The sequence below is a fragment of the Niabella sp. ZPM-14 genome, from assembly GCF_055693045.2.
On the sequence record NZ_CM181148.1, the window covers coordinates 3,627,954 to 3,685,624 of the forward strand.

At 44.2% G+C, this 57,671-nt stretch carries 49 protein-coding genes and 2 pseudogenes (2 of these 51 cut by a window edge); 35 read left to right on the forward strand and 16 right to left on the reverse strand.

Translation table 11 applies throughout. The features are described from left to right. The 4 genes from ACU37H_RS15450 to ACU37H_RS15465 all read right to left on the reverse strand — a co-directional run. On the reverse strand, window positions 1-3,719 hold the 5' portion of the coding sequence (locus tag ACU37H_RS15450) for an NACHT domain-containing protein (protein WP_472705441.1). 469 nt of this gene lie to the left of the window's left edge; 3,719 of the gene's 4,188 nt are visible here — the first part of the coding sequence; its start codon is at window positions 3,717-3,719; its stop codon lies beyond the left edge, outside the window. Between the two features lie 471 nt (window positions 3,720-4,190). Further along, the gene (locus ACU37H_RS15455) at window positions 4,191-5,201 is read right to left on the reverse strand and encodes a DUF3871 family protein (protein ID WP_472705439.1); all 1,011 of its coding nucleotides are present in this window, start codon (window positions 5,199-5,201) and stop codon (window positions 4,191-4,193) included. Further along, window positions 5,179-6,054: an AAA family ATPase gene (locus tag ACU37H_RS15460; RefSeq protein WP_472705437.1), complete on the reverse strand. Its 876-nt coding sequence runs from the start codon at window positions 6,052-6,054 to the stop codon at window positions 5,179-5,181. Before ACU37H_RS15460 ends, ACU37H_RS15455 begins: the two co-directional genes overlap by 23 nt. 157 nt (window positions 6,055-6,211) lie before the next feature. After that, window positions 6,212-6,472, reverse strand: coding sequence for a hypothetical protein (locus ACU37H_RS15465; protein ID WP_472705435.1), 261 nt, complete (start codon window positions 6,470-6,472; stop codon window positions 6,212-6,214). 444 nt (window positions 6,473-6,916) lie between these two features. On the opposite strand from ACU37H_RS15465, the pseudogene ACU37H_RS15470 reads away from it, so the two are divergent. Both ACU37H_RS15470 and ACU37H_RS15475 read left to right on the forward strand, forming a co-directional pair. After that, window positions 6,917-7,186: pseudogene (locus ACU37H_RS15470) on the forward strand (DUF4274 domain-containing protein); the annotation flags it as partial. 51 nt (window positions 7,187-7,237) lie between these two features. After that, a pseudogene (locus ACU37H_RS15475) lies at window positions 7,238-7,750 on the forward strand (IS3 family transposase); the annotation flags it as partial. Here the strand turns inward: ACU37H_RS15475 and ACU37H_RS15480 are convergent. Continuing rightward, window positions 7,654-8,175, reverse strand: a complete 522-nt coding sequence (locus ACU37H_RS15480) for an Arm DNA-binding domain-containing protein (protein ID WP_472705433.1) — start codon at window positions 8,173-8,175, stop codon at window positions 7,654-7,656. The pseudogene ACU37H_RS15475 and the gene ACU37H_RS15480 overlap by 97 nt on opposite strands. Window positions 8,176-9,043: 868 nt before the next feature. Here ACU37H_RS15480 and ACU37H_RS15485 point away from each other — a divergent pair. Continuing rightward, the gene (locus ACU37H_RS15485) at window positions 9,044-10,375 is read left to right on the forward strand and encodes a M12 family metallopeptidase (protein WP_472705431.1); all 1,332 of its coding nucleotides are present in this window, start codon (window positions 9,044-9,046) and stop codon (window positions 10,373-10,375) included. A gap of 87 nt (window positions 10,376-10,462) precedes the next feature. Here the strand turns inward: ACU37H_RS15485 and ACU37H_RS15490 are convergent, their stop codons facing one another. The 3 genes from ACU37H_RS15490 to ACU37H_RS15500 form a co-directional block, all read right to left on the reverse strand. Then, window positions 10,463-11,140: a response regulator gene (locus ACU37H_RS15490; RefSeq protein ID WP_472705429.1), complete on the reverse strand. Its 678-nt coding sequence runs from the start codon at window positions 11,138-11,140 to the stop codon at window positions 10,463-10,465. Next, entirely contained in the window at window positions 11,130-12,770 is a 1,641-nt protein-coding gene (locus tag ACU37H_RS15495; protein ID WP_472705427.1) for an ATP-binding protein, read from the reverse strand. Before ACU37H_RS15495 ends, ACU37H_RS15490 begins: the two co-directional genes overlap by 11 nt. 94 nt (window positions 12,771-12,864) lie before the next feature. Then, entirely contained in the window at window positions 12,865-13,050 is a 186-nt protein-coding gene (locus ACU37H_RS15500; RefSeq protein ID WP_472705425.1) for a hypothetical protein, read from the reverse strand. A 356-nt stretch (window positions 13,051-13,406) separates the two neighbouring features. Here ACU37H_RS15500 and ACU37H_RS15505 point away from each other — a divergent pair, with 356 nt between their 5' ends. From ACU37H_RS15505 to cas2, 11 genes are all read left to right on the forward strand, one after another. Then, complete coding sequence (locus ACU37H_RS15505; RefSeq protein ID WP_472705423.1) at window positions 13,407-14,366, forward strand: hypothetical protein; 960 nt, start codon at window positions 13,407-13,409, stop codon at window positions 14,364-14,366. Between the two features lie 377 nt (window positions 14,367-14,743). After that, window positions 14,744-15,370, forward strand: a complete 627-nt coding sequence (locus ACU37H_RS15510; RefSeq protein WP_472705422.1) for a thermonuclease family protein — start codon at window positions 14,744-14,746, stop codon at window positions 15,368-15,370. 79 nt (window positions 15,371-15,449) lie between these two features. Continuing rightward, on the forward strand, window positions 15,450-16,598 hold the full coding sequence (locus ACU37H_RS15515; RefSeq protein ID WP_472705420.1) for a type I restriction endonuclease: 1,149 nt from the start codon (window positions 15,450-15,452) through the stop codon (window positions 16,596-16,598). Then, entirely contained in the window at window positions 16,598-17,131 is a 534-nt protein-coding gene (locus ACU37H_RS15520; protein WP_472705418.1) for a hypothetical protein, read from the forward strand. Before ACU37H_RS15515 ends, ACU37H_RS15520 begins: the two co-directional genes overlap by 1 nt. Further along, on the forward strand, window positions 17,128-18,375 hold the full coding sequence (locus ACU37H_RS15525; RefSeq protein WP_472705416.1) for a DUF4407 domain-containing protein: 1,248 nt from the start codon (window positions 17,128-17,130) through the stop codon (window positions 18,373-18,375). The genes ACU37H_RS15520 and ACU37H_RS15525 overlap by 4 nt, the downstream gene beginning before the upstream one ends. Then, entirely contained in the window at window positions 18,359-19,237 is an 879-nt protein-coding gene (locus ACU37H_RS15530; protein ID WP_472705414.1) for a DUF4407 domain-containing protein, read from the forward strand. Before ACU37H_RS15525 ends, ACU37H_RS15530 begins: the two co-directional genes overlap by 17 nt. Window positions 19,238-19,437: 200 nt before the next feature. Then, window positions 19,438-21,036, forward strand: coding sequence for a hypothetical protein (locus ACU37H_RS15535; RefSeq protein WP_472705412.1), 1,599 nt, complete (start codon window positions 19,438-19,440; stop codon window positions 21,034-21,036). A 2-nt stretch (window positions 21,037-21,038) separates the two neighbouring features. After that, on the forward strand, window positions 21,039-21,545 hold the full coding sequence (locus ACU37H_RS15540) for a hypothetical protein (RefSeq protein ID WP_472705411.1): 507 nt from the start codon (window positions 21,039-21,041) through the stop codon (window positions 21,543-21,545). 260 nt (window positions 21,546-21,805) lie between these two features. After that, window positions 21,806-26,074 (forward strand): type II CRISPR RNA-guided endonuclease Cas9, encoded by a 4,269-nt coding sequence (gene cas9, locus ACU37H_RS15545; protein ID WP_472705409.1) that lies wholly within the window; start codon window positions 21,806-21,808, stop codon window positions 26,072-26,074. A gap of 12 nt (window positions 26,075-26,086) precedes the next feature. After that, window positions 26,087-26,995: a type II CRISPR-associated endonuclease Cas1 gene (gene cas1, locus ACU37H_RS15550; protein WP_472705407.1), complete on the forward strand. Its 909-nt coding sequence runs from the start codon at window positions 26,087-26,089 to the stop codon at window positions 26,993-26,995. Between the two features lies 1 nt (window position 26,996). After that, window positions 26,997-27,335 carry a CRISPR-associated endonuclease Cas2 gene (cas2, locus tag ACU37H_RS15555; RefSeq protein ID WP_472705405.1) on the forward strand — a complete coding sequence of 113 codons (339 nt, stop codon included), beginning with the start codon at window positions 26,997-26,999 and terminating at the stop codon, window positions 27,333-27,335. 211 nt (window positions 27,336-27,546) lie between these two features. Here cas2 and ACU37H_RS15560 read toward each other — a convergent pair whose 3' ends face one another. After that, window positions 27,547-27,951 (reverse strand): hypothetical protein, encoded by a 405-nt coding sequence (locus ACU37H_RS15560; protein ID WP_472705403.1) that lies wholly within the window; start codon window positions 27,949-27,951, stop codon window positions 27,547-27,549. A 101-nt stretch (window positions 27,952-28,052) separates the two neighbouring features. On the opposite strand from ACU37H_RS15560, the gene ACU37H_RS15565 reads away from it, so the two are divergent. From ACU37H_RS15565 to ACU37H_RS15575, 3 genes are all read left to right on the forward strand, one after another. After that, the gene (locus ACU37H_RS15565) at window positions 28,053-28,259 is read left to right on the forward strand and encodes a hypothetical protein (RefSeq protein ID WP_472705401.1); all 207 of its coding nucleotides are present in this window, start codon (window positions 28,053-28,055) and stop codon (window positions 28,257-28,259) included. Between the two features lie 120 nt (window positions 28,260-28,379). After that, window positions 28,380-28,583, forward strand: a complete 204-nt coding sequence (locus ACU37H_RS15570) for a hypothetical protein (RefSeq protein WP_472705399.1) — start codon at window positions 28,380-28,382, stop codon at window positions 28,581-28,583. Window positions 28,584-28,820: 237 nt separating this feature from the next. Further along, entirely contained in the window at window positions 28,821-29,936 is a 1,116-nt protein-coding gene (locus tag ACU37H_RS15575; protein ID WP_472705397.1) for a formylglycine-generating enzyme family protein, read from the forward strand. Between the two features lie 13 nt (window positions 29,937-29,949). Here ACU37H_RS15575 and ubiE read toward each other — a convergent pair whose 3' ends face one another. Beyond that, window positions 29,950-30,714, reverse strand: coding sequence for a bifunctional demethylmenaquinone methyltransferase/2-methoxy-6-polyprenyl-1,4-benzoquinol methylase UbiE (gene ubiE / locus ACU37H_RS15580; protein ID WP_472705395.1), 765 nt, complete (start codon window positions 30,712-30,714; stop codon window positions 29,950-29,952). Between the two features lie 125 nt (window positions 30,715-30,839). On the opposite strand from ubiE, the gene ACU37H_RS15585 reads away from it, so the two are divergent. The 3 genes from ACU37H_RS15585 to ACU37H_RS15595 all read left to right on the forward strand — a co-directional run bounded on the left by ACU37H_RS15585 (window position 30,840) and on the right by ACU37H_RS15595 (window position 33,809). Next, entirely contained in the window at window positions 30,840-31,865 is a 1,026-nt protein-coding gene (locus ACU37H_RS15585; protein WP_472705393.1) for a GntR family transcriptional regulator, read from the forward strand. Between the two features lie 48 nt (window positions 31,866-31,913). Next, window positions 31,914-32,561, forward strand: coding sequence for a ribosome biogenesis GTP-binding protein YihA/YsxC (yihA, locus tag ACU37H_RS15590; RefSeq protein ID WP_472705391.1), 648 nt, complete (start codon window positions 31,914-31,916; stop codon window positions 32,559-32,561). 162 nt (window positions 32,562-32,723) lie between these two features. Continuing rightward, entirely contained in the window at window positions 32,724-33,809 is a 1,086-nt protein-coding gene (locus ACU37H_RS15595) for a DUF4856 domain-containing protein (RefSeq protein ID WP_472705389.1), read from the forward strand. Here the strand turns inward: ACU37H_RS15595 and ACU37H_RS15600 are convergent. Both ACU37H_RS15600 and ACU37H_RS15605 read right to left on the reverse strand, forming a co-directional pair. Then, window positions 33,804-35,123, reverse strand: a complete 1,320-nt coding sequence (locus ACU37H_RS15600) for a MutS-related protein (RefSeq protein ID WP_472705387.1) — start codon at window positions 35,121-35,123, stop codon at window positions 33,804-33,806. The two genes, ACU37H_RS15595 and ACU37H_RS15600, sit on opposite strands and share 6 nt — an antisense overlap. Before the next feature lie 48 nt (window positions 35,124-35,171). After that, window positions 35,172-36,533 (reverse strand): dihydroorotase, encoded by a 1,362-nt coding sequence (locus tag ACU37H_RS15605; protein ID WP_472705385.1) that lies wholly within the window; start codon window positions 36,531-36,533, stop codon window positions 35,172-35,174. A gap of 258 nt (window positions 36,534-36,791) precedes the next feature. On the opposite strand from ACU37H_RS15605, the gene ACU37H_RS15610 reads away from it, so the two are divergent. Then, on the forward strand, window positions 36,792-38,489 hold the full coding sequence (locus ACU37H_RS15610) for a hypothetical protein (protein ID WP_472705383.1): 1,698 nt from the start codon (window positions 36,792-36,794) through the stop codon (window positions 38,487-38,489). Window positions 38,490-38,843: 354 nt separating this feature from the next. Then, window positions 38,844-39,326, forward strand: a complete 483-nt coding sequence (locus ACU37H_RS15615) for a DUF922 domain-containing protein (RefSeq protein ID WP_472705382.1) — start codon at window positions 38,844-38,846, stop codon at window positions 39,324-39,326. A 51-nt stretch (window positions 39,327-39,377) separates the two neighbouring features. Here the strand turns inward: ACU37H_RS15615 and ACU37H_RS15620 are convergent, their stop codons facing one another. Then, window positions 39,378-40,739, reverse strand: a complete 1,362-nt coding sequence (locus ACU37H_RS15620; protein WP_472705380.1) for a pyridoxal-phosphate dependent enzyme — start codon at window positions 40,737-40,739, stop codon at window positions 39,378-39,380. 114 nt (window positions 40,740-40,853) lie between these two features. Beyond that, window positions 40,854-42,440 carry a S41 family peptidase gene (locus ACU37H_RS15625; protein WP_472705378.1) on the reverse strand — a complete coding sequence of 529 codons (1,587 nt, stop codon included), beginning with the start codon at window positions 42,438-42,440 and terminating at the stop codon, window positions 40,854-40,856. Window positions 42,441-42,661: 221 nt separating this feature from the next. Here ACU37H_RS15625 and ACU37H_RS15630 point away from each other — a divergent pair, with 221 nt between their 5' ends. From ACU37H_RS15630 to ACU37H_RS15640, 3 genes are all read left to right on the forward strand, one after another. Next, window positions 42,662-43,510, forward strand: a complete 849-nt coding sequence (locus ACU37H_RS15630) for an N-acetylglucosamine kinase (protein ID WP_472705376.1) — start codon at window positions 42,662-42,664, stop codon at window positions 43,508-43,510. Window positions 43,511-43,545: 35 nt separating this feature from the next. Beyond that, window positions 43,546-44,361 carry an N-acetylmuramic acid 6-phosphate etherase gene (murQ, locus tag ACU37H_RS15635; RefSeq protein ID WP_472705374.1) on the forward strand — a complete coding sequence of 272 codons (816 nt, stop codon included), beginning with the start codon at window positions 43,546-43,548 and terminating at the stop codon, window positions 44,359-44,361. A gap of 126 nt (window positions 44,362-44,487) precedes the next feature. Beyond that, on the forward strand, window positions 44,488-45,894 hold the full coding sequence (locus ACU37H_RS15640; RefSeq protein ID WP_472705372.1) for a Gfo/Idh/MocA family protein: 1,407 nt from the start codon (window positions 44,488-44,490) through the stop codon (window positions 45,892-45,894). Between the two features lie 58 nt (window positions 45,895-45,952). Here ACU37H_RS15640 and rpsT read toward each other — a convergent pair whose 3' ends face one another. Beyond that, window positions 45,953-46,210 (reverse strand): 30S ribosomal protein S20, encoded by a 258-nt coding sequence (rpsT, locus tag ACU37H_RS15645; protein ID WP_472705370.1) that lies wholly within the window; start codon window positions 46,208-46,210, stop codon window positions 45,953-45,955. Between the two features lie 270 nt (window positions 46,211-46,480). Between rpsT and ACU37H_RS15650 the strand changes: the two genes are divergently transcribed. Then, complete coding sequence (locus tag ACU37H_RS15650) at window positions 46,481-49,231, forward strand: 2-oxoglutarate dehydrogenase E1 component (protein ID WP_472705368.1); 2,751 nt, start codon at window positions 46,481-46,483, stop codon at window positions 49,229-49,231. 82 nt (window positions 49,232-49,313) lie between these two features. Here ACU37H_RS15650 and ACU37H_RS15655 read toward each other — a convergent pair whose 3' ends face one another. Then, window positions 49,314-49,961, reverse strand: coding sequence for a response regulator transcription factor (locus ACU37H_RS15655; protein ID WP_472705366.1), 648 nt, complete (start codon window positions 49,959-49,961; stop codon window positions 49,314-49,316). Between the two features lie 150 nt (window positions 49,962-50,111). On the opposite strand from ACU37H_RS15655, the gene odhB reads away from it, so the two are divergent. The 9 genes from odhB to ACU37H_RS15700 form a co-directional block, all read left to right on the forward strand. Then, entirely contained in the window at window positions 50,112-51,680 is a 1,569-nt protein-coding gene (odhB, locus tag ACU37H_RS15660) for a 2-oxoglutarate dehydrogenase complex dihydrolipoyllysine-residue succinyltransferase (RefSeq protein WP_472705365.1), read from the forward strand. 117 nt (window positions 51,681-51,797) lie between these two features. Next, window positions 51,798-52,502, forward strand: a complete 705-nt coding sequence (locus tag ACU37H_RS15665) for a hypothetical protein (RefSeq protein WP_472705363.1) — start codon at window positions 51,798-51,800, stop codon at window positions 52,500-52,502. Between the two features lie 6 nt (window positions 52,503-52,508). Next, window positions 52,509-53,369, forward strand: a complete 861-nt coding sequence (locus ACU37H_RS15670; RefSeq protein WP_472705361.1) for a hypothetical protein — start codon at window positions 52,509-52,511, stop codon at window positions 53,367-53,369. Between the two features lie 174 nt (window positions 53,370-53,543). Then, entirely contained in the window at window positions 53,544-53,870 is a 327-nt protein-coding gene (locus ACU37H_RS15675) for a type II toxin-antitoxin system RelE/ParE family toxin (protein WP_472705359.1), read from the forward strand. Next, window positions 53,863-54,174: a helix-turn-helix domain-containing protein gene (locus ACU37H_RS15680; RefSeq protein ID WP_472705357.1), complete on the forward strand. Its 312-nt coding sequence runs from the start codon at window positions 53,863-53,865 to the stop codon at window positions 54,172-54,174. The genes ACU37H_RS15675 and ACU37H_RS15680 overlap by 8 nt, the downstream gene beginning before the upstream one ends. Window positions 54,175-54,392: 218 nt before the next feature. Beyond that, window positions 54,393-54,623, forward strand: coding sequence for a DUF433 domain-containing protein (locus tag ACU37H_RS15685; protein WP_472705355.1), 231 nt, complete (start codon window positions 54,393-54,395; stop codon window positions 54,621-54,623). Next, complete coding sequence (locus ACU37H_RS15690) at window positions 54,607-54,933, forward strand: DUF5615 family PIN-like protein (protein WP_472705353.1); 327 nt, start codon at window positions 54,607-54,609, stop codon at window positions 54,931-54,933. Before ACU37H_RS15685 ends, ACU37H_RS15690 begins: the two co-directional genes overlap by 17 nt. 12 nt (window positions 54,934-54,945) lie before the next feature. Next, entirely contained in the window at window positions 54,946-56,106 is a 1,161-nt protein-coding gene (locus ACU37H_RS15695; RefSeq protein WP_472705351.1) for an RsmB/NOP family class I SAM-dependent RNA methyltransferase, read from the forward strand. A 105-nt stretch (window positions 56,107-56,211) separates the two neighbouring features. After that, window positions 56,212-57,671, forward strand: the 5' portion of a protein-coding gene (locus tag ACU37H_RS15700) for a DUF1553 domain-containing protein (protein ID WP_472705349.1). 1,267 nt of this gene lie beyond the right edge of the window; only the first 1,460 of its 2,727 coding nucleotides appear in the window; it begins with the start codon at window positions 56,212-56,214; its stop codon lies beyond the right edge, outside the window.

Here is a 57,671-nt window from a genome sequence, read left to right on the forward strand (position 1 = left end):
AAGTCCGTTTCTACAAATAAGATCGTCAATATCTCTTTTACTTCAAGTGGATGTATCTTGTAAAGCTTGTGAACAAGATGACTGAAGAAATAAGTTTGATACTCTCTCGTGTTTTCTAAGAGCGCTAATAGATTTTCCGAATTCCCGCCCAGGCTGAGATAAATGTCTATTAAATCATGGCCGAAGTATTCTTGATAATTTGCGTCTTGCAAAAGGTCATATATCAATTCTAAAGCCTCAACAATTTTTAACTTTTCACAGAGTGCAAGATGAGTGCCTAGAATAGATTTAGATTTGATACCTGTAGCTATGTTTTCAAGTATTTGCTTTTTCAGCCTTACGGTCGCCGTTTGTGTTACTTCTCTTAGGATGATTTGCGAAATGGTTTCATTTTTATTTAGTTTGGCTGTCTCAAAACCTTTAATTCCCGCAGCGTCTAACCATAATAACTTAAATAGGTGTTGTTCCTTGGTTTTAGGTTTTAGCTTTTTAAATATGTCTCCTATCAAAATTCCTACAGGTTTCCACATAAGTTGATTACCTTCTTCCCATTCGCAGTTAACGAAATCAAATATTTGAATATTGGAATAATAGTAATCTTCTAATACTTGTTTATAAATAGGAACGGATTCTAGGCTTGTATCGAAGTTGCGCAATATATCGCTTGCTCTGAAATACTCAAAATTTTCCTTGATTGCTAAGACTTTCAGACATTGAGAAAGCCGTATTTTGTTTTCCTCTCGATTCTTCAGTAGGAAATGGTAAACAAAGTTAGAAGTGGCTGTTTTCCAAAGGACTCTTTTTTCTTGATCCAAATCGATAAAGAACTCTTCATTTAAGGCATCCAAAGAAATTGTCTTCGTTCCGAACTCTTTGAAATAGTCTTTAACACCTTTTATAAATGATTTATGTGATTGGATCACTTTTAAATCATTGTCCCTTTTTTTCTGTTCTCTCTTAAGGTACAAATCGTATTTATTGTCCTCCTGAGTAATAGTAATGTGGCCTTCTAATGCATCATCACAGATTTGAAAAAACTTTTGAGATTCCTCGCGATTTTCTTTACTGTAAGACATTCCCGTAAGGCAGCTTCTGAGAGCAGAAATTGAATAGTTCTTTTCTTCAAATTCAAATAAGATGTAATCGTAACTTCTAGGGGTTATGATAGAACCAAGCTGCCAATCACCATCTTCAAAAATATCCTTGATTAAAAGTCTTGTAATAAGTGTGCGGGTCTGTGTATTTTGCAGAAAATCGTCTATTTCTTTATATTCTTCTGTAAGATATTCCTTGCCAACTGACTTTATGAATGATGCAACATTTATTATTATACTTGGTTCTTTAACGAAGGCGATTTCTAGTTTTTTTAGTAGTCTTTTAATAAATGTTGTTTTACTGTATGAGAAAGAATTTTTACCGAAGTGTTTCCTCCATCGATTAGAATTGACATTAGATAGTATCGATGAGAGGATAACAGGGTTCTTAGCACTCAGGAAAAAGTTTTGCAATCTTCTCTCAGAGCCTCCATGGCTAACTTTTCTATTATAATCGGATAATATTAGAACGCCATCAATGCCATAGGCATAGAATTCGTCCACAAGTCCTAAGATTGTTATGAGCTCATAGAGTTTATCTCGATACTCGTGAAAGGTGTTGAATTGAGGAAAACGATTAACAAGATCAATAATAAGGTTTCTATCACCTATCTTATGATTTGCCATCACTTGAATTAATCGTCCACCATAATAAGCGTCGTCAGATTTTATTAATTCGTTAACTGCAATTTCTAAAAAAATATTTTTTTGTTTATCCGACAGCGTACAGAGTTCTAGGGTTTGGCAAGCAATTATTTTAGCTCGATCTGGTATATTAGCCTCGCTAATAAAATTAATTAGATAATCTTTACTTTTTACATAGTCGTTTACAAAGTTCGCTATCTTATCTTCATAAATTAGCGATAGACGTCTATTGTCTTTTGAACATTGCAGTAATAATTTTTTAAGCAATTCTAATCTAAATTGTGTTGAATATTGTGTCGGTTCTGTTTCAAACAAAAGCTCAATATTATCTTTTTCAAATAGTTCCCGCAGATATTTAAATAATCTAGAATTGGGATCGCAGAAGGAGAGCAAGGCGGATAATGTTTGGACCCATTTCTTTTTGACTTTCCTTATCGATTTTCCGATAGTTGTATATTTTAATATATCAGAAAATGGTAGTTTAGACAGTGCGCCTGCCGTTATATGTTCTTGAAACATAGCATTTACAAAACTCCAAGAGGAATTTGACACTGTAATCATTGGATTATTTTGTAATAAAATTCTTTCTTCAAGTGTGAATAGCTCCTGCATTTGCTCATCTTTAAATGCATTAAGCCCCGATAGCTGCAATGCGAAAGAGAATTTTTCCGCCAATTCTTTAAAGTTAATAATCACATCGCGAACTTTTGTCCCACCTTTTAGTTTCCTAGCTTTTGAGTTTTCGATAGATTTGTTAACTAATGAGTCGATTACAGATATTTTCGTGTTAGGTAGAGTTCCTTCAGACAGATAATCCTGCACTATTTGTGTTAAATAGAATGGGTGGTGAAGGAAGCCGAAGACATTTGAATATCCAGAATTGTTCGTGAAGTCATTGTAAGCTTCCTTTAGAGACTTCTTTAAATATTCGTTGATCTTATCCTCTGTAATAGGAGCTAATTCAAAAACCAAAAAATCGTTTAAGATTTTGTCAAGTTCATAACTGACATAAAAAATTTTCCTACATGAGCATATAATCGTGACGTCTTTATGATGTGAGCAAAACGTCTTGAGGTCACTGGCGAAATTTTCTAGCTTGTCCGTTTCCATTTCGTCAAGGCCATCAATGAACAATATAATTTTTAATAGTGGTATACTTTGCCAGTCACCACATTGGTTATTTAGAATAGACTCAACTGGTTGGGAAGTAAAGTTCTTTAATTCAATAAAAATTGACTGATAGCCACTTCCTCCATTGTGCCTATTGATGTTCAATGCGACGCTCTTTAAATATGAAGATTTTCCTTCGTATGGATCTCCTATAATGAAAAGCTTTTTTGATACGCTAGTTCTGTTAATGATATCGAAGAGATCGAATCTTTCTCGTTTATTAAAATGCCAATGCAGGCTGTCTTGTTTCGAAATCTGATCGAATTGATATAGTTGTCGGGTGATGTAGTTAGTGACAGGCGATATAGGTAGAAATGCGTCAAATCTGATTTCAGGATTGCAGAATCGAGTAGCCTGATACTTACCAAAATATTTGGAAACTAGCCCAAACCTGGAAAGTAATTTTTTTTCGATAAATCGTTGATCCCAGCAGTTGAAAATAATGTCGTTATTTTTTAAAATAGATACTTTGTGGTTATCAATAGCAATTTTAGATTTTCTGTCTTGTAAATCTTTAGAGGTCGCAATAATGAAATAATAGGTTTTGTCGCGATAGCTGCCCTCTACAAATTCTTTGATAGCATCTTTTAATAAGGCTAGTCCAAACCTGTTATTTCTTTTTGACTGAATGGATATAAACTTCCCTTTTTTACTGTCGAAACCTGTTATATCGATTCCATCTTGGTTATATCCTTGGCTCAAATGATTGTCAAACTCTATCTCAGGAAATTCTGTTTCAGCAATTTCTCTACAAAGGTCTTCAAAGTATTTCCAATCAAAATTGCTCCAGTCTAGTTTTGTATGCCCCATAATAAAATATTTTCCGCGATGTCTTATTGAAATTACTAAAGAATTTTATAGAATAGTTGATACTTCCCTCAAAAATGTAGTTCTATACTGTTTTATATGTATAAGTTTTATCATGTCTTCAATTAAAATTATCGATGTATGTAATACTAGCCTTAATTAGCAATCTGCTTGCATAAAAAAGAAAGAGTGTAGCTTTTGCTACACCCAAGATTATTATGGTTTTTAAAAGTTGATATTTATTGTAAATTGCCTATAATGATACTGGTTGCCATTTATAACATAAATGATAGTTCCGCTTCCTGAGCTAAGTACTTTTTCAACAATAAAAGTTTTTCTCCCGTTGCTATTTATTGATGTTACTAGAAAAGGTGTAAATAGTTCCCTGAGTTTGCCATGTCTATTAATAACCAGTATGCAGTTATTGCTAAGATATTGTAGGGTATTTCCTGTGTGGTCTTTACTCATAAGCCATCAATTTAAAAACCAATGTTCTTCTTTTTGCTCAATAGCTGTTTTAAGTCCATAAACAAATGAAAATGCATTAACAGCTTTAGGTGTAAATGTGTCTATGTAGGAAGACTTGTTTGCACCAGTAAAGAGGTTATAAAGCTTCCAAAGGCTAATTGAACCATCGGCTTGCCTGCAAAAACTGTCATTTTTATAGTAATTGCTTACCACGTTACCCATTTGTACCTCCCCAAACTGCATTAGTGGTAGGCTGTTCTGTACAGACCTGGATAAATGATTATACATCCTGCATCTTCCTATTAACGTTGCAAACTGGGTTTCTGATAACTCATGTTGGGCTAATCCTTTTAGGCTGGTCATTAGGAGGCCATGATTGAACTGCTCAAATAATAGTCTCGCATACATTTTAAGCTGATCAATGTTCTTAATGGCAATACTACCTAATAGTCCATCTGTAGAAATGCAAAGGTTAGTGCAGACCTTGTTTTTGAACCCGATAAAGAGTTTAAAATGCTGTTCAGTTCCTGACCTACCATACAAATTGTCTTCTGAGTAACTCTTTACGCCGCCAATGGTAAGGGATAGGTCATTGGTTTCGATATTTCCTCTTATGGTAGGGATTTCAATAGTAAACATCATCCGTTCGTAGTATAGGGTTCTTTCATGCGGAAGTAGTTCCTTTGCTGGCTTATTCTTAGCTGATGGGATTCTTCCCTGTATTTCATGGCTAAGCCTGATAACAGGATCTTTGATCTGCTCACCTATAAATATTTCAGAAGCCTTTTCTGCTACCACCTCAATAAAATCTGTATGAGATATCAAAGCTTCTCCATCTTTGGCAAAAGAAGGTATGATATGGTTTTTTCTCATTTCTGAAAAGGAGCAGGGTATTGTATTGGCTTCAATGAAAACATTGTTTTCATGATCTGAATCGGAAATTAGTGTAGCTTCTGATATTCTTGTTTTTTTGGGTGTGTACAATACGGGATAATTATTCACTTTTATAAGTTCCATTGGTTGATGGTTTTATTGATGAAGGGAAATTGGTTTGATTGGACAAAAAGACTTTCTTTTTTTCATTGAAGTTTTGAGAATATTGATCCTGTTCAGCCGTTAGTAAGCCATTGTAGAGGCTAACTAGTTCTTTAATAGACCTGCAATTGTTAATCTTTACTTGAATATCCTCTGGCTTGCCCTGACTACACCACTCTTTTATCTGAACTCCTGTGTTTACAGCTAGCATAAATTCAGGCTTTCCTGTAAACAGTTGTGTTCTGTCCTTTGAAGCTTTTGCCATGTGTTTATCGTTGATGATTTCCAGTGCAAGGGTCATTTCATAATCATAACCATTGCGTATTTCATCATCTAAACCAGCTTTTTCAACTTTGGTTTTATTATTCTCTGTAACTAGGTTATAAGCTTGCTTCTTACGGGTAGTAGTAATGATATACCATTGGGACTGTAGAATGGTATTAAGCCATTTCTGATACAGAGGTGTGGCCTTCGCCCAATCTTGGTAACGACCTCCTAAAGAGTTTTGGTATTCTAACAGTCCACCTTCTCCATTCCATACGGGGGAAACAGAATCAATAATGATTACTTCCATTCCAGCTTCCTCACATATCCTGATGGCTTGGATGTAGCGTTCTGAAGTAAAAGGAGGATTTAACGGAATGGTATTGTAGTTCCCTAAGTGACTGTAAAGAGAAGCGGATCTGTTTTCTGTGTCAATGACACAAATGGTTTCCCAACTGGATGTAAGGCCATAAGCAATTTGCAATGCTCCATAAGTCTTCCCAAAGCCGCTGGGAGAAGAAATGTTAAGTCGTAGCTTAACCTGCTTTCTTTCTGCTTTTTGAATCTGCATGATTTTTCATTTTAAAAGTGAATAATAGAAAGCGTAGACCTGTTACGATCTACGCTCATAAACTTTGATGAAAGGAATACTAGAAGATTTCTTCAACAGGCTCCGACATATTTCTGCTTGGAGCATTGGGAGGTAAATAGGTGTAGGTGTGAGATAGTTAAATTACCTCCCCTGTGGTTGGAACGGTATACTCATAAGGTTCTGAATCTACCCGAATAATGGAGCCAGGCATTTTACTTCCTATGAGATTTTTTGCCTGTTCTTCTGTAAATGTGGAAGAAATAAAGCATTTCTTAGCAGTAGCATAAAATCTGCCAGTCTGCATTGACTGAATTAATTCAACGTCTCCCTGTAATTCCAGAGATACAAAATTTCCTTTGTCACCTTCTCTAAGGTGAGTTGCAACGATTGTAACCATTTTTTATAATTTTTGGATTAACTAAATGACTGCTTGTTTGTCAAGCAACCTATGTTATTGAACAGGGGTATCCCGACACTGCCCAGGGCTGGAGGGGGTTAGTTGAGGGAAGTACTTTAGGCAGTTTGCCTCAAATTAAAACTCTATAAATTGATTTAATGTTACGAGCGATACAGGAAAAATCCCATATGCTTCTTTTGATCCTTTTATTTATCTTTACTAATACCAGAATCAACAGTATGAATACCTCCTAAATGATTACCTAAGACATTCAATCTACAGTCGTTTATAAACGACTACAAGCGTTTAAAACGGGTGCAAGATATATAAAATGAGAAGTGTTAGTATTTATAAGGCGTTGATTATGAGTATGGTTTGTGATCTATTTTCGTATATTTGAGAGTTGTATGCTATTATAATGAAACCCGCTGAAAATAGAACGAAATGATAATATTGCCTGCTAAAGAAAAATTTTTTCGAGAAAATTTTATTGAATTTTCATTTGATAGCGATAACGAAAACTATTTGCCTGACTTTAAACTTTTTGAAAAACTAAATTCTACAGACCAATATTATCTTGCTGAAAATTATAATTGGGATGATGGAATTGAAATTTCAAAATGGATAATTGAAAGTAAAAAGTGTGATAAAGGAACTGCATCACTAATTTTTTGGACATCTGAACCTGATTATTATTTTGAGAAATCAGAAAATGAAATTTCAGATTACGAAAAAGACACTTTTTTATTGCTTAAAAGAATTGTAGAAAAGTTTAACAAAACATGGAGTATGGATTTTATGAGTGATAGCATGACTGGCAATCGTAGGTTCAGAACATTCAATGTGATGGATGACTGTAGCAGGGAGGTATTGGCAATTGAAGTTGACACTTCCATATCTTCAAAACGGGTAATCCGCATATTGGACAGGGTTATTGAAATCAATGGAACACCAGAAGTAATTAGGGTGGATAATGGTCCGGAATTTACTTCAAAAGACTTTCAATTATGGGCTAAAGAAAAGGGAATCCATATTCAATATATCCAGCCCGGAAGGCCTATGCAGAACGGATATATAGAACGTTTTAATCGTCTTTACCGGGAAGCGGTATTAGATGCTTACCTGTTCTTTGATCTTGGCCAGGTAAGGGAGCTAACGCAGCGTTGGATGGAAGAATATAATCATAAAAGGCCACATGAATCACTCGGTAATCTTACACCTGTTGAATACAAAATATTGGCTGGTGAAAAGAAAAACGCCCAACCAATAACTGTCTGAAATATGGGGTACTTACACTTTAGCTTCTTGATAATGGCTTTATTTTTATCGAAGGTTCCTATTTGACCCGAACGAAAACTTTTTTCGTTAATGTTGGTGGCATAAGAAAAGAAATCCGTAGGCTGCTTTCCGAATAGTTCCTGTTTTAAAGCTTTACCAGTGGGCTGTTTTTGTTGTGTTTCGAGTTCTATCAACTGTCCATGCAATTCTGTCATTTTAGCACTTAGCAAAGCATTTAATTTACCCGAATTTTTATGGGATGTTTTTACTCTTTTGTTTTTGTTATCCCACTCTGATAGTTTAATGTACTGGCCAGACGATACATAGCTGGACCTTCTATTCTTTGTTATGCGAAAATGAATCGGGGCTAGGCCTTGATTGTTTACTTTGTCTTTTCTTAATGTTACTTTAATTGAACTTGCCATAAATTTTTACTGGATTTGATCACACATCGTACCAGTAAACGGGGACAACAACGGGGACAACATTTGTTACATCTGTTTACGTTTCGATGCATTGATTACGTTTTAATAATTTGTTAAATTCTCTAAATGAATGTTTTAGAGCGTAATCAAATGTGGCCCTATGTAATTATGTCAGTTCAATCCGGATCACTTAAATTTATATTGCCTCCTGATTATCAGGGGGCTTTACTTTTTAGCCGATCGAAAACTGCATCATTCAAAAAACTGCCGACACTTACTAAGGCTAACGTGTCTTTACAAAAAAAGAAAATAGCACTTTTGTTATAAAGGCTAAACATGAACCGCCAGCGGGATAGTTATTCCGTTGACATTTTGAAGCACTAAATGCTGCCTAAGCTTAAACAATATATCATAAGACCTTTATTTTCAAAACGGATTGGTTAGCAGTCGAGCCTGGTAATGACAGTGAGACCTTTCAAAATGGTTACATCTTACTAAACTCGAAAGGAACAGAACTATTGATCTGCCATGAATGGGGCGACTGAAATTGACAAAAAAATATATATAATTAAAGTGGAATGATTTCGATTATATGTATATATTCGTAATATAAGAAGTGATCTTAATAACCCGATTGATTTGTGCCCGAAGCCATTTTAAGATCAGATGTGTTTGTTGCGTTGGCTATCAATAGAGAAGCTCGTTTTTCCCTGATTATTTCGGGAAGTAGTAAGCCTTTTTTGCAATTACTATCAGCTTGACATGACCTTTAACCTTTAAGATATAGAGACCAATATGCTATATGAGAAAATGTTCCTCTTATAGACCACTATTTACATGAGATTCTTCACCAAATCAAATACCTATTATGAAAACAGTTATTCCTGCGTTGATGCTCTTATTAGTAGTTTCGCTCATCCAGTCGTGTAAGAAAGAGTCGCTACAAGACTCCGGAAACAATGAAAACCACAGTGTTTACCAGTTAGACGACCGTACTATTATTCACAGGTTTATGGTCAATGGGAACGTGACTTATGTCAATGAGGTCGACGGGGCCTACTTCTTCGCTGATGATATCGTTCTCTCAACAGAGCAGTTCAACATGTTGAAAAGCCTTTCTGATAACGATGGAAAATATGAAAGGAGCACGATCGCACAAAAATATATACAGACCTGGCCCAATGGTATCGTGTATTACCAATTGCCTGACAGTAGTGGCGGAACCCTCACCGCCAGTCAGTACGCCAGTTTTGTGAATACTATGAACCGGGCATTCGACAGTATCGAAGCACATACCCCTGTGCGGTTTATAGAACGGACTGATCAGCCCGAGTATCTTAAGTTCGTCAAGTCAACAGGCAACAGCTCTCCTCTGGGCTGGCGTAAAAACGGGGTGAATACGATCAATCTTTATAACTATAATCATGTGTTTATCACCATTCATGAAATCATGCATTCGTTAGGTATCATGCATGAGCAGAGCCGGCCAGACCGGGATGAGTATGTCATTGTCGATACATCCAAAGTACAGGATGGAAAAGAGCATAACTACAATATTTATTTCGACTATGCAGGGTTTGGTCCCTTTGATTTCGAATCAGTGATGTTGTACAGCTCTACAGCTTTCGCAAAAACAGACACCGTATTTCCTATGACAAGGCTGGACGGCACCACGTTCACGGGGCAGCGGAGCAAAGTTTCGGCTGGCGACTACGCAGGGATCAATCATTTGTATAAACCTTTCAATGCCACAACATTTGTAGGCGGCGTCTATCGCATCGGCACGCCGCTGATCAGCAGCAAGTCCTTTGACATTTCGGGAGGCGCTTCAGCGAATGGTACGTCAGTAATTTTGTATTCAAATCATAATTTTGACAATCAGCGATTTTTATTCCGGCCCGCAGAGCACGGGTATTTTATCATCAAGTCACTGGTCGATACCACCAAAGTTTTAACCGTACGGAATTCCGGCACTGCCAATGGCACAGCGGTCGAGCTCAGATCGTATACCGGTACTAATGCACAAAAATGGTACTTATATAACCTGGGAAACAAAGGCTTCAGCTTCCATCCCAAACATGCGTCCTACTTACGCCTGGAATTAAAAAACGGATTGACCGCCAATCTAACGCCCATAGTGGTAGGCACGGCAGCCAGCAATGATCAGAAACAACAATTTGTCCTGACCAGGTTAAACTAAACATTGTGTAATGCCTTCAGCAAAGGACGTTGCCCATCGGGCAGCGTCTTTTTATTTTAGGGAGGTGAAACCACGGAATGCCCGGGATCAAACAATGCCCATTTTTACGCAGTGCGCGATCAGTTGCTCGTTTGTTGAAAAATTGAAGGACTCTTTCATATACATGAGTCTTTTCTCAATGCTGCTGAGCGCAGCAGGGCGGATGTTGTTTCGCTTAAAATGATCGGCAATCTCCTGTTGCCGTTTACCCTGGATCATGAGCGATATGATCTGAATGTCAAAGTCAGTAAACTCATGGGCGTTGTTGTTTTTCACCTGGTCGATCAGCTGCTTGGGATAGTAACGTTGGTTGGCAGCGATCGCTTCAATGGCTTTAACGAGCTCCTTCGCATCGCTTCGGGCTTTTCGGACAAATCCGTCAATTCCGGGATCGTTAAATAGCTTCTCGATTTGCAGCGGTCTGGCAGCGCCCGAAAACACCAGTATCTTCAGGTCCGGTTGTGCTTTGTGCGCCGCCTCGATAAGCGCAGTGCCGTCCAGTAACTGTTGTTCCCTGTAGTCTTTTTCAAAATGCAGGTCAGTGATCAGCAAGTCAAACGAATCGTTTGCCTGCAAGGCCTTCTTGATTTTGAGTAACGCGTCGTCGCAATAGTAAGCGTACTCGGGGTTGGTAATTCCTATCGCTTCCAGTGTTTTCTGCACGGAGATATTAGCTGTTTCCTGATCTTCAGCGATCAATACTTTTCGGATCATCTTATTGGTCAATTGGTATAATTAATTGGATGCTCAATCCACCTGGTGTTGACGTATCAAAAATAATGCGGCCGCCAATCCCGGAAATACGGGTTTCCGTACTCTTAAGACCGTTGCCATACCTGAAGTTTTCCGGCAGACCTTTACCGTCATCTGTATAATGAATCGCGATGCGTTTTTCCTGTTCTTTAAATTTTACAACAACGTTGCGGGCGGCACTGTGTTTCCTCATATTGATCATCAGTTCCTGCAACACATGCTTCAGCTCTGTTTGAGCATTCGGCTTCAGTCGATTCCATAGCGCTTCCGAATAACCTACAATCGATATCGAAGTAGCTGGATTCGAGAAGGACTTTAAAAGGGCCGGCAGCGAATGATCTCCGGAGGGCCTGACAGAATCAGAAGGTTCATAAGACAAGTCCCGCGACCGTTCGTAAAGATCTTCCAGGTCATCCAGTATTTTTTCTTTGTCCGGTTTCGGTTCGTAATCAATCCAGGTAATCAGGCGATACAATCCGTTAGCTACCACATCGTGCACCTTCTGCGATGTTCTTAATTGCTGATCGCGAAGCGCCTGCTGTTTTCTTTTCCTGTACCATAGCGCTACGAAAAACGTTGCGATCAATACAACGGCCAGTAACACCTGCTGCTCGATGATCCGTAATTTCTTTTCCGCATTCTCTTTCTGTAATACAAGTTTATCCGCCTTGTGTTTTTCTGTCTCAAAGCGGATTACCGCAAATTGATTTTTGGCATTATTGCGTGCAGTCAACAAACTGTCGCTTAAAAATTCGTGTCGCTTAAAATATTGTTTTGCTGCATCAGGCGGGCTCAGTGGGATCAGTTTAGCAAGTCCCTCCAACTCGTCGTCCGGGCTCTTCAGGTAAGTAGCAATATGGTGCAGTGCGCGTGCATAGTAACGTGCGGAATCTGGATTGGAAGCCGCATAAAAATCAGATAGGTGGCCATAGCTGGCGTTCAGGCCTCGGCTGTCACCTACTTTACGGCGGATGCGTAATGCCTGCCAGAATTCCGGTGCCGCCTTGTAGGTGGAATCTTTCAGCCATTGGGTGCGGGCCAGATTTGATAATACCCGGGCATATTCCGAACTGTCAGTCTGTAGAGGTAAAATAGAATCCAAAACAGATATCGCCTGATCGTAGTTTTTATTTTTTTGATAGGCGAGCGCTTTGAGATTAGCGACCATGCCTGAATAATTTTTGGTGAACTGACCCGAACGATCGGAATATAAGACCACCGCATCATAGTTTTTCAGGTGATAATTGGTTAGGGCGAGCTCGTGATAATCCGATGCCAGGCAGGAATGATCATTGGTGTCTTTCTCATCGAGATAGGTTAAAGACGTTAATAGTTGTTCCTGTGCGCCAAAGTAATCGCCAAAGTCTGTCTGAATAGTTGCCATTTTATTGTATGCCATTGCGACTTCCAGGCTGTCTTTAGAGGTTAGTGCAACTTTATTAAAATAGTAAAATGCAGAATCGGCGTCCGTATTTTTCAGTGCCTCGCCTTTCTTATAATCTTTCGATGTTTCAAACTTTCTAAGTTTGGGAGCAGTACGCTGACAGGCAAAAAGACTAATGATTGCAAGCGCCAGAATATAGGTGTAGGATGTTTTCTTCAAAACAGTTATTTGGCTTAAAATTAGAAAATATTATCCAGCACCCCTTACATAAAATAAGGCAAGATCGCTCTTGCCTTATTAATCGGTAACCTGATTAAGGTTGACTGGGTGGCGGAGGAGGAGGTGGTGGAGGTGGTGGTTGGTTTGGCATATGTCCTGCCTCTCCGCCGCAGCACTCACTATTGCTCATGGTAGTCATTGGTGTATCATGAGCCTTGTCAGGCGTCGTATTGTATCCTGGAAAAAGCGCCAGGAAAAACGCGAGTATTAACTCTATCATTTTTGTTGATTTAATAGTTGAAAAATGTTGCCCGGCTGCATGCCGCGCAGGTTGAAAAAGGCGGTAAGAAGCGCTTCTTACGCCGTCGGGAAGGGAGTGTAGAACTTGCAATAGCGGGAGCCTTTAAACGCTTCCCAACCGGTTATCAGCTACCGCTTTTGAAGTCCTGATAAAATCGAGGCTGTACAGTGAAACTCTTAGCCAGAGAGTCTTTAATCGATTTCTGAAGCGAAGTTAGATCGGCTTAAAGGGCTGGTTAGCAAGTGGTTCCGGTAATTCCGGTCATTCCGAAGGCATTCCGGAAAGGCCTGGGGAATTCCGTAAATTCCGTAGTTTTAATCTATAATCTTTGCAATATGTATGAGGATTACGTCCAATCGGTACTGCAGTTTTATGAGCAACAAGTAGCTGCCAATGAGCTACCCATAGCCTTAATGCGTCCCACTCCTGCTAAGCTCAGAGAGGAGTGCCTTGCTGTTTGTCAAAGAAGATATCAAAAGCGAAAAGATGAAAAGGGACTGTATGATTTTTTTGGTGTGGGCGATGATAAAGTTGCCGTGCTGCAAGCCATAAGAAGATGTGATATTGATAAGTTCAAGCCGTTGGTCAATTTTCTTCGCAAGCAGACGAGCGGGACCGAAGAAAAAAATATTGAGCTGCTGGCATTCCTGATCGATTTTCCGCGAAGACCATTTGAGCTCGGTGTAAATTATGCGCCTGACCCGATAGCCGAAAGCGATCTGGCTACTTCACCGGAAGAAGAACCTGTAACAGAAGAGCAGGAAATATCCAGCGCTGAAACGGCACTTCATGAATCTGTCGTGGAACCGGTACCCAATTTTGAAGAGCGGGCAGTACCGTATGCAGTTTCCATCAAGCCTCCGGAACGTAAAAGACGCGTGAGTGTGCGAGGGGTCGCAGTGATGATCGGTGCAGTCGGCCTGACATTTCTCGGCATTCAATTCTACCAGGGAAAGGAAACGAAGGAGGCGCTCGGGTCTTCGAGCAGTTCACTTGGCGCGAAGCTTTCATGTATGTATTGGTCCGTCGATCATTACCAACCGATAGACTGCAGTCGGAAGATAGAAGGGGTGCTGGTCATCGCCCTGGACTCTGTCAAAATGGAGCGATTCAAAAAAATCAATCGCCCCGATACGATTACTCTCAAAGACGTCGATAGGGTATGGTATACCAAACTCAATGACACTATTGAATTTTACACTGCAGGAGGATTTCATCCCATAGAACATCAACGTAGACTGAAGCCTGTTACAAACTACATCATTGAAAAGTATGTACTGGATGTGAAACAATAGCCGCTCTGATGTATTAATATACCAGGCGTGTGACTGGCAATCATACTTATGAGCTCTTTTTAAATTGGGCTGATCATTATTTCGTCTGATCCTGCAACCGTCTTCTTCTAAGCCTTTTCAATATTTTTTCTCTTTACGGTTTTCCGTAATAATCGCTTGCCATCGGAGTCTATTTTTGTTTTGAACACGGCAGGAACACACCGGCCGCTATCCAAATAAAAACAGGTTTATGAAGAAACGCAACACAATCCGTCTGACGACTCTTTTGCTCCTGACAGCTTTTTCTATTTCGTGTAATAGCTCCGGTCATTCGCAGCTGGCGGCCGGGCAGCACCATGCAGAAGCATCAGCCACCTGCACGGGCAAGAAGTCTTGTAGTGCCTGTAAAAACTGCAAGTACTGCAAGCATTGCGCAAAAGACGGGGGCACCTGTGGTGTATGTAAATAGATCCGGGTGGATCACAGTGCTCTTGTTGCTTTTCCTCACAAGGGCCTGCGATGGCCATTACGATCACGGAGAATCTAATTATGTCCCGGTATCGGAAGCGTATCCTTACAAAGTAATACGAGTAAAAGATGGTGACACCATAGAGTTGCTGATCCATGGACGGCCGCAGGCAGTGCGATTAGCTCATGTAGATTGTCCGGAAACAAAACAGGCGTTTGGAAATAAAGCGAAACTTTTTGTTGCCCGGCATTGCTTCCAGTCATCGGTACGACTGATTCACCATGGTGTTACCGACCGGTACCGGAGGCTCATAGCGGAGATCATCCTGGAAAATGGCAGCAATCTGAACAAAGAGCTGATCAAAAATGGTCTGGCCTGGCACTATAAAAAATATTCGGACGACACCACGTATGCCAACCTGGAAATGGTGGCCAGAAAACAAAAGATCGGCTTATGGTCACACCGGAACGCGGTAGCGCCCTGGACCTGGCGACGCAGTAAAAAGTACTTTTTAAATACAGCGCAATCAAAACGCATCATAGTGCTAACCTATTGAAAACACCTTTATAAAAACGGCTGAGTGAGTTGGATCCGCGGCAGTGGCGCGGCTACGTTAAATCTGTAAAAAATGTATCATGGAAAAAGATCTTAAGTTAAAACTGGAACAGCTGCATCAAAGGGTGGATGCGCTCAAAGATCAGATTCAGACCGAGGAAGCTACCAAGAATGCTTTTGTAATGCCCTTTATTCAGGCTATCGGATACGACATCTTTAATCCTTTAGAAGTAGTGCCCGAGTTTATCTGCGACATAGGAACCAAAAAGGGTGAGAAAATTGACTATGTAATTAAAAAGGATGGAGAGCCGATTCTTATCATTGAGTGTAAGCATTGGAAAGAAAAAGCGGATGCACATAACGCTCAATTGCACCGGTATTACCACGTGTCCAAATCAAGGTTCGGTGTTTTAACGAACGGGCATATTTATAATTTTTATGCCGACCTGGAGCGTCCCAACATCATGGACGATAAGCCGTTCTTTACTTTAGATCTTTCAGACCTGAAAGACTCGAGCCTCAAACTACTGGAAAACTTTACCAAGGCCGGCTATAATCTCGATAACATCCTGGATTCGGCAGAGGCACTAAAGTATATCAAGGCCGTTCGCAGTGAATTTGAAAAAGAGCTGCAGGAGCCGTCCGACGATCTGGTAAAGATGCTGGTCAGTAGATTTTTTCAAAAGCCTTTAACCGCTTCGCGCCTGGCCACCTTCAAAGAATATACAAAAAGAGCCCTCTCCAATTCGATCAATGAGTTAATCAGCCACAGGCTCAAGAATGCCCTAAGCATTAATGAAAAGATTCCCTCGGTACAGACCGACGAACAGATCAATCCGGTTGACGATCATGTGGACAACGTCAAGCTTGTCACCACGGAAGAGGAGCAGGAGGGATGCCAGATCGTGAAAGCCATTTTGAGGGAAGCGGTACCGGCTGCCCGGATTGCCTTTCGCGACACGCAGTCCTATTTTGGTATCCTGCTGGACGACAACAATCGGAAACCCCTGGCCCGTCTGCATTTCAATTACTCCAAAAAATATCTGGAGCTTTTTCATAAAGGAAAAGACAACGGAGAACGAAAACTGTTAGACTCGCTGGATGATATTTATAGGTACCGGAAAGAGCTGCTAAAGACAATAGAAAATTATATTCAAAAGACCGAAACGGAAGCTGCGGCGAATGTTGATAATGCAAGCAGTGTGAACACATCTAATCCCTCATTGTGATGTTGATCTTCAATGTGATCAGGAAAGCAGGCCCGGTTCTGAAATGGTATTTAGTCGTTACCGGACGATACCTGGTATTGCTTTTTCGATTTAAAAGGCGTCTCGAAAAGGTTCGGCTACATTATTACAGGTGCTGGCATTTCGACAATGCTTATCTGCTGATCAATATGGAGTTTAAGAATGCTGTTTGGTACAGGGTGAGCAACATTAAAAGACACCGCTCGCAGGAGTCTATTGTTTTAAATCTGGCTTCTATCGATCAACAGACTATAAACCTGGAGGTTTTCGGATTTTTTCAAAAGCAAGAGTATCTCATACGTTTACAAAAAGAGGCAAAGGTGAATACATCCGCCTTCAAAACGAAGATTTACCGGATGAGATTGACTGATTTGCGTAGCCCCGGACTGCGGCCATCGATGCCTGTGCCGGGCCTGCAGCTTAACTATCCGAACATATATCTTAATGAAGTTTCCGTGCTGACGGGCTTCACTGAGGTTATTTATACACCCTTTAAAATTGAGGATTTTATATGAAACAACGAACGTATTATGTCACTCCAAGGGCCGGGTCGGTCATGCGTTTTATGTGGAAGGCTGCCGGAGGCGACAGATATATTTTGGAGCGTGCTACATACAGTGATCAGATCAAGTATATGTGTCTGGGCGGCATCGTTGTTGCCACAGGTGCGATGGCTGGTTTGGCAGGTGGCTATGCCTTCTACACGATTTTTTCGCCCAAAGGATCTGCGCTTACTAATGATATTCATTATCCGACTGTTATTGGCTCGCTGTTATTCGGAATTATATGGGGTTTGATGATTTTCAATATCGACCGCTTCATCGTCACCAGCACGGGAAAAGGCGATGGAACGGAAAAAATCACATGGGGCGAATTTAAAAGCGCGATTCCGCGGATTGTAATGGGCGCCATCATTGCAATCACGATTTCAAAGCCTATTGAAATAAGGATGTTTCAAACAGAGATCAACAATAAGCTTTATGAAAAGCAACTCATTCTTCAGAAGGAGTTTGAAAAGCGGACGACCGCAAATTTCGAAGAGCGTTTAAAAGTAGTTGAAGATGATTTAGGCGTGGTCGGCGTGCAGCGGCAGGATTTAATTAATCGGATAAAAGCTGCCGAAAAAAATATGCAGGATAATCTGATGGGCAGGGTGGAAGGTATTCCTCCGGGCAACGGCAATCTCACGAAGGCTATACAATCGCAGATTGACGCTCTCAAAGCAGAGCTTGGTCAATTTGACGAACTGAACGGAGCCAAAATCGCCGAAGCAAACAAAAAGCGCAAGGACATTTTAGCAGAGAAGGAAAAGGCGCTTGCTACAAATGTCCAGGTGGCACAGGGTTTGGATGGTTTGCTGGAGCGCATTAAACTATCACACGAAGTCGCTGGATTTTGGATCACGCTATTCATTACGTTGTTATTTCTAAGTATTGAGTTGACACCTATTTTTTTCAAGCTGATGCTTAACAAGACACCCTATGATTACCTCGTAGAAAACCGGGATGATTTGATCCGTGCTGAAAATGGTATCGAGGTCCGTTATGACTTTTATAAAGACAAAGAAGGCGTGGAGAGGCATTTAGTCATCAACCACGAGGCTCACAAAATGGTGTTTGAAAAATGCCAGGTCACCAAGATCCAAAAAGAACTGACGGAATATGCCATAGCAAAATACAAAGAGCAGGAAAAGCAGAAGATCGATGCCAATTTGGAAGAATACATCAAAAAGATAAATCCAGATGAAATCATTACCTAAGCAAACCCTGGATGCTCTTTGTAAATTTTCCGGAGAAGATTATGCTATTATAAGCAGCTGCGATATACAGGTCCAACGCCAGTTTTCAGTCATTGGTCTCTTCGTATTAATGATCCTTGCCTGCTGTTTTGTAAGCGCTTTGAACTTTACGGAACATCTGTTTCATAACGCTGTGGCAGATATTAGTATAGGACTGATTTGGGGGTGTATTGTAACGAATTTATATGTGCTGATGCTCTATACGATCACGCCTACTTTATTGCCGGTCAAACAAAAAGCTGCAAAACCTAAAATCGTTCAGTTGAATATATCTCTGGTGTTAAGGATAGGGTTGGTCATTCTACTGGCGATGATCACCGCTCAGCCCCTGACTATTTTTATGCTAAGGCCCGACAGTGCCTCATTTGCCGCTGATATCAGGATCTTATTGGCTCATAACTTTTGGGCCTGGATCATCACTATTATAGTAATCCTCATTTTTCTATTACCTATTTTCCTGAAATATAGAATCAGGAGATCAGGTGTGTTTTATGAAAAAAAAGCCAGCATAAAAAAACGGATTATCGATGATGACTATGCCGATTTCAAATCGGAATACCGGCAGATTTTGGCCGGTCGTATTGCAGAATATAATCGAGCGATATGGAACGCTCTGATGCCTGTGCTCAATCGTTTAGATCAACTCAATATTACCTCATATAAGGACTATTATACTAAAACTTTGAACGAAACATCACCAGGCGATACGGACAAGTTTGAGTATTGGGCCAATCCGCCTTACCGCACCGTTTCAAAGCGGTCTGAAAAGGATCTGCTTTCTGAGCAGGAGCTATTAAATCACATTTATCAAACCAATCGTTGATTTATATTATTGCTATAATCGCTGCCACCATGATATTGTATCTGCTGTTCAGAAACAAAAGGACAGGCAGGGCAGACATGAGCTTGCAACAAGATAAGACAAAGCGGTACCAGGAAACGGAAGCGGATAAAATAATAAATGAAACACGGCACGTTGACGAGTCGGGAGAACCATACAGGTTGGTTGAAAAAAACTGAGAAGTGCCGCGCTTAACCTATATAAAAGCAGCATTGCATGGGAAGTATTGGGGCGAAAAAACGTTAGACCTGGCTTCCCAATCTGAACACACCCCGTTTTTCTATTTCACTATTTACGAAGCCTTGCTGAAAGATGCCGTTTATAGCGAAACACCGTTTGCACTGGAACAGGATGTAAAGATTCCCAGGAAACGCTTCCCGAAGCTATTGCATACGATTTTACACAGTAATGGCAATGAATATGAGGTCAATCTTCACGAACCCATCATCGCCTCCGTTGAGTTAAACCAAAAATTGCATCAATACGAAGGAGAAGAGGTGTTTGGTACGATTGACGCTGTTATAACCGGATATATCGTGGACTTTGTCCCGCAACCTTACTCCGAAAAAGTGTACGAATGGCACGATCGAAAACAACAAGTCCCGGGGACGAGCGAGCCAGAGGCCCATCTGGAAACAGCCGTGCCTACCGGCAATTTTGAACATAGTGGGAATTATTACCGCACAGAGTTTTTTCGCTCCAATTATAAAAAGACATACTGGGGTTCGTGGAGGTACCAAAAGTCAAGAATGTCCGGGGAGAATGGTGGATGTCTTTCTTCAGCTACGTCGCTTTTGACGTTGATCATTTTCATAATCTCTTTGTTGGCAATACTCCCTAAGGCGGCTATACTTTTGCCTTTCCTGTTGATCCTGTTTTTACTTAGACTGCTTCCCGCAATATTCTATAACTGGTTGTTTCGACTGATCGGTGTGTTGGTTTTAGCAGGGGTGGTACTGAGCCTGTTCCAATATTTTGGTAAGACAACCGGGCATGATGTGGCCGAACGGATTGCTGAAGACCAGCCTATGGAGCGTAAAATGCAATCAGTCCCCATAACAGACACCATTAATAATAAAGTCATTAACGACACGCTTATAAAGCATTTCCGGGCCTGGAATGACTACGATGGTAATCAATACGAAGGAACGATATGGATGAGACAAAACGATTGGATTAATGCAAGCGGATTTAAGAAGCAACTCCATATCCGATCAGATAGCGAGCAGGCTTATGATCAGGTGATCCACTCATTAAAGGAGCATGATAAACACCGTTTGAGTGGCGTCTATCAGCTCTTCGATAGTATTCAAAACCGTCAACAATTGTCCAGCGTCCGGTTTGCCGAGATGATCGTATCGTTTGTCCAGGATATACCGTATGCGATCGTACTTACCGATGGTTGTTACCCGGACTTGTACAACGACAGAGTTGTTCGTGACTATCTGCTGTCCCAAGGTGCCCGTTGCGAAGGGTATCAGAAGTATGGGATCAACTCGCCTGTTGAATTTATGACCACGCTCAAAGGTGATTGCGACACGAGAACCTTATTGCTGTACACCCTTTTTTCTCATTATGGATATGATGTGGCCCTATTAAGCAGCGAATATTATCATCACTCTGTAATAGGGATTCATCTGCCGATCAACGGCGTAGCCTATCACTACCAGGGTAAGCGCTATGTGCTTTGGGAAACAACCGCTGCTGAGGTCAGGGCGGGTGTTTTACCAAAAGAGATCTCTAACCTTAACTATTGGAGGATATCATTAAAATCAAAATAATTATGGAAGCTACTAAAATCATAACGCTCACGATTGTAGGGATTATTTCGCTGGCAGTATCGTTAACGGTGGTGCAGCTCTTGCTAAGAAAGGAAAAGAAAGTATCTGATTTTAAGGGCAAGATCTGCATGGCATTTGGTATTATAATGGTCGCTTGGGTGATCGCACTTGCTATGGTTAATTTTCAATCGCTTACCATCCTGAACGAGTACGTAGATATGACCGTTAAGATCAATGCCGATCCACCTCTGGGCAGTATTGCCAAGACCAGTTCTTTATTTATAGGGCTAAGCAATATCTGGCTGGCTTTGTGGTATTACGGCATTAAGATATTCGTCTTTCTGAGTATCGGGCATAGAGTGCCAACCAGGGAAATAGAAAATAATCACATTGTCTACTTCCTTGTAAAAGGTGCGCTATTCATAGCCTTTTTATATTGCCTGATGCCGGTGTTCGAAATGTTGTTGAGAACGTTTTTACCAAGTGTTGGCGTGCCGTATTACCGCTAATAAGTAACGAATCAAAAGCAGAAGGATGAAGCGGATAAAAGTGTCCTACTTAGTAATCGCCCGCAGCGTATCATTTAGATCGATATCGGAATAAAAAAAAAGGCGACTTGCGCCGCCTTGAATGTTTTCACAACGGGATCACCCTTATTGTGAATTGCTTTCAGATACAATAATAATCAAAAAAATCCAATACGTATTACGGAAATCCTTAAAATATATAAAATTGATCATATATCTTTAAGGGTAAATAATTCGCACTTATGGGAAAAAATATTTTGGGGCTGGATCTGGGCACCACCTCCATCGGTTTTGCCAAAGTAATTGAAGATGAAAATCGCCTAAATTCTTCAATTGAACTAATCGGTGTTCGCGTGAACCCCCTGACAACAGATGAACAGACCAATTTTGAAAAAGGAAAGCCAGTCTCGGTAAATGCCGATCGCACGTTAAAACGAGGTATGCGTCGTAACCTTGACCGTTACCAAATGCGCAGGGATAATTTGATTGACCTGCTGAAATCTAATAAAATCATTTCGGAAGAAACGATACTGGCCGAAGATGGAAAAGGTACTACGCACTCTACCTATGCGTTACGTGCTTTGGCAGCTACAGAAAAAATATCCTTGGAAGCTTTTGCAAGAGTGCTTTTGGCTATTAATAAAAAAAGAGGTTACAAGAGCAGCCGTAAAGCGAAGAACGAAGAGGAAGGTCAAATTATCGACGGGATGGCAATTGCCAAAAGGTTGTACGAAGAAGGCCTCACGCCCGGGCAATTGGCCTGTCAATTACTGAAGGAAGGAAAGAAACACCTGCCTGATTTTTATCGCTCGGATCTAATTACGGAGCTGGACAAAGTATGGAATTTTCAAAAACAGTTTTATCCCGAGATATTGACAGATGATTTTAAAAAGCATCTGGAAGGGAAAGGGCAAAGGGCAACCTCTGCCGCTTTTTGGGGAAAATACAATTTTAATACTGCCGAAAATAAAGGAACTCGCGATGAAAAGAAACTACAGGCCTATCAGTGGCGAGCGGAGGCTGTTTCCCGGCAGTTGAGTAAGGAAGAAGTGGCTTATGTGATTACAGAAATCAATAACGACCTGAATAAATCGAGTGGCTATTTGGGCGCTATTTCCGACAGAAGCAAAGAGCTGTTTTTTAACAAACAAACGGTGGGACAATACTTGCATCAGCAAATCAAAGAAAATCCGCACACAAGGTTGAAGGGCCAGGTGTTTTACCGTCAGGATTATTTAGATGAATTTGAAACGATATGGGAAACGCAAGTCCGGTTTCATAAGGAATTAACACCGGCGTTAAAGGAAGAAATCCGGGACGTCGTTATTTTCTATCAGCGCAAACTAAAGTCCCAAAAAGGGTTGATCAGCTTTTGCGAATTTGAAAGCAAAGAAATTATTAGCGAAAAAAACGGCAAAAAAACAAAAAAGCGGATTGGCTTACGTGTGGCCCCTAAGTCTTCGCCTTTGTTTCAGGAGTTTAAAATATGGCAAGTGCTGAATAATCTTGAGTTCAATAATAAAAGCACGAAAGAAGTGTTGGTTCCTGATTTGGATGCCAAGCAACAATTGTTTGAAGAGCTGAATATCAAGGGAAGCATGCTTGCCAGCCAGGCACTGAAAATATTAGGTTATAAAGGTAAAGAATGGGAAGCCAATTATCACACGCTGGAAGGTAACCGTACCAATAAAGTGTTGTATGATGCTTATCTGAAAATTTTGGAACTGGAAGGCTACGACGAAGATTTGTTAAAGCTTTTGGGCAGCGACGATATTGATGTTTCAAAGATTGAGAAACCAGCTTCAGAAATCAAAAAGATGGTTCAGTCTATTTTTGAAGTCTTGGAAATTGATACTGCCATTCTTGATTTTGATGCGGAGTTGGACGAAAAGGCTTTCGAGCATCAGGCTTCTTATGGCTTGTGGCATTTGCTTTACTCGGCAGAGGATGACAACAGGAAATTCTCAGAGAAGGATATTTTTATCTACGGACATGACAACATCGGTTTAAAAAAGAAGCTGGGCGAAAAATTCGGCTTTAAGCCAGAGCATGCAAAGGTGTTAGTAAATATTGCTTTTAGTGATGATTATGGTAACCTGAGCAGTAAAGCCATGCGAAGGATTTTTCCTTTTATGAAAGAGCTTACTTATGATAAAGCCTGTTTGCAGGTTGGTTATAAACATTCAGCATCATCGTTAACTAAAGATGAAATAGCCAATCGCCCCTTGCAGCAAAAATTGGATTTGTTGAAGAAAAACGAATTGCGGAGCCCGGTGGTAGAAAAAATCCTCAATCAAATGGTGAATGTTGTCAATGCCTTAATAGATGAGGAAAATGCCAAAAGAAAAAGACAAGGCTTACCGGAAGATTTTCATTTTGATGAAATACGGATTGAGCTTGCACGGGAACTGAAAAAGAATGCAGCGGAACGAGCCGAAATGACCAGTAATATCAATGAAGCAAAAATCAGGCATGAAAAAATCGTCAAAATCCTTCAAACAGAATTTGGAATAAAAAACCCGAGCCGGAATGACATTATCCGGTATAAATTATATGTGGAGCTTAAAGACAACGGCTATAAAGACTTGTACACCAACACGTATATTCCCCGGGAGGCGTTGTTTTCAAAAAATGTGGATGTAGATCATATCATTCCTCAAATGAGTTTGTTCGACGATAGTTTTTCTAATAAAACCGTATGTTACAGAAAAGACAATCAGGAAAAGGGCAATAAAACCGCCTACGATTACATACTTGGTAAATACGGGGAAAATGAGGCGGAAGCTTATGTTGAGCGGATTACACAATTATATGAGCTGAGCAAAAACAATAAGGAAGAGGGGATAAGCAAAGCTAAATTTCAAAAGCTGCAAAAGCGCCAGGCCCATATTGGGGACGGCTTTATTGAAAGGGATCTTCGCGAAAGCCAATACATCGCCAAAAAGGCTAAAAATATGCTGTACAGCATTTGCCGGAATGTGGTTTCAACCAGTGGGGAAATTACGGCCCGGTTGCGTGAAGATTGGGACTTAGTCAATGTGATGCAGGAAATCAACCTTCCAAAATTCCGGGCGTTGGGTTTAACCGAAATGATTGAAAAGAAAGACGGCGGATTTAAGGAACGTATTATCGATTGGAGCAAGCGCAACGATCATCGTCATCATGCAGTCGATGCCTTAACCATTGCTTTTACCAAGCATAGCCATATTCAATATTTAAACCACTTAAATGCCAGGAAAAATGAAAGCCACAAGCTACACAATAGTATTTTGGGGATCGAAGAGAAAGAAACAGAGTTGGTGTATGACGATTTGGGAAATCGTAAAAGAAAGTTTATAGCACCTATGCCCCATTTCAGAGAAGTAGCAAAAGAACATTTGGAAAATATATTCGTGTCGCACAAAGCGAAGAACAAAGTGGTTACCAAAAACAAGAACCGAATAAAGACGGCAAAGGGCGAGAAAATTAAAACCGAGCTTACTCCACGTGGGCAATTGCACAAGGAAACGATTTATGGTAAGTACAATTACTACGGAAGCAAAGAGGAAAAAGTAGGGACAAAATTTGATGAAGACACTATTGGAAAAGTGGCGCATCCCTTGTACAAAAAGCTCCTGCTAAAGCGGCTTACAGCGAACGATGGCGATCCTAAGAAGGCGTTTGGTGGTAAAAATTCTTTGAGTAAAAACCAAATTTATCTGGATGCGGCAAAGCAGGAAATCTTACCTGAAAAGGTTAAGCTGGTTTGGCTGGAAGAAAATTACTCAATAAGAAAAAATATAACACCTGAAAACCTGAAAGATGTAAAAACCATTGAAAAGGTATTAGATGAAGGGGTAAAACGAATTTTATTGAAACGGTTGGAAGACTTCGGTGGTGATCCTAAAAAGGCTTTCAGCGATCTGGATAAAAACCCGATCTGGTTAAACGAAGCGAAAGGCATTAGCATTAAACGGGTAAGGATTAGCGGGGTAAAGAATGCAGAAGCCTTACACTACAAAAAGGATCATTTGGGGAGCGCGATCTTGAATAAAAACGGCCAGCAAATTCAAAGCTCTTTTGTAAGTACAGGCAATAACCATCATGTGGCTATTTATCAGGATGCAGAAGGGAATTTACAGGAACGGGTAGTGTCGTTGTTTGATGCTGTGCAACTCGTTAATGCTGGGGAGCCAGTGATAGACAAAGCTTATAATCAGGGTTTAGGATGGCAATTTCTATTTACCATGAAGCAGAATGAAATGTTTGTTTTTCCAAATGAAAAAACCGGTTTTGATCCGAAAGCGATTAATTTATTGGACCCCAAAAACAGGGAGATAATTAGCCCGAATTTATTCAGGGTGCAGAAATTGGCTACAAAGAATTATATGTTTCGGCATCATTTGGAGACTTCTGTTACTAACAATATAGAATTTACCTATAAACATTTTCAGTCAATGGGTAATTTAAACGGTATGGTCAAGATTCGTATCGATCATTTAGGTAAGATAATTCAGGTTGGTGAATATTAATGAGACGAAAATATGATCAAGCGTACCCTATACTTCGGCAACCCGGCTTATCTCAAAACCAAAAATGAGCAATTAGTAGTGGAGTTGGCCGATACCGGTGAAGTAAAGACGGCAGCCATCGAAGATATAGGTGTTTTAGTGTTAGATCATCGGCAGATAACGATCACACACGCGGTAATAGAAAAGTTGCTGGCCAATAATGTGGCATTGATCACTTGCAATGACATTCACCATCCCACGGGCCTGATGTTAAATTTGGATGGACATACGCTGCAAAGTCAGCGCTTTCAACACCAGGTCAATGCTTCGCTACCTTTAAAAAAACAATTGTGGCAACAAACGGTCACCGCCAAGATCGCTAACCAGGCCCATTTGCTGCAGCAGTACAGGATACCCAATCAAACGCTGCTCCGGATGGCGGCTAAAGTGAAAAGCGGCGACAGCGACAACTACGAGGCGCAGGCCGCAAACTATTACTGGAAGAATATCTTTCCCTTGTTTCCGGGGTTTAAGAGATTTAGAGAAGGAGAGCCGCCTAACAACTTGTTGAACTATGGTTATGCCATTTTACGGGCCCTGGTGGCACGCAATTTAGTTGGCAGCGGCCTATTGCCTACGCTGGGCATTTTTCACCGGAACCAGTACAACGCTTACTGTCTGGCTGATGATATTATGGAGCCGTACCGGCCTTATGTCGACAAGTTGGTGTATGACATTGTCCGCAATAACGGGAGGTTCCTGGAAATGTCTCCGTCGATAAAGCAGCAGCTGCTGGGAATACCGGCAATGGATGTGGTTATTGATGATGAAAAAAGTCCGCTCATGAACGCGGTGCAACGCACCACTTCCAGTTTGGCAAAATGTTTTGAAGGCAAAAGCCGCAAGCTGTTGTATCCCGTACTGCCCCCTTCATTCAGTTAAAATGAATTTTGAACGACTCAATGCATATCGTATTATGTGGGTACTGGTAATGTTCGATATGCCTGCAGAAACTAAGGTTGACCGGAAGCGGTATGCAAGGTTTCGCAAGATGATCCTGGATGACGGGTTCAACATGTTCCAGTTCAGCATGTACATTCGTCATTGCATGAGCCGTGAAAATGCAGAAGTGCATATACAGCGGGTTAAAAACATTTTGCCTGTTAAGGGGCATATTGGTATTATGTGCATTACCGATAAGCAATTCGGGCAAATGGAGATCTTCAATGGAAAAGAAGTGGCGGACGCTCCTGTACCGGCGCAACAATTAGAACTGTTTTAATGGATGGAATACAAATAAAAAAACGGGCGTGAAGCCCGTTTTTTTATGCTGTTGACAACCTGGATCCTTTGCTGGTAGTGGCTTTTGGCCAATCGCGTTGTCAAAGACCAAAGTTACTTCAAGAATGAAAGCAATTCACAACGCTTCTTTGTAGTTGATTCCCGTAACGGGTGTTGTCAAAGACCAAAGTTACTTGAGCGTCGATCAACGGCTATCCCTTCTTGCGCTGTTCATTCAATGCCTTTTCCAGTTCAGCGATCTTCTCTTGTTGCAGCGCAATCGTGTAGTTCAACGAAGAGATCGTTTGGTCCCGTTCTTCAATGGTCTGTTCCCGGTCAGCGGCCAGATCCTGGTAATAGGCCAGCGATTTATAAGACGCTTCCGGATCGTTAACAATAGATATCTCAGGTGGCTCAAAAGTGACCCACTTGCTGAATAACTGGTTGAACAACTCGGTGTTTTTCTTGGTCATAGGCTCCTTGCCCGAGATCATCCGGCTTAGATGCCCGGACGATAAACTCATCCGCTTCGCCACCTCGCCTTTCGTGATCCCATGTGCTTTTAGAATCCTTAAACAATACTCGAAATCGTTAGATAAGATTGAATCAAAACTCATTATTTTTTACACTTTCTAAATTTTTTTAATAATGATATTTGTGCTGTTTTTGATATTATTTTTGTGTCGACAATTTTGATTATCAAATATAATAGTTGACAATGAAACTAACAGAGAAACTGAAAAACACTTTCCGGGACGACCAACTAAAAATGAAGCTGGCATTGGCATTGGAGGTAAGCTACCCCACCATCACCAGGTGGATCGCCAATGACGATGAAAAACTAAGCACCCGGCGGGCTGTGAAAGCAATAGAAGCCATAACCGGCCTTAATGAAGAGGAGATGTTTACAGAACAACCTACCTGACAGGATCAGTAATGCAGCAGTCAAAACAAAAACTGCAAACAAAACCCCTGCATCCGCCAACGGATCGCACAGCGACTAACCCTACTTATGTCTAAAAACTTTATGCAAAAAAATTACACCATGCGATTTTTAAAAGTAACAACCAAAAGTGGCAGAGAAGCATTGATCAATATTGCTCAGATCACCACTATCGAAGAAAGTGGAAACCGTACACTGTACCTGAACACTACCGGACAGCACCTTGAAGTCGCCCATCCTTTTTCAACGATCGGAGAGCTGTATGAATTATTAAAGTCCGAAAAAGTGGAAGCTATCGGGCAATAACCCTTACCGGTCGGGCAGAAACAGAGATGAGAGCTCTGGCTGCCGGTATACGATTGCGCGCGTGGAAGATGATCCTCAATAATCAGCTGACGACATCGGCCAACGCACAGAACCGGGATGTTAAACTTTTTACCTCCCGCCAGGTCTAACGATTGCTGCCCGGCAATGAACAGTCTTGCCAGGGTCCGGGAGCTATTTTTCCCATATGTTTATCAAGAAAACCGGTATTTTTATAAAATGATTTCACTAAAGCGTGTGGCTTTGCCTTTGTTAGCAGTATCTGCCCTGCTGGCTTGTAACAATGGTAACCAGTCAGAAGGAAATAATCTCAAAGATTCGGCCCATTCCTGTATGAAAGTTCCGTCGCGTTTCGGCGTTTCGGACTCCTCCGGCGTTGCCTACAGCGGCGACACATCGGTTGCAGGTATGGTGCTCATTCCCGGCGGCGTGTTCGATATGGGCGGCGATAACAACCAGGCCAGTGAAGATGAGTATCCCAAACATAAAGTACAGGTGTCTCCGTTCTACATGGACGTTACCGAAGTGACCAATGCCCAGTTCCGGAAATTCGTAGAGGCCACCGGTTATGTAACCACGGCTGAGCGTAAACCCGATTGGGAAGAGATCAAAAAGACCGTACCTCCCGGCACGCCCAAACCTCCGGATAGCTTGCTGGTAGCCGCTTCCCTTGTGTTCAAGGCATCAGACGGGCCGGTGGATCTGAACAATTACAGCCAATGGTGGAGCTGGGTGGCGGGCGCTGACTGGAAACATCCGCAGGGCCCCGGTAGCAGCATCGAAGGAAAAGACAATTACCCCGTCGTTCAGGTGAGCTGGGACGATGCCCGGGCCTATTGCAAATGGGCCGGCAAGCGCCTGCCCACCGAAGCAGAGTGGGAGTTTGCCGCACGCGGCGGATTGATCAATAACATCTATCCCTGGGGCAATCAGCATGTAAACCAAGGTGCACCCAAGACTAACAGCTGGGAAGGAAAATTTCCTTACCTCAACGAAAGAAAAGATGGTTATGTAACCATCGCGCCGGTGAAATCTTTTCCCGGCAACGGTTACGGACTGTATGATATGGCCGGCAATGTTTGGGAATGGTGCAGTGATCTATACAATTACGATTATTACAAGCAGCTCGAAGGCAAGCTGACGGTTGATCCGCAAGGCGCTGATAAATCGTTTGATCCGCAGGAGCCGTACACCGCAAAGCGCAGTCTTCGCGGCGGCAGTTTTTTGTGTAATGATTCCTATTGTAGCGGTTACCGTGTGGCTCGTCGCATGAAAAGCAGTCCCGACACGGGTTTAGAGCACACCGGGTTCAGGTGCGTGCGTGATGCGAAATAATTAACGTTGTAAATTATTTTGATGCCGAATAGATGCAGCACATGCCAAAAGTGAGCGCTCTGTAACTGGTATTTTTAAATCCTACCTTATCAAGGATGGCAGTAAAGTCCTTTCTTTCAGGAAATGCTTTAGCCGATTTGTTCAGGTATTTATAAGCCTGCTGATCCTGCTTAAAGGCCTTAGCGATTTTGGGCGCTACCAGGCTCATATAAAATTGATAGATATTATTGATAAAGGCAGGGCGGGGCCTTGAAAACTCAATGATACACAACCTGCCGCCCGGTCGCAGGACACGGCGCATTTCTGAAAGCCCCTGTTCAAGGTGTTCAAAATTACGAACGCCAAAAGCCGCCATCACCGCGTCAAAGCTGGCATCTTCAAAATGAAGATTTTCTGAATCTCCCTTTTCCAGATGAATCGAACCGGTCAAACCCAGCCGCGCCACCTTTTTCTTTCCCTCTTCCAGCATCTGGGTCGAAATATCTACGCCTGTCACGCGTTCCGGATGCAATGTTTTAAATGCGCTGATGGCCATGTCACCGGTCCCCGTAGCGATATCCAGGATGTGTTTCGGCTTGTATGGCTGCAACAAACGGATCGCTTTTTTGCGCCAGGCGATATCCGTTCTGGCTGATAAAAAACGATTCATAAAATCATACTTCCCTGCGATTTTATCAAACATTTCTGCAACCTGTTCCTTTTTCGTTTTCTCCGATTCGCTGAACGGTATAATATGATCGTGTGGTTGTGCCGGCATAGACGCAAAGATAGGAGGCATTTAATATTTCTCATTTAATCCCTGCCAGCGAATCCGATTTTTTTAATGAGCAAAAGCCCGTCCGATGGGTTTTTAAACCAAGTTTAGCCAACTTCAATAACTTAGTGGCCTAATTCAGAGCGCTGATGAAGGATTTTTTCAAAAATATACACCTGGATGAGCTGTCGTCAACACCCAAGTATCTGCAGCTGGCCCAATCGGTCATCAAGGCCATCGCCCTGGGCAAGATCAGTCATGACGACGTGATGCCTTCCATCAACGAAATGAGCTTTGAATTTGATATTTCCCGGGATACCGCCGAAAAGTCATACAAATACCTCAAGAAGCTGGGCGTATTGGGCTCGGTGCCGGGAAAGGGTTACTTTGTAAAGAGCACCGATGTGAAAAACGATATCAAAGTGTTCTTGCTGTTCAACAAGCTCAGCGCGCATAAAAAGATCATTTATGATTCCTTCGTAAAGACACTCGGAGATAATGCCACGATCGACTTTTACATTTACAATAATGACTTCAATCTATTTAAGCGCCTCCTGACTAATGCCGGCAAGCATTATTCCCACTTTGTCATCATTGCTCACTTTCTGGAAAGCGGAGAAAACGCATACGAGATACTCAACACTATTCCCAGGGAGAAGCTCGTGCTCTTAGACAAGCTGGTGCCCGGGGTAAGCGGCGATTTCAGTGCGGTGTATGAGAATTTTGAAAATGATATCTACCGGGCGATGGAAGATGCGCTCGACGCACTCAAGAAATACGAGCGCCTCAAGATCATCGTTCCTTCTTACACTTATTTTCCTGATGAGATTACCAAGGGATTCAAACGCTTTTGCCACCAGTACGCTTTCGCGCCTTCCGTCCTACACAATATCTCAAAGGAAAAGATAGAGGCAGGAACGGCTTATATAAGTTTAATGGAAGACGACCTTGTGACCCTGATAGAAAAGATCAAAGATTCTAAACTGAAGATTGGAAAAGACATTGGCGTGATCAGTTATAATGAAACACCGCTTAAAAAGCTGATATTGCAGGGCATTACCACCTTTTCGACTGATTTTGAAGAAATGGGCAAACAGGCCGCGCTGCTGGTGGCAGGGGGTGCCACAAAAAAGATAGAGATCCCGTTTCATTTAAAATTAAGACCCTCTTTATAAGTCTCCACGTGGCCTATCGGTCACTCTCATAACAAATATTAAATCATTATGCAAATCAATTCAGCATCCTATATAAAGAGTAGCGCCGTGTATACGCAATGCCCGCCCGCCGACAAGGCAGAATATGCTTTCATCGGCAGAAGCAACGTAGGTAAGTCATCGCTCATCAACATGCTCTGTAATAAAAAAGGATTAGCTAAAACGTCTGCAGCGCCGGGTAAAACCCAGCTGATCAACCACTTTATCATTAATGAGCAGGCAGGCACTGGCAAATCCAGGCAGGGAAGGCCCTGGTACCTGGTCGATTTGCCGGGGTATGGTTACGCCAAAGTGTCTCAGAAGCAACGTAAAAGCTGGACCTCCATGATCGAAGACTATATATTAAAAAGGCCCAACCTGGGGAACCTTTTTGTTTTGATCGACAGCCGCCATGAACCGCAGAAGATCGACCTGGAATTCATTGATCAGTTAGGCGTGTGGCAGGTCCCTTTTGCGATTGTATTTACCAAAGCGGATAAAAACAAGCCGGGGGCCACTGTTAACAACGTTCAGCAATTTATTAACACTTTAAAAGAGAATTGGGCATCGATACCTCCTTACTTTGTAACGTCGGCTATTCGCGCCGATGGCAGGGAAGAGTTGCTCGATTTTATCAACGACCTGAACAAAGAGTTTGCAGCGCTTCAAGGAAAGTAGTGGATTCGGATGCGTCCGTCCATTTTGAAGCGGGCGCACAGAAAACATTATTTTTGAAAAGAATCGTTGGGTATAAGAGATTGAATACGTTACCGGATAGAGCATCCGGTAACGACGGGTCTGAAAATGAATGCACCGACCAAAATCGATAAAATAATACGAATGAAAGGGTATCTACACGTAACGGGTATTTTGCTGGTAACGGCGTTGGGATTTTCTTGTGTGAAAAACCAGCCCTTTATACAGCCTTATTCGGTGCCGCCGACATATGATTATGAAAACAAGGATTCCTCGGCCACTGCGCGACTCATTATGATGCACGGCATGAAAAATTACCTGTCTTCAGGAGCTACGGCGGCGCTGGACACCAACGTCATCGACGCCCTGTGGCTCAACCGGGATAGGCCTTTCACCGCCGCGATGCTGCCGGATTTTTTATACGTCGATTCAACCGTCAACAAGATGAGCTTCAACCTGTCTACGGCTACCACCACCAGTGCTGACACTGTGATGGCCTTTGCCGATTCTATGGCGCTCAACAGTGCATTCTATAACCAGGCAGCCAGCAACGGAGTGCCCGGTACAGCCACTGTTTCCCAACCTGTTGCTGAAAAGAAATTGTTCAGCAAGTTTGGCGTAGCGTACGACCAGGTATGGTTCAATGCCATGCTCGGGTCGATGACCATGACCAATATCTTTTCTCAGCTCAATATCTCTGGTACCACCGCTCCGCAGGCGTGGAACCTTGCGTTCGCTTACACCGGTTTTCCTATTGATTATGATCCCTCCGTGGATTACACCGCAGCGCCGCTGCGTAGAAACAGGCCGCTGGGAATAGCCGCCTACTTTGGAACGGTAGCCAAAGCTGCCGGCACAGGGCCGCGCATTTATGAAGAATTCAGAAGAGGCCGAAGTGCGTTAGGCGCCGGAGATAGCCGCGTCACCAATATCTCACGTGCCGTACTCAGACGGGAAATTGAAAAAACAGTGGCGGTAGCTGCAGTAGCCTACCTGGATGCTGCCCGTCAATACACGGATGTGCCGTCGCGCTTGAATGCATTGTCACAGGCTTACGGGTTGATATTTGCCCTGAAAAGCCGGTCGTCCCAGGATCCTTTGACCAACGACAATTATTTGTCCATACGGGCCCTGATAAAAGAAAATAATTTTTATGCGCTGGTGACCGACGCGTCCTACGCGAACATCAGCGCTGTTCGCACGTTGCTGGCCACTGCTTATGGCTTATAGCTTTTCCAGCAGGTCAACCACCTTTTCCCGTTTCAGGATCAGGTAGCCCAGCCGGTCTTTGCTGATGCCTTCTTTCAGCTGGTAGCTAAAGGACAAAGCATCTTCCGTAACCGTAGTTTCAAAGTGACGAAATGCGATCGTAGGCAAGTCTTTCAGCTCGTCACCAATTTCATACAGATGCGTGGATAAAATAAAAAGAGAGGTTCTAACCTTGACCAGGCCTTTGATAACCGCGAGCGAACAACGCATTGCGTCTTCCACATTGGTTCCTTTAAACAGTTCGTCAATCAGTACCAGCCATTTCTTCCCGTTATTGATCTTTTCCACGGTGTTCTTGATACGCTGCACTTCATTGAAAAAGAAGCTTTCGCCCTTGGCGATATTATCCACTACGTTGATATTGCTGATCAGGCCGTCGAAGAGCGTGAGTTTCATCGCCGATGCCGGAACGCCCATGCCCAGGTGGGCCAGGAATACGGAAGATCCAACCGATTTGATCAATGTACTTTTGCCCGCCATGTTAGCGCCGGTGAGGAACAGGAAATTCTGATCCGGGCTCATTTGTAAATGATAGGGGACAGGATTGTGGAGCAGCAGGTGATAAAGCCCTTTCGCTTCAATGAACGGTTGCTCACTGTCGATGAACTCAGGAAATTGCAGCTGGTACTTTTTTACCGCCACTGCCATAGAATACCAGGCGTCCAGCTTGCTATAGATCTCAATCAGTTCCTGTACTTCGGTTTTGTAATAGCCGCGAACCTTCGTTGCAAAAAACAAGGTTTTATGTCTCGGCACCGGTTGATCCTTATCTATCTCAGACATTTGTTGGAAGGCGTCAATCGTCCTCAGCAGGTGATCAATACGGTCAATATTCGTTTTAAAATGAAACGGCATTTCCACGTCGCCCAGAATAGCCGATATCTTCTTCAGCCCCCGGAAAAAGTCGGTAAAATGCTTCACCGAAAATTTTGCCATCGAATAATCCGCACTGTGCAACACGCGGTACATCGCAGCGTCAATGGCAGAGGGATTCTCCCCGATACTATCCAGCGCATAATCTAAAAATTTAACCATCACCAGCACCGTTCCGTTGGAGATCTCTTCCGGCCATTCGTCGATGTAGTGGGTTAGTTTTTTGAGAATATTCTGAGTGCCGCGAATCTTTTGGATGTCATCAAAAGGCGTGGAGAAAAACCGTCGTAGCCATTCTTTACCACCTTCGGTGCGGGTAAAGTTGAGCTTATGAAAAATAGAATAGCCTTCTTCCTGGTGGAATATGGAAATATCGTTAAAAGAAATATCGTCTATTTGCATAATGAGTTCATAGTTGATAGTTCATCGCCCGTAGTCCATTGTCATGGACTATCTTTCAAACAAAAGCCTTTCTCCTTTTACAGACTCATCCCACTGACCATTTCCATAAACCAGATGTCCGTTTACAAAAGTATGGGTGATGCTGGCCGGGAAGGTAAAGGGGGCGCCGTTGTCACCGGCTCTTTCAAAAGGGCTCCAGCCACATTTATATAAAATATTGTCTTTGCTGACCGTCGTCGGCTGTTGCGGATCGACCACTACCAGATCCGCGAAGTAGCCTTCCCGTATGTAGCCCCTTTCTTTTATAGCAAAACACTCGGCCACGGCATGACTCATTTTTTCCACGATCTTTTCTAAAGAGATCTTTCCGATGCTGTGGTAATAAAGCATCAGCGGAAGTGCATGTTGCACCAGCGGCAGGCCGGCGTGTGCATTCAGGTAGGGCTCATTCTTTTCCGGCCAGGTGTGTGGCGCATGGTCCGTCGCAATCACATCCAGGCGGTCATCCAGCAGCGCGTTCCACAGCGCGTCCCGGTTATGCGCCGCTTTAATAGCAGGGTTACATTTGATCAGGTTGCCTTGACGGGCATAGTCGTCCGCTGTAAAGTGCAGGTGATGCACACATACTTCAGCAGTGATCCGTTTGTCCCTGAGCGGCAGCATATTAGTAAACAGCTGCAATTCCTTCTCGGTAGTAATATGAAGAATATGTAAGCGGGCATTGTGCTTCTTCGCGAGCTGCACCGCATAAAATGAAGACTCGAAGCAAGCCTCTTCATTACGGATGACAGGGTGATCTGCCGCAGTCAGTTCGCGGTTTTCATCCAGTGCTTTTTGAAGATTGGCTTTGATGATCTTTTCGTCTTCGCAATGGGTAGCGATCAGCATTTCGCTTTCGCCGAATATCCTGTCCAGCACCAGTGGATTATCAACCAGCAGGTTGCCGGTGCTGCTGCCCATAAACATCTTGATGCCGCAGATACGATCCTTAAATCGGTTGGCAGCGAGCGTGCTGTCTGCATTTTCATTGCTGGTGCCTATATAAAAAGAATAATTAGCCAGGGAAGTTTGCTTTGCAATAGCATATTTGTTTTCCAGCAGCTCCAGGTTGAATGCCGGGGGGATCGTATTCGGCATTTCCATGAAACTGGTGACCCCGCCCGCTACGGCAGCTTTGCTCTCGGTATAGATATTAGCCTTGTGGGTGAGGCCCGGCTCGCGAAAGTGCACCTGGTCGTCTATCGCGCCGGGCAGCAAATACTTGCCTTCACCATTTATTTCCACCACATGTTCCGACGTATGGATCTGTTGATCTATTTTTTCAATACGTCCGTTTTTTACGAGCACGTCCTGTGCTGTTGTTTTCCCCTCGTTTACGACCTGAATGTTTTTAAAAAGATATATTTGCATAGTTTTTGCTTTTATGCCCCGGTTTGTGTAAGGCTGTAGGATGTACGATACGCATTCATTTTTTTGTACTTCATATACGGCGCATCGTACCTGGCTCAATTATAGGCGGTAATACCGCCTGCAACGCCCGTCCGAACAGCATTCATCCGGGCAAGACCCACGATACCCGACCCGGACATATTATCGGGCGGGGAAGAGGCAGCACAACAGCCGGGAGCATAACCATAAAAGTAGTTTATTAAACCTTATCAAGAAACTATGCAATTTAAGAAATACCTGCCAGTGTTAGCGGTTGTTTTGTGTCCTTTTTTGGCTGCTTCGCAGACCACTAACCTGCCACGCGGAGACAAGCAGGAAATCATTTTAGACCGGCTGGAAATAAAAGCGCAGAAAGATCCTGTGCTCAACCTGAGTAAGGTGAAGCCCTACAGCCGTGAATACTATGTGGCTGCGGTAAAGAACTATTTGCAGGTAGATTCTGCCATGGATGCGGACCTTAACAAGGTCGATAAATACTATATCAACAGTCTGCTGGCCAATAACCTCGAGTGGTTGCCCGAGAATGAGCGGGACAACTACGTCAGTAAGAAGCTGGTAGGAAATACGTTTTATCAATATCCCGCCGGTTTGTTTGAAACACACAGCAAGGATTTTGACCTGGTCATCAACCCTGTGTTGAACGTTGGTTTCATGAAAGAGAACGAAAACGACCAGAACTTATTCTATAATACGCGCGGGATCAGCATTCGCGGGCGTATTGCCAATAAAATCGGTTTTTATACAACATTGACCGATAACCAGGAGCGCTACCCGACATACGTGCAGGATTGGATGAACGAGCGCCGGGCAGTACCCGGAGTTGGTTTTTACAAAAATTTTAAAGGTTCAGGCGGAAGGGACTACTTTGATGCGCGCGGCTACGTGACTTTTGGTGTCACCAAGTATATCGATGTCGCATTTGGTTATGATAAGAATTTTATCGGAAATGGCCAGCGTAGCCTGTTCTTGAGCGACTTCGGCAATAATAATTTGTTCCTGAGATTGAATACCCGTATCTGGAAATTCAACTATCAGAACCTGTTCATGGAACTGACCAACGCTTACCAGAGCAACGCCGGCGATAACCTACTGGGTAAGAAATACGCAGCAATGCACCACCTGGATATCAATCTTACCAAATGGCTGAACGTCGGGGTGTTTGAGGGCATTGTATTTGGCCGTACCAACCGTTTCGAATTTGGGTATCTGGTGCCTGTGATTTTTTACCGCTCGGTAGAACATAACCAGGGCAGCCCCGACAACGCCGTGGTAGGGATGGACTTTAAAGCGAATATTGCGAGAACGGCACAGTTGTATGGCCAATTGTTGTTCGATGAATTTAAAATTTCCGAGTTAACCGCGGGCAACGGCTGGTGGGCCAATAAATTCGGTTACCAGGTAGGGGCCAAGTATATCGACGCGTTCAAAGTAGACAACCTGGATCTTCAACTTGAGTTGAACCGCGTGCGGCCTTACACCTATTCTCACTACGACTCAGTGGCCAACTATTCTCACTACAATCAGCCCCTCGCGCATCCGCTGATGGCAAACTTCAACGAATGGATAGGCGTGGCCCGCTACCGCCCGGCACCTAAATGGATGATCGAAGGCCGCGCTATGTACTATACGCAGGGGCTGGATAGTACAAGCAACGTGAACTTCGGAAGTAACCTGTTTTTACCCAGCTTAACGAGAACCGGCGATTACGGGCACGATGTGGGCAGTGGATGGAAAACCAATACCGCCATGGCCAGCCTGCTTTTGTCTTACGAGGTTAAAGAAAACCTGTTCCTCGAACTGATGGGCATGATCCGCAAACAGCGTTATGACGCGCCCCCGTTAAAACCCACCAAAACCAGCACGATCTTTAACCTGGGCGTTCGGTGGAACATTGGAAGAAGAGATTTCTTTTTTTAGACCTAAAATCTAATAATGATCCGCGTCGTTTCGACCAGGCGGCTGCAAGCCGCGCGCGCCTGCCCGGCCGGTATGGACGGGGAGAAATCTCCAGGGCAACCGTAACAGACCAGCAGATCCATAGAAACCCCGATCCGAAATATACTTGAAAATTCTAATGCAGCTTTAACGTTATACTGACGTCTGGAATATTATCTTTGTCAGTACATCAAAAACAGGTTTATACAGTCGCGCCTTTTATATCTGATCGTTTTATTTCAATGGTTCAGCATCGCAGTTGCTGCACAAACCGCTAATACCAAAAGAATTATTTTCTGGACGGAAGACCGCACCCTTCAGCTTCAGGACTTCAAGGTGGTCGATGATAGTATCAACACCGTTGAGGAAAATGTGGCCGCCCTTACCAGGACCGGGATTACGTACTATCTTACTACCGATAAAGTGAATGGCCGGCCCGTCAGCATAAAAATTACCGTACAGGCAACGGTTCATAAAGAACACACTTTTATTAAAGAACGCGTGCTTGACTTTTCACCGGCGGTAAAACAACGTTTGCTGACGCATGAGCAAAAGCATTTTGATATCTCTGAAATATTTGCCCGCGAAGCAACGCGCGAATTGCAGACCCTAAAGCTGACCAAAGAAAATTACCAGGCCGAGATCTCCGGTTTCGTCAATGAAAAATTCAAAGCTGCTGAAGAATACCAGCGATGGTACGATGCCGACACGCGCAACGGCGAAGACTTCGCCGCCCAGGATGAGTGGGACGAAAAGATCGAGCTGCAACTGGAAGCCTTAGACCGGTTCAAAAGAAAGGTGGTGGTGAAGCGGTTGTGATAAGTCGTGTGATTCACTCGGCAAAAGTGGCGAGGTTAAAATGCTTATACCTCACCCACCCAACGCCTGTATCACGTCATACTTCGTCACGATATGATATATTCCCGCGTCGTCTTTGCTCATCACGGCGCCGTTTTCTTTGGTGATCAGCGTTTTTAGTTTGTCGACGGCGATGTTGAAATCGACGATGGGGAAGGGCGGTTCAAGAACTTCGGCAAGCTTCTCGTTCCGGATATCAGCATTGCTGAAGACCTTGGAAAATAAGCCTCCTTCCGTGATCGCGCCGGTGATGGCTCCGTTCCTCAACACGGGGATATGTTCTATGTCATATCGCTTCATCAGCTCCACCGCGTCAGACACCGTTTTGTCATCGCTGATAGTGATCAGCTTTTGAGAGCCGGGCCTGCTGCTCACAATATCTTTAAACGTTTTTACATCCAGGAAGCCGCGCTCCATCATCCACTGGTCGTTATAGATCTTGGCCACGTAGCGGCTGCCATGGTCATGCAGGATACACACGACCAGATCGTCTTTGGTGAGGGAATCCTTTAGCTGCATAAGTCCTTTCAGGCAGCTCCCTGCACTGTAGCCACAAAACAATCCCTCTTCCTTTGCCAGCCGCCGGGCCATTACCGCGCCGTCTTTATCAGTAACCTGTGTAAACTCGTCGATGACGCTCATGTCATAATTCTTCGGCAGGAAGTCTTCCCCAAAGCCTTCACTGAAATAGGGGTACACTTCGTGCTCGTCCAGCTCGCCGGTTTTGAAATATTTAGTGAGGAGCGAACCGTAGGCGTCCACCGCCCATATCTTAATGTCGGGATTTTTTTCCTTCAGGTACATCGCCACGCCGGTGATGGTGCCGCCCGTGCCGGCGGTGCACACAAGGTGTGTTATTTTTCCATCTGTTTGTTGCCAGATCTCGGGACCGGTAGTTTCATAGTGCGCCTGGCGATTCGCCAGGTTGTCATATTGATTCATGTGGTACGAGTTCGGAACCTCTCTGGCCAGCCGCGCTGCTACGCTGTAATAGCTTTGCGGATCATCCGGCTCCACATTGTTGGGGCATACAATTACCTCGGCGCCCATGGCCTTCAGGACATCCGCTTTCTCTTTTGACTGTTTGTCGGTGGTAACAAAAATGCATTTATAACCTTTCACGATGGCCGCGAGCGCCAGGCCCATACCCGTGTTGCCGCTGGTACCTTCGATAATCGTTCCGCCCGGCTTTAAGAGCCCTTCCTGTTCCGCCGCTTCCACCATCTTCAGCGCCATACGGTCTTTGATACTGTTGCCCGGGTTGAAGTAGTCCACCTTGGCCAGAACGGTGCAGGGTAACTGATGGGTGATCTTGTTCAGGCGGATCAATGGCGTGTTGCCAATGGTCTCCAGGATGTTGTTTTTAATATCCATAGTAGTTGAGTTTGACAGTTTGCAGATGACAGTTTACAGCCATTGCACGCCAGTTGCAGATAAGAGAGCTCCGACCTACAGGGTCGATCTTCGGACCTCCGACTTTCTGACTTCTTATCTCGCTATCTCTCTTATCGCTTTCAGCACTACCGTATCCCGGGTATTCAGCACCTGGTAGAAACCAGAGTCGCGCCACTTAAATCGCGCCAGCTGGGCTTCCATCCGGTCTTCCAGCCTTTCTTTTTCAAACGCGGGAACACCGGAGAGGTTTACGGTGTCTTTCCGGGCCCAGGCGGTAAACTGCACCCACATATCCTTTGCCGGGTCAAATTCTTTTGTGTACACCTGGGGGTTGGGGTAGGGATCCATTATTTTTTTGTTATCCAGGTAATAGTGGAACACAAATTCGTTGAAAGAGCCGTTTAACAGTATTTTATTGATTTCACGGGAATAGCTGGAGGTGTCAAGTCCCACGAAGATATCCGGCATGATGCCGCCACTTCCATACACGGTGCGGCCTCCATTGGTTTTATAAGCTTTACCATTATTGATTTTATTGCTATCCGCATAATAAAGCTGCCCGCTTGCATAGCGTTCCCACACTTCATCCATATACACTTTTTTACCGCCGCTGTAAGGCTTTTGAATGCTTCTGCCGATCGGCGTGTAGTAACGGGCAACGGTCAGTCGGATCGCCGAACCGTCACTGAGTAAAAATGGTTCCTGAACGAGGCCTTTTCCAAACGTGCGGCGCCCGATGATCGTGCCGCGATCCCAGTCCTGTAGCGCACCCGCAACAATCTCGCTCGCGCTGGCGCTGAGCTCGTCCACCAGCAATACCAGTTTGCCGGTCTCGAAAATACCGGGCCTTTTACACCTGTATTCCGTTTTGGGGCTGTTGACGCCTTGCGTGTATACAATTAATTTATCTCCGCTTAAAAATTCATCTGCGATCTCAATGGCTTGATCCATATAGCCGCCGCCGTTGCTTCTCAGGTCAAAGATCAGGCGATTCATACCCTGTTTTTTCAGTGCCTCCATCGCTTCCATGAACTCGCGATAGGCCGTGCTCGTAAATTCATCCAGCTTGATGAATCCAACGCCCTTTCCGATCATATAAGAAGCGGAAATGGCGGGCTTGGGAATGCTCCCGCGCGTCACGGTGATTGCCACTTTCTTCCCGTTTCTGAAAAGATCCAGCTTCACCTGTGACCCTTTTTCTCCGCGGATCACTTTCATGATCTTGGTAGTAGACACGTCTTTTCCCACGAGGTCTATACCATCAGCTTTTAAGATCTGGTCGCCGATCTGAATCCCCGCCTGATCACTGGGACCATCTTTAAATACATGAAGGATGTTCACCGTGTCACGGATCTGGTTGAATTCTACGCCAATACCTTCAAAGCTTCCGGCCAGGTCTTCGTTAGCCAGCTTCAGTTCGGCAGGAGGGAGGTATACGGAGTGAGGGTCCAGTTCGCTCATCATCTCGCGGATCGCGTTCGCCTCCAGTGTATCCAGTTTGACAGAGTCTACATATCGTGTGCGGATCACGTCCAGCGCTTCCTGCAGCGCATTCGTCCGGTCCCGCTGAAATATTTTTTTATTGGGCTGTCCGACAGCGAACCTATAACCAATATACATTCCCAGGATCATCACGAGCGACAACAAGAGCGGTAACCAAACCTCAAATTTCCGTTTCATTTATATAAAATTATGCAGGCATGCAAAATAGACAAAATTGTTCGAAAGGCTTCCGGCTTTTAGCTTTCCCCCGCAACAAACTATTGTACCGATCACCCGCTGCGATCAGCTATACACCGGGGTCGCAAACCGCTGCTGCCATAGAAAACACGGTGAAAGGACCATGACATTGGTTCAGACTACTTATATTAGCGTATTATTTGTAAACCTGAACGTCTTACATGTCACATACTATATTAATAGCTGATGCTGGTGCCACAAAAACCGAATGGAGCCTTCTAAGGAACGGCAAAGTGAAGGCGGTGGAGAGCATCGGCATCAGTCCTTATTTCCTGGGCGAAGAGCAGATTGCGGAAGTGATGAGAAAAGAACTGCTCCCCGCGCTGAAAAAAGCGCCGGTAGACAAAGTGTATTTCTATGGAACCGGTTGCCTGAATCCTGCTAATAACAAACTGGTAAAGAATGCTATAAAGAAAGTGTTCCCATCTGCCGCAGTCAACGTAACCAATGATGTTGAAGGTGCTGCGATCGGTTTGTGTGGTCGGTCCAAAGGGATTGCCTGTATCCTGGGCACCGGCGCCAGCAGCTGTTTCTACGACGGAAAAAAGATCAAAAAGAACAACCCCGGGCTGGGCTACGTATTGGGAGACGAGGGTAGCGGCGCTTACCTGGGCCGAAAAGTTGTACAATACTATTTGTACAACACATTTGATGAAGATCTGCGTGCCCGGTTTGACGCAGCTTATGTGACCAACGGGACAGAGATCCTCGAAAATGTGTATAAAAAGCCGCTCCCGAATCGTTACCTCGCTTCTTTTGCAAGATTTCTGGCCGATAACCGCGGTCATTATATGATCGAAAATATCATTGAAGACGGTCTCAACGATTTCTTTTTTACCCACCTGGTCAAGTATAACGAAGCATGGAAATATCCGATCAATTTCGTGGGGGGGATTGCCTTTGGATTTAAAGATGTGATCAGGGAGTTGTGCAACGCTTATAATTTCGAACTGGGCCGCATCCTACAGAAGCCTATGAAAGGATTGATCGAATTTCACAAAGGCGAGTAGCCCTTTACTCACCGATTGACCACGACAATAATACTATGAATCAGAAAGTAACAGAACAGCCCAGTCGCTACGACCATCTGGAAAAGATGAGCATTAACGAGTTGCTGGTATCGATTAATAAAGAAGATCAGACCGTGCCCGTCGCCGTCGAGGCCGCGCTGGGTCAGATTGAAAAACTGGTTGATGCCATTGTGGACCGCATGTTGTCTGGCGGGCGCTTGTTCTACATCGGAGCCGGCACCAGCGGGCGCCTGGGTATCCTGGATGCCAGTGAAATTCCACCCACGTATGGGATGCCTCCGGGAGTAGTGATTGGCGTTATTGCCGGTGGCAACAAAGCGATCACCACACCTGTTGAAAACGCAGAGGACGATGAAGAGCAGGGATGGAAAGATCTGAAAGAGCATCAGATCAGCGAAAAAGATGTTGTCGTGGGCGTAGCTGCCAGTGGCACCACCCCCTATGTGATCGGCGCCTTAAGACATTGCCAGGAAAATAATATTGTGACCGGTAGCATTTCGTGTAATCCAGACGCTGATATCAGTAAGGTAGCGAATCATCCGGTTGAAGTGATTGTCGGACCTGAATTCGTGACCGGCAGCACCCGCATGAAAAGCGGTACGGCCCAAAAGCTCGTGTTAAATATGATCTCCACGTCAGTGATGATCCAGCTCGGGCGCGTAGAGGGCAACAGGATGGTGAATATGCAGCTGACCAATGATAAACTGATCGACCGTGGCACCCGGATGATCATGGAGCGTACCGGCATAGAGGACTATGAAAAAGCCAAAAGCCTGTTGATCGAAAAAGGAAGTGTAAAGTTGGCTATCGATGCCGTATTAGATCAATAGTGGATGTCGGGCGACTCCAGTTATGCCCGGCGCAACTGCCCTTTATCGTTTTTGCACAATCGTTTGCATGCGTTATGAACGCTGTTTTAAGGTAAATTCACCATTCAACCTTCAAAATACAATGCAATGAACAACAAACGCAGAAGTTTTCTTAAGAATTTCGCTTTGGGGGCCGGTGTGCTTGCCATGGACCTCCCTGCTTTCGCAACGGCCGAGGAAGAACTGAACCGTTCGCGGATCGCCGAGCGTCAGGCGGGTCCTTTTAATATGAGCGGTTACGCCGCACCAAAACTGGACAAAGTTCGCATCGGCTTTATCGGTGTAGGCAATCGCGGCAGCGGAGCCGTGAGCCGGATGAGCCACATTAAAGACGTGGAGATCGTAGCCATTTGCGATCATCGTCCCGAACAGGTAGCTAAATCACAAAAGACGCTGGAAAAGGCAGGCTTACCAAAAGCTAAAGAATACACTACAGAAGAAGGGTGGAAGGATCTTTGCCAGCGCAATGATATCGACCTGGTCTATATCTGTACACCCTGGTCTATGCACACGCCGATGGCGGTCTACGCCATGCAACACGGTAAACATGCGGCTTCCGAAGTGCCTTGTGCCGTAACGCTCGATGAGTGCTGGCAGCTGGTGGAAACCTCCGAAAAGACCAAAAAGCATTTTATGATGCTGGAGAACTGCTGTTACGATTTCTTCGAATTAATGACGTTGAACATGGCGCAGCAGGGCGCTTTCGGTGAGCTGGTTCATGCAGAGGGTGCGTACATTCACGATCTGCTCAGCATGAATTTCAATAAAAATGCTTACGATCAGATGTGGCGCCTGGAAGAGAATGCCAACCGCAACGGCAACCTGTATCCGACCCACGGTCTCGGCCCGATCGCGCAATGTCTGAATATCAACCGGGGCGATAAGATGGATCATTTAGTGTCAATGAGCTCAAACGATTTCCAGATGCACGACCTTGCAGTGGAAAAGGCGGCCGAAGACGCGTTCTATAAAAAGTACACCAGCAAAAAGTTCCGCGGTAATATGAACACGTCGATTATCAGGACCAACAAAGGAAAGACCATTATGCTGCAGCACGACGTGACCTCTCCCAGACCTTACTCACGTATTCATATACTCAGTGGCACGAAAGGGTATGCACAAAAATATCCGACTCCCGGGCAGATCGCTTTTGGACACGGATGGGTGAAAGAAGAGGAGATGAAGGCGCTGGAGGAAAAATATACACCGCCGATCGTAAAACATATCGGAGAACTGGCCAAAAAAGTGGGCGGCCACGGGGGAATGGATTTTATCATGGACTGGAGGCTGATCGATTGCCTGCGCAATGGTCTGCCGCTTGATCAGGACGTGTATGACGGGGCGCTGTGGAGCGCAGCAGGGATCCTGAGCGAACATTCGGTGGCCAAGAATTCCAGAACGGTTGACGTTCCCGATTTCACAAGGGGCAACTGGAAAACCAACAAGCCGGTAAGTTTATCACTGGCAGGCGGAGCGACCACCACCACAAGATAAGAACAACGAATAAAGGAAGGCAAAAGCCTTCCTTTTATAATATCGTATCAGGAAAAAATTATTTTGCTGTATCAGCGTTCAGTTTCTTAGCCAGCTTGCTTTTCAAATTAGCAGCTTTGTTGCGGTGGATGATCCCACGTTTTGCTAATTTATCAATCATGCTCTCAACAGAAGACAATTTTTCAGATGCTTCAGTGCTTCCGGCAGCTCTGAAATCCCGGATAGCATTACGTGTGGTTTTACCGTAGTATCTGTTTCTTTCACGACGCTTTGCTGCCTGACGTGCATCTTTCTTTGTAGCTTTATGATTGGCCATCTATTTTAATTTTTGGACGGCAAAGGTAGGGTATTTTCACAGATGAACAATAATTTTTTCTCTTTTTTTTACCTGGCGCGTTTCGCCGTAAATCGCACGCTGTTTTTTAATGATCATCCGGTTGCATCTTTTAACGCTTTCTATGCATCTTTATTATGGGTGATGCAAATTATGTCATATTTTCGCAAAAATATAGTGAAGGCTATCGCTTCAACACTCTCGATTCTTTAATATAAGGCACATTAATCATACATTAACGATTCATTTATAATGAAAGATTTTTCCTATATCACAAACTCGTCGCCGGCGTTTATTGAGAACATGTATCATGAGTTTGTGACTAACCCTGAGAATGTAGATCTGGAATTCCGAAAATTTTTTGAAGGCTTTGACTTTGCGGTGAACAGCGGCCTGCAGAAAAACGGGGCGCCTGCTTCTAATGGCACTCAGGCACCGGCGACCGGGAAAAACGACTGGAGAAAGGAACTCGCGGTCTACAGGCTGATCCTGGGCTACAGGAACAAGGGGCATTTGTTAGCGAATACCAACCCCATTAAGAAGCGCAAAGACCGCGGAGCCAATGTCGAGCTTTCATTTTACGGCCTGAGCGAAGCTGATTTCGACACGCAATTTGAAGCGGGCAACCTGATCGGTTTGGGCACCACTTCACTCAAAAATATTTTTACGCATCTGACGAACTGCTACGCTAATCATGTGGGCGTAGAATTTAAGTATATCAGTGATCAGAGAAGGGTAGACTGGATCACTAACGAGATAGAACGCAATTTCACCAATCCGCTGCCGTTGAAGCAGCAAAAACGCATCCTGGAGAAACTTAACCAGGGTGTGATGTTTGAAAAGTTTCTGCACACTAAATATGTAGGGCAAAAACGCTTTTCACTCGAAGGTGGCGAAACGACCATTGCGGCGCTTGATGCAATGATCAACAAATCTGCCGAGCTGGGGGTAAAAGAAGTGGTGATCGGTATGGCCCACCGCGGCCGGTTGAATGTTCTGGCGAATATCCTCGGAAAGACTTATGAACAGATCTTCAGTGAGTTTGAAGGTACGGGGGAGATCAACCAGACCATGGGCAGCGGCGATGTAAAATATCACCTGGGCTTCGGAAGTGAAATAGAAACCACAGAAGGGGATAAGATCCACCTAAAGTTGATGCCCAACCCTTCGCATCTTGAAGCGGTAGACCCCGTGGTGATTGGATTTGCCAGGAGTACGGCCAATGTGCTTCACGATGAGCAATATGATAAAGTATTGCCGATATTGATACATGGCGACGCTGCGATCGCCGGACAGGGTATTGTTTATGAATTATTGCAAATGTCCAAACTTCCGGGCTACGCTGTCGGCGGAACCATCCATTTTGTGATCAACAACCAGATCGGTTTTACCACCGATTTCTCGGATGCGCGGAGTTCAGACTATTGTACCTCCCTGGCGGCAATGACGCAAAGCCTGGTACTGCACGTGAATGGCGACGATCCTGAAGCTGTGGTTAAATGTGCTGAAATCGCAAGCCGTTACCGCAGCACCTTTCACGACGATGTATTCATCGATATGGTATGTTACCGGAAGCATGGTCACAACGAGGGCGACGATCCTAAGTTTACCCAGCCGGCCATGTATGCCTTGATTGATAAGCATCCTAATCCCCGCGAAATGTACGTGAAATACCTGTTAGACAAAGGGGAGAAAGATGCTACCGAAATGGCAAAGGCAATGGAAACCAAATTCTGGGAAGATCTGCAGGATCGCCTGGATGATGTGAAACAACGCCCGCTTCCTTACACCTATCAGGCACCACAGCTGCTGTGGAGGCAATTAAAAAAAGCTACTGAAGAAGATTTCGATAAAAGTCCGGCTACTGCAGTTCCCAAAGAACAGTTTCAGCAAGTGTTTGACGCGATCATGACCTTGCCGGAAGGCTTCACGCCGCTGAAGAAAGTGGACAAGCTATTGAAGGATAAGACGAAACTTTTTAAAGAAGAAAATAAAATAGACTGGGCGACCGCAGAGCTGATGGCTTTCGGTACGATCATGGTAGACGGGGCGGATGTAAGAATGAGCGGCCAGGACGTAGGACGCGGCACTTTCAGTTCGCGCCACTGTATACTGCGCGATGAAATCAACGACACGCCTTATAACAGGTTGGCCAATATCCCCGGCGCGCCCGGCAAGATCCGGATGTTCAACTCCCTGTTGAGTGAGAACGCCGTGTTGGGCTTTGAATATGGTTATGCGCTGGCATCTCCCAATGCGCTCGTATTGTGGGAGGCGCAGTTTGGTGACTTTGTGAATGGCGCTCAGACGATCATTGACCAGTTTATTACCGGGGCCGAACAAAAATGGAACCGGATGAATGGCCTGGTGATGCTCTTGCCGCACGGCTACGAGGGGCAGGGGCCTGAACATAGCAGCGCCCGGATGGAACGCTTCCTGATTGCTTGTGCCGAGCTGAATATTGTGGTGACCAATATCACAACGGCCGCAAACTATTTCCATGCCTTAAGAAGGCAGCTGGCCTGGCCATTCCGTAAGCCATTGATCAACTTTTCACCAAAGGCGAACCTTCGTCACCCGGGAACTTATTCCTTACAAGAGGAATTTACGTCGGGTGGATTCAAAGAGGTGATCGACGATGCGTACGTGCAGCCGGAAAATGTGAAAAAGGTATTGTTCTGCAGCGGTAAAGTATACTATGATCTTTTAGAAAGGCAGCAGAAAGAAGGCCGTAAAGACGTAGCCATCGTGAGACTGGAGCAGATCTATCCACTACCTGGCAAGCAACTGGCGGCGCTGTACAAAAAGTATAAAAATGCGGTATGGTACTGGGTACAGGAAGAGCCGCTCAATATGGGCGCCGCGTCGTTCCTGCAAATGAACCTGAAACATATCAACTACGGTATTATCGGCCGTAAAGCCAGCGCTTCGACCGCATCGGGCTTTATGAAAGTACACAAAGCAGAACAGGAAGAAATTGTGAATACCGCGTTTACGATCTAATAGCAGAGTACATATCCAAATAAATGATCGGGCGGAATAGACATTCCGCCCTCTTTATATTCAAAACTAAACATGAGATATGTTAGATCAATTTTTGGTTCAACGCTTTGACCACGGCTTCGGCTACCGAGTTCACCTGTAGTTTTTCGTAGATCTTTTTAATATGCGTGTTCACCGTATGAATGCTCAGGGAGCACGCTGAGGCCACCATTTTATGGCTGTAGCCTTTTACAAGGTAGCCTAACACTTCTTTTTCCCGCGGCGTCAGCAGGATTTCCTGGTTGTTCTCATAAAACACATGCTTCTGGAACGCCGTCAGCACTTTTTTCGCGATCGACGCCGTCATAGCGGCGTCTCCATTGTAAACATCTTCAACCGCCTGCAGTAACTGGGCAGGGGACGACTTTTTCAGGATATATCCGGACGCGCCCGCGCAGATAGATGCAAAGATCTTGTCATCATCCTCAAACACTGTCTGCATCAATACCTGCACCTTTGGAAAATTGATGCGGATCAGCTTCACACCCTCGATACCGTTCACATTGGGCATATCGATATCCATCAATACCACATCAGGCGCTGTTTTCCTCACATCCGCAATCACATTGCTGCAATCAAAAAAAGTTCCTACGCAGGTCATTTTCGGTGAAGTGTTTAGCAGCATGGCCAGGCTCTCTCGTCGATAAGCATTGTCGTCAAACACAGTAACTTTAATAGAGAGGCTACTCATATTGGATTCAAAGATACTCGAAGGCTGGGTAGTGAATCATCACTAATTCATGCGATATTTTGGACATCCCGTAAGTAAGTGCGATATCGTACTCGTATTTTGTCATTTTTACGTAATTTGCCACACTATTCTATAAAATCATAAGTATTTATGGCAATCGATATTAAGGTGCCTACCGTGGGCGAGTCAATAAGTGAAGTAACGCTTTTAAGATGGGTAAAAAAAACGGGAGATTACGTAGAGCGTGACGAGGTGATCGCAGAGTTGGAAAGTGAGAAGGCAACCTTTGAGGTAAATGCAGAAAAAGCAGGGGTTTTAACGACTTCCGTCAACGAGGGGGATGCCATAAATATTGGTGATGTGATTGCAAGTATTGACGAAACGGCGCCGAAGCCCGGTGCAGGAGACAGCGGGTCTGGCACATCCGGCAAAGTAGAAGCGCCTGATGTAGAACAAGAACCGGTAACTGCTGAGACTGAAGATCCCTTAACAACAACCGGCAAAGAAATACCGGTAAAAATTCCAACTGTTGGCGAATCCATAACCGAAGTAACACTTCTGAAATGGGTGAAAAAATCAGGTGAATATGTAGAGCGGGATGAAGTGATCGCAGAATTGGAAAGTGAAAAAGCGACTTTCGAGGTGAACGCTGAGCAAGCGGGCATTGTCGAAACATCGGTGGCAGAAGGCGACACGCTCAAGATCGGCGATACGATCGCTGTGATCAAAGAAACTTCGGGTAAACCTTCCAAACCGAAAAAGGAAGCTCCTGCACCAAAGGCAGAAGAAAAGAAGGCAGAAGCTCAAAAGCCAGCTGCCCCGGCAAGTGATATCAAAGCGACACCGGTGGCCTCGGCTATTATAGCAGATAAAAAGGTAGATCCTAAAACGGTGAAGCCATCCGGCGCATCAGGAAAGATCTTCAAAGAAGATGTGTTGGCGGCATTGGCCAGTCCGGGAAGAAAATCTTTTGACGGCGGTGAACTGTTCGGGCGCAACCAGCGCGGCGAGAAGATGACCAACCTGCGTAAGACAATTAGCCGCAGGCTGGTGGAAGCTAAAAACACGACGGCGATGCTGACTACTTTCAACGAAGTAGATATGCAGCCGATCATGGATATCCGCAGCAAATACAAAGACAAGTTTAAAGAAGCACATGGCGTAGGCCTCGGTTTCATGAGCTTTTTTGCCAAAGCTTGTGCCATCGCTCTTTCCGAATGGCCGACGGTAAATGCTTATATCGATGGAGACCAGATATTGTTCCATGACTATGCCGATATCAGCATCGCTGTAAGCACCCCGCGCGGATTGACTGTTCCGGTTATCCGGAATGTTGAAAGCCTGGGCATGGCAGAAATTGAAAAAGCGGTAATTGATCTGGCGACGAAAGCGAAGAATAGCAAGCTGACCGCAGAAGATCTCACGGGAGGAACGTTCACGATTACCAATGGTGGTGTGTTCGGTTCCATGTTGAGCACGCCGATTATAAATATCCCTCAGAGTGCTATTTTAGGGATGCACAATATTATTCAGCGGCCGGTGGCCATCAATGGTCAGGTAGTGATCCGTCCGATGATGTATGTGGCGCTGAGCTACGACCACCGTATTATTGACGGACGTGAGTCGGTGAGCTTCCTCGTTCGCGTGAAAGAATTGTTAGAAAATCCGACACTGCTCCTGGTGCAGAAAGATCCGGTGAAAGCGTTGCTGGAATTGTAGATAGCAGCCTTAGTAGGATACCCGTTGACATTTTTAAAAAGACCTTCCAGGTGTTCAAAACCTGGGAGGTCTTAATGCATAACAATGTGGTCCGGAAAACTTAACTAATTGTCAGACATGAGCCTATTCTCTTATCATCTCGTAAAGACCTCTTATATCGCTGCTTTGAAAGCGATATGGACGCCTCCACAACCAGCGGATGTCCCGGGATTGATTCATGCGGAATGCATGATGGCCATGACATTGGGGGCTCCTTTATTTTCGGCATCGCGTATATTGGTCAGACAGGTGGCTCTCTTCGCTCAATGGGAGCATGAAGCGGCTATGGATGACTTTCTGGCCAATCATCGGATCGGCAAAATCATGGCAAAAGGGTGGCATACAAGGCTGGTTTTTATGCGGCAGTGGGGCACGATCAGCGGATTTCAAATTCCTGGTGGCAGCGAGGAGTCCGACACACCCGACGCTCCCGTGATTGCGGTGACGATCGCCCGTATGAAATTGCCCGAGGTGCCAAGGTTCATCCATTGGGGCCGCCCGGTTGAACAGCTTGTTCGGGATCATCCCGGAACTACCTTGTCTTTAGCGTCCATCCGGCTTCCCCGGACTGTGTCAACTTTTTCGATCTGGAAGTCGCAAAAGGAAATGACGGATATGGTTCGCGGACACAGCGCGGTTCCCCGACCGCAAAGGCATATGAATGCCATGAAAGAGAGAGAAAGAAAAGATTTTCATTTTGAATTTACCACATTACGATTTAAGCCGGTATCCGAATCCGGCGAGTGGAATGGTCGTATGCGCCTGATACCAGGTCTTAAATAATTATAGATGGGTTTAGCGTATCCAATGCAAAGCTTTCAGGACTGGTTGACTCAGCAATGGGTGATTTTTAGAGGAAGAAGAATAGATCCGAAAGACGTCCCCTGGTTAATCGGACCTTTTGGCAATTTGGACGCGATCAGCTCTGATTTCATTCATCAATTTGCGGAAAGGGAAAATTTAGTGATTAATAAAACCTCTTCGGAAACTCAAGGTCTGATCCCGTCAATAGAAAAATTTAATTTGTCTCAACAAGAGCGATCAGACTTGTCTCCGGAGGTCATTCGTTTTTACGAAAATACCGAAGACTACGCTCTGGACTTTTCTGTGAGCTGGCACCCCTTCTTCAGAATTTTTGGTGTGCTGATCAATAAACTGTTTAGTAACAGGATCAACCAATTGAACATTCCTACGAAGAACATTACCAGCGGAACGTCGCTGAAAAGTGAAATCGTGACTTTATCAGATAGCCAGACAGGTGAGAACAAATATACCTTCTGGATGAGGTCTGTGGCGTCCACTGGTCAGGCGATCTACTCGGGTGCGTATGGTATCAGCACGCTTCCTTCCGGACAAAGCTGTATCAAAGCGGTATTCCCTTTACCGAACGGCAATGCCACCGTCTTTATGTCACCTCGTGTTGGCCTAAACGGTGAGCTGATCCTGAATTCATGTGGAAGAAAGTTTGGTGACGCTGGCTTTTACTTTTTATTGAAAGATGCCAGGGGGAACCATTGGTCTCAATTCATCAGGTCCTTCCGCGACAAATTGGTGGTCCGGGAGGAAGGCGATCACATAGTTGCCGAACAAACGCTCACGCTCTGGCACCGGCGGGTGGTCACGTTCAATTACAAGATTGAACGGCGATGATGAGGTGGCTTTGTCTGTCTGAAGAGTAAAGACTGAACCTTCCTGTCAGGACTTTATTCAGAACGGTGTAAACTTCAAAATAAATCAGCCTCTAAAAAGTTCAAATGTTGTCTAAATAGTTAACGTTGTTTCGCGAAGGTCGCCAGACAAATCGTCGCCTATAAAAGATACTTTTTGGATTTCTACGAAAGCCAGCCTGAAGGTGTGCAATGGAAGATAGAATGGACTTTAAATCTTTTACGGACAGTTGATCGGATACCAAAGAAGTATTTTGAACACATTACCGGAACGGACGGCCTTTATGAAGTCAGGGTTGAGTTGGAAAGTAATATTTACAGAATTTTTTCCTTTTTTGATAAAAGGCAGCTTATAGTCCTTGGTAACGGTTTTCAAAAGAAGACTCAAAAAACACCAAAAAGAGAAATTGAAAAGGCGTTGAAAATTAAAGCAGCGTACGAAGCCGAAGGGTTACAAAACAATAAAAACTATAAAGATGGGTAGAAAGGAAGTCCAAAAGAATATCACAAGCTTTGATGAAATTTTGGATAAAAAGTACGGAAAGAGAGGAGCAAAAAAAAGAGAACAATGGGAGCAGGAGTTTGAGGCATTTCAACTTGGCGTTTTGCTTGAAGAAGCAAGGCATAAGCTCGGTTTAACCCAGGAAGAGCTTGCGGAAAAAGTCGGAACAAACAAGTCCTATATATCCCGAATTGAAAACAACGCGAGTGATATCAGACTCTCCACTTTAATGAAAATTGTTCAAACAGGTTTAGGCGGACACTTAAAGTTGACGCTGCAACTCTGATCGATGTTAACAACAAGTCCGAAACTCCCTTCTTTTGACTACGAGCTGTCATAAGCATTTTCATGCCCCCCTGGCATTTTTCCGGAATCATTTTATCCCTGCTGGAATAACGTCAAAATGGCCATTCACATCAGATGCGTTTGCCCTGCATAGGCCTCTACGCATTTCGCACACTTTATGTATATTTTGTACCTTTATGGTATTATAAAAAGATTTCCATGTTATACGGACAAGTGAGCATAGACCCTGAAGTAATGAGCGGGACACCGGTATTCACGGGAACGCGTGTGCCGGTTCAAAACCTGTTTGATTATATTGAAGGGGGAGACAATCTGGATGAATTTCTTGATGACTTTCCTTCAGTTTCCAAAGAAGCAGCGATTGCAGTTTTGGAAATGGCAAGGCACACACTAACAACCGAAAAGTTGCTTAATGAAAATTTTGCTTGACGAAAGTCTGCCCAGAAAGCTGAAAAATTATTTTGGTACAACACATGAAGTATGGACCGTGCGCGATAAAGGCTGGTTGGGTCAAAAGAATGGAGCATTACTAAAACTTATGACCGAACATGGCTTTGAAATGTTTGTTACAGTCGACAAGAATCTTCAATATCAGCAAAATATAGAAGGCCTTCCTTTAATAATATGTGTCTTGTGTACAGCTGATAATAGATTAGAAACACTCGCGGCCCTTGTGCCTGAACTTTTAGACAGAATAGCTGAAGGCAACCTGAAAAAAATAATTGAAATTTCCTTATAACTCATCCATAGTTTGCAACAGCTCTACACTCATCATAAACGCTTCTACTCTCACCTCAACACAGCAAAAGCTATATTGCAGGCATATGCCGGCGACATTCCTTTTGCTCATTTTATCAAGGCTTACTTCTCACAGCACAAAAAATTTGGGAGCAAAGATCGCAAACAGATCACTGCTTTGTGTTACGGCTTTTTCAGACTAGGACGTTCTTATCCTGAATATACCATCGAACAAAGGACACTGAAGGGATATCAGCTTTCCACAGACGACTGGACGCCGGAATGGCTTTCTTTTTTTAAACAAGAAAAATTACCTCAATCAGCGCCGGAGAACATATTTTCATTTAAAGACCACTTAAGTGAAAGCATCGACCGTGCAGCGTTTGAAAGATCTCATTTGATACAACCTGATTTATTTCTGCGTATCAGACCAGGAAAAGAGCGTGCGGTAACTCAAAAGCTGCAGTCGTCCGGTCTGGATTTTACGATTACCGGAAACACCGTGCGGTTGCCCAACGCCTCTAAAATAGATGAGTTGTTAGTGTTGAACAAAGAAGTCGTAGTTCAGGATTACAATTCACAAAGAGTGGGAGAATTTTTGGAAATTTACCAATCAGAAATCTTTAATGCTACTCCGGACCCCAGACCTCGAACGTCCGGCATCAAAGTCTGGGACTGCTGCGCCGCCAGTGGCGGGAAGTCCATCCTCGCTAAAGATATATTGGGGGATATTAATCTGACTGTTTCCGATATCCGGCCTTCCATTATCAGCAATTTGAAAAAACGGTTAAACGAGGCGGGCATCAAAGATTACACCTCTTTTGTCAGCGATTCGGCTACGGCTACCCCCGACCAGCCATTTGACCTGATCATTGCCGATGTGCCCTGTAGCGGCAGCGGCACCTGGGCGCGAACCCCGGAACACCTGGTCTTTTTCAAGGAAGAGAAAATTGCTGCCTATGCGGCACTTCAACAAAATATTGTTGCCAATGCGACCCGTTATCTCAAGCCGGGTGGCTTCCTGCTGTATATTACCTGCTCTGTTTTTGCTGAAGAAAATGAAAACCACACTGCCTTCCTGCAACAGCAAGGCCTCCGATTGGTCCGGCAATCTTTATTGAAAGGTTATGATCAGCGGGCAGACACACTGTTCGCTGCATTGCTAAAGTCCTGAGCCTCACGGACCCCAAAATCCCCTTGTTAAAATAGTGTAGATATTGGGTAAATCTGTTGAAAGGTTGCACCACAATATTTTTTAAATTTGGGATATTGTTGTTATATGATTCTCTCGAATTCTAAAATATTAATTGCGGTCTCTCTTATTGCTGCAGCAGGCTTGGGCTGGTACTTTTTTTCCAATGAAAAGAAGGTGGACTTTAATACGGATGTCAAACCTATACTCAATAAAAAATGTATCAGTTGTCATGGTGGCGTAAAACAGAGCGGAGGATTCAGCGTCCTGTTCCGGGAAGAGGCACTGGCAAAAACTGAAAGCGGGAAGCCGGCGATTGTCCCCGGCAACCCTGATGAAAGTGAATTTATCCGCAGGTTAACCGTAAATGATCCTGAAGAGCGGATGCCTTACAAACATGATCCGCTTCCGGAGGAGGAAATTGACCTGCTTAAAAGATGGGTGAAGCAAGGCGCGCAATGGGGCAAGCACTGGGCTTATCTCCCGGTTGAAAAAACGGCGATCCCGGATGAAGATGATGGCTGGATCAAAAACGACATCGACCGGTTTGTTTTTCAAAAAATGGAAGCCGAAGACGTTTCACCATCGGAAGAGGCCGATAAACCCACCCTGTTAAGGCGTGTAAGCCTGGATCTGACCGGTCTTCCTCCGTCTGATGCTATTGCCAGTCAATTCCTGAAAGACGCTTCTGATAAGGCCTACGAAAAACTGGTAGACCAGTTGCTGGCGGATCCTAACTACGGTGAGCGATGGACTTCCCTGTGGATGGACCTGGCGCGCTATGCCGATACCAAAGGCTATGAAAAGGACGCGCACCGCTCAATATGGCGCTACCGCGACTGGCTCATTAAAGCATTCAATGAAAATAAACCTTACGATAAATTCTTAATAGAACAGATCGCAGGTGACCTGTTGCCTAACCCCACAGATGCACAATACATCGCAACAGCCTTTCAAAGGAACACACTGACCAACGACGAGGGTGGGACTGATAACGAAGAGTATCGCACCGCTGCGGTGATTGACCGGGTGAACACCACCTGGGAGGCGTTGATGGGTACCACGTTTGCCTGTGTACAGTGTCACAGCCATCCCTACGACCCTTTCAAACATGAGGACTATTACCGGTTCATGGCGTTCTTCAACAATACCCGTGATGAAGATACTTTTGAGGATTTTCCTTTACTGCGAGAGTACGAAGGTGCCGATAGTGCTAAGTTTGAAACATTGAAACAGTGGCTGACTCAAAACACCACTGCAGCCACCTACAATCCCATTATCCGGTTTTTAAAGACCGGCCAACCTGTTGTCAATTCCGTAGTCAGCGATAACATGACCAATAGCGCACTTGCCGATACCAAGTGGTTATCGATGCGCAATAACTCATCAGCACGCATTAAAAAGATTGATTTAAGCAATAAAACCGAACTAATGTTCCGGTACACTTCCGGAGTCAACAACGGTGTGTGGAAATTGCATGCTGATTCTCTGAACGGACCGGTGTTTGCCACCGTTGCGCTCAAACCTACCAGCGGATGGCAGGTAGC

Bases quoted from the DNA above. Each gene is read 5' to 3' on its own strand.
- ACU37H_RS15455 (WP_472705439.1), bottom strand. From the start codon at position 5,201: ATGGAACTTATAAAAGTGAATAATTATCCCGTATTGTACACACCCAAA.
- ACU37H_RS15460 (WP_472705437.1), bottom strand. From the start codon at position 6,054: ATGCAGATTCAAAAAGCAGAAAGAAAGCAGGTTAAGCTACGACTTAAC.
- ACU37H_RS15465 (WP_472705435.1), bottom strand. From the start codon at position 6,472: ATGGTTACAATCGTTGCAACTCACCTTAGAGAAGGTGACAAAGGAAAT.
- ACU37H_RS15480 (WP_472705433.1), bottom strand. From the start codon at position 8,175: ATGGCAAGTTCAATTAAAGTAACATTAAGAAAAGACAAAGTAAACAAT.
- ACU37H_RS15485 (WP_472705431.1), top strand. From the start codon at position 9,044: ATGAAAACAGTTATTCCTGCGTTGATGCTCTTATTAGTAGTTTCGCTC.
- ACU37H_RS15500 (WP_472705425.1), bottom strand. From the start codon at position 13,050: ATGATAGAGTTAATACTCGCGTTTTTCCTGGCGCTTTTTCCAGGATAC.
- ACU37H_RS15505 (WP_472705423.1), top strand. From the start codon at position 13,407: ATGTATGAGGATTACGTCCAATCGGTACTGCAGTTTTATGAGCAACAA.
- ACU37H_RS15515 (WP_472705420.1), top strand. From the start codon at position 15,450: ATGGAAAAAGATCTTAAGTTAAAACTGGAACAGCTGCATCAAAGGGTG.
- ACU37H_RS15520 (WP_472705418.1), top strand. From the start codon at position 16,598: ATGTTGATCTTCAATGTGATCAGGAAAGCAGGCCCGGTTCTGAAATGG.
- ACU37H_RS15525 (WP_472705416.1), top strand. From the start codon at position 17,128: ATGAAACAACGAACGTATTATGTCACTCCAAGGGCCGGGTCGGTCATG.
- ACU37H_RS15530 (WP_472705414.1), top strand. From the start codon at position 18,359: ATGAAATCATTACCTAAGCAAACCCTGGATGCTCTTTGTAAATTTTCC.
- ACU37H_RS15540 (WP_472705411.1), top strand. From the start codon at position 21,039: ATGGAAGCTACTAAAATCATAACGCTCACGATTGTAGGGATTATTTCG.
- cas9 (WP_472705409.1), top strand. From the start codon at position 21,806: ATGGGAAAAAATATTTTGGGGCTGGATCTGGGCACCACCTCCATCGGT.
- cas1 (WP_472705407.1), top strand. From the start codon at position 26,087: ATGATCAAGCGTACCCTATACTTCGGCAACCCGGCTTATCTCAAAACC.
- cas2 (WP_472705405.1), top strand. From the start codon at position 26,997: ATGAATTTTGAACGACTCAATGCATATCGTATTATGTGGGTACTGGTA.
- ACU37H_RS15560 (WP_472705403.1), bottom strand. From the start codon at position 27,951: ATGAGTTTTGATTCAATCTTATCTAACGATTTCGAGTATTGTTTAAGG.
- ACU37H_RS15565 (WP_472705401.1), top strand. From the start codon at position 28,053: ATGAAACTAACAGAGAAACTGAAAAACACTTTCCGGGACGACCAACTA.
- ACU37H_RS15570 (WP_472705399.1), top strand. From the start codon at position 28,380: ATGCGATTTTTAAAAGTAACAACCAAAAGTGGCAGAGAAGCATTGATC.
- ACU37H_RS15575 (WP_472705397.1), top strand. From the start codon at position 28,821: ATGATTTCACTAAAGCGTGTGGCTTTGCCTTTGTTAGCAGTATCTGCC.
- ubiE (WP_472705395.1), bottom strand. From the start codon at position 30,714: ATGCCTCCTATCTTTGCGTCTATGCCGGCACAACCACACGATCATATT.
- ACU37H_RS15585 (WP_472705393.1), top strand. From the start codon at position 30,840: ATGAAGGATTTTTTCAAAAATATACACCTGGATGAGCTGTCGTCAACA.
- yihA (WP_472705391.1), top strand. From the start codon at position 31,914: ATGCAAATCAATTCAGCATCCTATATAAAGAGTAGCGCCGTGTATACG.
- ACU37H_RS15595 (WP_472705389.1), top strand. From the start codon at position 32,724: ATGAAAGGGTATCTACACGTAACGGGTATTTTGCTGGTAACGGCGTTG.
- ACU37H_RS15600 (WP_472705387.1), bottom strand. From the start codon at position 35,123: ATGCAAATAGACGATATTTCTTTTAACGATATTTCCATATTCCACCAG.
- ACU37H_RS15605 (WP_472705385.1), bottom strand. From the start codon at position 36,533: ATGCAAATATATCTTTTTAAAAACATTCAGGTCGTAAACGAGGGGAAA.
- ACU37H_RS15610 (WP_472705383.1), top strand. From the start codon at position 36,792: ATGCAATTTAAGAAATACCTGCCAGTGTTAGCGGTTGTTTTGTGTCCT.
- ACU37H_RS15620 (WP_472705380.1), bottom strand. From the start codon at position 40,739: ATGGATATTAAAAACAACATCCTGGAGACCATTGGCAACACGCCATTG.
- ACU37H_RS15625 (WP_472705378.1), bottom strand. From the start codon at position 42,440: ATGAAACGGAAATTTGAGGTTTGGTTACCGCTCTTGTTGTCGCTCGTG.
- ACU37H_RS15630 (WP_472705376.1), top strand. From the start codon at position 42,662: ATGTCACATACTATATTAATAGCTGATGCTGGTGCCACAAAAACCGAA.
- murQ (WP_472705374.1), top strand. From the start codon at position 43,546: ATGAATCAGAAAGTAACAGAACAGCCCAGTCGCTACGACCATCTGGAA.
- ACU37H_RS15640 (WP_472705372.1), top strand. From the start codon at position 44,488: ATGAACAACAAACGCAGAAGTTTTCTTAAGAATTTCGCTTTGGGGGCC.
- rpsT (WP_472705370.1), bottom strand. From the start codon at position 46,210: ATGGCCAATCATAAAGCTACAAAGAAAGATGCACGTCAGGCAGCAAAG.
- ACU37H_RS15650 (WP_472705368.1), top strand. From the start codon at position 46,481: ATGAAAGATTTTTCCTATATCACAAACTCGTCGCCGGCGTTTATTGAG.
- ACU37H_RS15655 (WP_472705366.1), bottom strand. From the start codon at position 49,961: ATGAGTAGCCTCTCTATTAAAGTTACTGTGTTTGACGACAATGCTTAT.
- odhB (WP_472705365.1), top strand. From the start codon at position 50,112: ATGGCAATCGATATTAAGGTGCCTACCGTGGGCGAGTCAATAAGTGAA.
- ACU37H_RS15665 (WP_472705363.1), top strand. From the start codon at position 51,798: ATGAGCCTATTCTCTTATCATCTCGTAAAGACCTCTTATATCGCTGCT.
- ACU37H_RS15670 (WP_472705361.1), top strand. From the start codon at position 52,509: ATGGGTTTAGCGTATCCAATGCAAAGCTTTCAGGACTGGTTGACTCAG.
- ACU37H_RS15680 (WP_472705357.1), top strand. From the start codon at position 53,863: ATGGGTAGAAAGGAAGTCCAAAAGAATATCACAAGCTTTGATGAAATT.
- ACU37H_RS15685 (WP_472705355.1), top strand. From the start codon at position 54,393: ATGTTATACGGACAAGTGAGCATAGACCCTGAAGTAATGAGCGGGACA.
- ACU37H_RS15690 (WP_472705353.1), top strand. From the start codon at position 54,607: ATGAAAATTTTGCTTGACGAAAGTCTGCCCAGAAAGCTGAAAAATTAT.